Below are 55,581 nucleotides of genomic sequence, written 5' to 3' on the forward strand. Positions count from 1 at the left end.
GGCGGTGGCCGCGCCCCGGCCCGGCACGTCCTACAACTGCGGGTTCTTCGGCGCCGCGGCCGCCGGTGGCCGGGCGCACGCCGTGGGTGCCTGCACCGCGGCCGACGCGGCCACCCAGCCCCTCGCGATCCCGATCGCCGCGACCACACCGGCCGTCACCGGCGGCGGGACGGCCCCGGCGGCGCCGACCGGACTCGCGGCCACGGCGGTGTCGCGCAGCCAGGCCCGGCTGACGTGGCAGGACAACGCCACGGACGAGACCGGCTACCGGATCGAACGCTGCCAGGGCGTGGGCTGCACCGCGTTCGCGCCGGTCGCGAACACCGGGGCCGGGGCGACCACGTTCACCGACACCGGCCTGGCCCGCAACACGAGCTACACCTATCGGGTGCGGGCGTTCAACGCCGGCGGGCCGTCGGCCTACTCGGGCGCCGTGACGGTGCGGACCCCGCGGACCTGAGCCGGCCGGGGCCGGACCAAAACCGGTGAAGCGCGTACGATGGTTGCGTGGATGACGAAGCCCTGCTGATCGCCGTGGCCAACACCGCGCACTTCGGCGAGGACGAGCTCGCCGACGGCCGGGCGGTGCGGCAGTGGTGGCGGGGCCTCGGTGGCGCGGGTGCCTCGCGGCCGGCGAAGGCCGAGGCCGTGGCGGTGCTGCGGGACCTGCGGGGCGTGATCCGGGCCCTGGCGCTGCGCAACAACGGCATCGACGCCACTGTGGACGCCGCCGCCCTGGACCGGTTCGCGGTGCGGCCGGACTTCGGTGGCGGCGTTCCGGGGCTGCGCGCCGAGCACCGGGGCGACCTGGCCCGGGACATCGGGGCCGCGGCCGTCCTGGCGCTGCTGCGGGCCTCGGCCCGGCCGAGCTGGGCGCGGTTGAAGGCGTGCCGGGGCGAGGACTGCCGGTGGGTGTTTCTCGACGGTTCGCGGAACAGTTCCCGGCGCTGGTGCGACATGGCGGCCTGTGGCAACCGGGCCAAATCCATGGCGTTCCGGCGCCGTCAGGGCAGTACCCCCGACGCTTGAAAGGCTGTTGTCATGCCGACACTGTTCTGCGACACCGACCTGGCCCGGCGCATCGAAGGGGCCGAGACCGGGTTCATCGCCGCCGCCAATCAGGCGGCCCAGCGGCGCACCGGCGGCGGCGGATTCCTCCGGCCGGTCGCGGGCGGTGTCGCCAGTTTCGCCGAGCCGGACTCGCCGTGGAACAAGGTCGCGGGGCTCGGCTTCGCGGGCGTGCCGGGCGACGACGAGCTGGCCGCGATCGAGCGGGCGTTCGCCGAGCGCGACGCCCCGGTCTCGGTCGAGCTGAGCAACCTCGCCGACCCGGCCGTCGGGGCCCTGCTCACCGGGCGCGGATACCGGCTCGCGTCCTACGAGAACGTGCTCGGCCTCGCCGTCAGCACCGACGTCGAGCTGGTCGCGCCGCCCGGGGTCCAGGTCCGCCCGAGCGGCGACGACGAGTTCGACGTGTGGCTCGAGGTGATCCTCGACGCCGTCGCCCACCCCGACAGCGAAGGCCTGCCGTGGCTGGACGAGTTCCCGCGCCAGGCCGTCGCCGCCGCCGAACACGACATCGCCGCCACGGGCGCCCGCCGCTACCTCGCCCTCGTCGACGGCGTCCCCGCGGGCGGCGCGAGCATGGGCGTCCGCGACGGCATCGCCAGTTTCAGCGCCGGCACCGCACCCGCCTTCCGCCGCCGCGGCGTGCAGAGCGCCCTGCTCGCCGCCCGCCTCGCCGACGCCGCCGCCGACGGCTGCGAGCTCGCCACCGTCACCACCCAGCCCGGATCGCCGTCGCAGCGCAACGTGCAGCGGCGCGGCTTCGAGCTGCTCTACACCCGGGCCGTGCTCATCCGCTGAGCCCGTCCGCGATGGAGCCCGCGTCGGCCTGCTCGGCGAAGTAGGAGGCGATCTCGTGGTGCTAGGAATGTCGGCCGTCGCCGCGGCACGACGCGCGGACGGGCGTACGCGGGGTTAAGGTCGGGCCATGGCCCGCAGCGGTGATGACGTAAGCCTGAAGGCGGCGCTGGACCCCCTGGTCGTGGCGCTGGACATCGGGTCGACGGCGACCCGGGGCGGGGTGCACGACGCTTCCGGGCGGCGGGTCCGCGGGCTCCAGCACAAAGTGCCGCACGCGTTCACGGTCGCGGCCGACGGTACCTCCGTCATCGATCCTGACCAGGTGACGGCCGAGGTCGAGCAGGTGCTGGACGCGGTCACCGGCGAGCGGCGGCTGAAGGCGCGGATCGCCGGGGTCGCCATGGACACGTTCGCCGCGTCGCTGATCGCGGTCGACGCGGCCGGGCGGGCGCTGACACCGTGCCTGACCTACGCCGACGCCCGCAGCGCCGGCGCTGTCGCGGCCCTGCGGGAGGAGCTCGACGAGCGCGCCGTGCAGCAGCGCACCGGCACCCGCCTGCACACGAGCTACCACGCGCCGCGGCTGCGGTGGCTCGCGCGGGCCCAGCCGGACGTCGTCGCGCGGGCCGCGGGCTGGTGGTCGCTCGGCGAGTACGTGTGGAACCGGCTGGTCGGGCACCCGCTCGCCGGGACCTCGACGGTGGCGTGGACCGGCCTGCTCGACCGCCGCACCGGCGAGTTCGACGCCGAGCTGCTCGCCGCCGCGGGCATCGCGCCCGCGCAGCTGTCCCCGCCCCGCGACATGTCGGAGCCGCTGCCCGCACCGAGCCCGGCCCGCCGTCCGGCCCTCGCCGGGGCCGCCTGGTTCCCGGTCATCACCGACGGCTTCGCCAGCAACATCGGCTCCGGCGCAACCGACGCGACCGTGTTGACCGCGGCAACGGCGACGAGCGGTGCTTTGCGGGTACTGCTCGACAGCGCCGCCGACCCCCTGCCGTCCGGGCTGTGGAACTACCGTGTCGCCGCCGGACGCACCCTGCTGGGCGGGGCGATCAACGACGTCGGCCGGGCCGTCAGCTGGGCCCGGAGCGCCCTGAGCCTGAGCCCGGACCTCGCCGGCGTGCTCACCGCCGCGCCCAGCGATGCCACGCCGCTGGTCCTGCCGTACCTCACCGGCGAGCGCGCTCCGGGCTGGGCCGGCGGCGCCCGGGCCGTCTTCAGCGGGGTCTCGGCGGCCACGGACGCCGACGCGCTGTTCCGCGGGATCGTGGAGGGTGTCGCCATGACCTACGCCCGCGTCGCCGACGAGCTGTACCCGGCGGCCACCCAGGTCGTGCAGGTCGCGGCGGCGGGCCGGGTCAGCAACGACCACCCCGAGTGGCTGCGGATCCTCGCCGACGTCCTCGGCCGCCCCGTCACGCACATCACCCGCCGCCGCGCCACCCAGTGCGGCACGGCCCTGCTCGCCCTCGACGTCCTGGCTCCGGACGTCGAGCGCGCACCGCAGGCCACCGGTGAGACGTACGAGCCGCGGGCCGCCCACGCCGAGTACTACGCCCAGCGCCGCGCCCGCTTCGCCGACGTGTACACCGCGCTCGTGCCGCACTGAACGGGTCGATCGTTTGGCGGCGATGCGGCCGGGCATCAGGTCGGCATGAGCGACGAAGACCCCCGGGCCCACGTGACGCGCCTGATCCGGGACGGGCGCATCTGCATGTTCACCACGATGAACGCCGACGGCCGGCACGTCAGCCGCCCGATGGCGCTGCAGGAGGCCGAGTTCGACGGCGACCTGTGGTTCTTCGTGTTCGACGACAGCCCCAAGACGGCCGAGATCGCCGCCAACCCGCAGGTCAACGTCGCGTTCCAGACCAAGCACGACGCCTGGGTGTCGGTCAGCGGCACGGCGGCCGTCGTGCACGACCGGGCCAAGGCCGAGCAGCTGTGGAGCGCCCCGCTCAAGGCCTGGTTCCCCGACGGCCTGGACACGCCGGGCCTCGCGCTGATCAAGGTGACCGCGGAGTCGGCCGAGTACTGGGACTCCCCGCACGGCCGGGTGGTGACCCTCATCCAGTACGGCGCGGCCGCGCTCCTGCGACGCCAGCCGCCCGAGGGCGACAACGAGGTCGTCGACCTGACCGGCCCCGCGGGCTGACCGCGGGGCCGCCCGGCCCCCAGAGGTTCGATCTCCCGCTCATCCCGCGCCTCACCCCGGGCAGGTCCGGGCCGGGCCTACGGTTGCGGTATGCGTGTTCTGGTCGCGGGGGCCACCGGTGCGGTGGGCCGGCCGCTCGTGCCGATGCTGCGGGCCGCCGGACATGAGGTCGTGGGCCTGTCCCGCACGGAGGCCGGGGTGGACCGAATCCGGGGGCGGGGCGCGGCCGCGGTGCGGGCCGACGTACTCGACCGGCCGGGCCTGCACGGAGCCGTGGTGACGGCCCGCCCGGACGCGGTGATCCACCAGCTGACCGACCTGGCCGGCGCGGACGCCGAGGCGACGACCACGCTGCGCCGCGACGGCACCCGCAACCTGGTCGACGCGGCCGCGGCGGCGGGCGCGGACCGGATCGTGGTGCAGTCGACGGCGTTCCCGTACGAACCCGGAGCCACCCCGGCCGACGAGTCGGTCCCGTTCACGCCGGCCGATCCGGTCGCCGACGGCCTGCGCGACCTGGAGCGGACGGCGGCGGAGCTGGGCATCGCGGTCATGCTGCGCTACGGCATCCTGTACGGCCCCGGCACCTGGTACGAGCCGGGCGGTGCCATCGCCGCCGCCCTGTCCGGCCGGCCCGGCGCGCCGTTCCTGGCCGATCTGGCCGCGGACGACTCGGTGACCTCGTTCGTGCACGTCGACGACGCCGCCGCGGCCGCCCTGGACTGGCCGTCCGGACCGGTCAACATCGTCGACGACGAGCCCGCCCCGGGCCGCGACTGGCTGCCGGTCCTGGCCGCGGCGCTCGGTGTCCCCGCCCCCGCGCCCGCGCCGGCGGCGAATCGTCAGGGCCGGGCGCGCGGCGCGTCCAACGCCCTGGCCCGCTCCCGCGGCTGGCGGCCGCGGTTCCCGACCTGGCGGACCGGGTTCGCGGCCCAGGCGAACCCCTGAGCCGCGCTCAGCCGAAGCTGCCGAGCGCGGTGCATCGGGCCTCCAGGTCGTCGACCCACGCCGCCGGCGTGCGCCCGTCCGGCAGCGCGACCCCAACCTCGGCCCGCCACAGCGCGTCGCCCAGGACCGTGCGCAGGTGCCAGGCCATGATCCGGTCCACGGACAGCGCGACGCCGGACCGCCGCTCGTACTCGGCCACCGTCGCCGTGAACAGCTCGATGCCACCGTCCCCGGGCAGGCACCGCAGGTCGAACTCGGGCTCGCCGGCGCTCGCGGTCTCCCAGTCGACGACCAGCCGCAGCCGCAGCGACTCCCGATCCCACAGGTGGTTGCCGCCGTGGAAGTCGCCGTGCACGAGCACGGTCCGCCCCGGTGCCGCGAGGACCCGATCAACCCAGTCGCACCGGATCCGCACCCACCGAAGCTGATCGGGCCGGATCAGCGCCCCGAACCGGGCCCGCAGCGTGTCCGTGGAGGCGGGCGCCGGCGGCTCGGGCAGCGGACCCGCGGCCGCCAGTACCTTCGGATCGTGCAGCCCGGCCAGGGCCGCCGCGAGATCACCCGCGGCCACCGGCCGGGCCGCCGCGCACCACCGCGGATCGTCCTTCGGCGCCAGCCCGCGCGGCACGATCGTGGCGCCGGCCAGCTCCGGCGCGACCGCGCGCAGGGCGGCTCGCAAGGCGTCCACGGTCGGCTCGGCCAGCCACATCACAACGCCCGAGTACATCACGTGTCCGGCATCACTTCCCAGAACGCTCGGCGGGCGGGGGCCGTGTACCGATGGACGACATCGGTAGCCGACCGTGGAAGGGGCCGTACCGTGGCGAAGGCCGACGACATGCTGCAGACGCTCGACGAGCTGATCACCGATGGGGTGCGGCGGGGGTTGGTGCACAACACCGCCGAGGACGAGCGGCTCGACGGGCGCATGATCACGGTCGGCGGGGTGCCGATGGTGAACTTCGGGTCGTGCTGTTACCTCGGACTGGAGACGCATCCGGCGCTGCGGGCCGGAGTCATCGACGCGGTGGAGCGGTTCGGGACGCAGTTCGCGTCGTCGCGGGCCTACCTGTCCTCGCCGGCCTATCCGGTGGTGGAGGAGGCGCTCACCGGGCTGCTGGGCCGGCCGACGGTCCTCGCGCCGAGCACCAGCATGGGGCACCTGGCCGCGATGCCGGTCGTCATCGGCGGCGACGACCTGCTGCTGCTCGACCACCAGGTCCACCACAGCGTGCAGACCGCGGCGAAGCTCGTCCAGGCGCAGGGCACCCGCGTCGAGGTACTCCCCCACAACGACCTGCGCACCCTGCGCCGCCGCCTCACCGAGAACCGCGACACGCACCGGCGGGTCTGGTACGCCGTCGACGGCCTCTACAGCATGTACGCCGACTTCGCCCCGTTCGCCGAGCTCAACGAGCTCATGGCCGAGCACGACCAGCTGTGGCTGTACGTCGACGACGCCCACTCGTTCTCGTGGACCGGCCACCACGGCCGCGGCCACGCGCTCGAGGAGCTCAGCCCCCTCGCGCTGTCCCGCAGCGTCGTCACCGGCTCGCTGAACAAGTCCTTCGCGGCCGCCGGTGGGGCGCTGAGCTTCCCCGACGCCGAGACCCGCCGCCGGGTGTTCACCGTCGGCGGCCCGCTCATCTTCTCCGGCCCGGTCCAGCCCCCGATGCTCGGCGCGGTCCTCGCCTCCGTCGAACTGCACCGCACCCCGGAGGTGGCCGCGCTCCAGGACCGGCTGCTGCACCTGATCCGCCTGTTCAACGACCTCGCCGCCGAGCGCGGCCTGCCGGTCGTGAGCCGCAGCGAGGCCCCGATCCGCTGCGTGGGCGCCGGCGGCCCGCAGGTCGCGTACAACCTCACGGCCAAGCTGCGCGCCGCCGGCTACTTCACCGACGTCGCCACCGCTCCCGCGGTACCCCCGAAGCGTTCTGGCATTCGCATCACCCTCACCGCACACCACACCGACGCCGATATCGCCGGCATCGTCGACACCCTCGCCGACGCGTTGCCGCGGTCCCTGGCCGAGGAGGGCGAGAACGTCACGACGCTGCGCCGGGCGTTCCACCGCCAGCTCGCCGACGCCCCCGTCCTGCGGGCGGCGTAGCTCAGCGGGCGCGGATCGAGAACGTGACGACCTCGTCCTCCGGGCCGATCATGGCCTGCCCGTAGGCGTCCTCGATCCGGTCGCCGCTGGGCCGGCCGCCGAGTTCGGCGCTGAGCTCCCACTGCCGCAGCGCCCCGCCGACCGGCGGCCGGCCCTCGCCGCGCCGCCGCAGCTCCCACGAGTCCATGTGGACGCCCCGGGCCTGCCCGATCGCGGGCAGCCAGCCGAACACGGTGGCGAAGTGCCGGGCGTTGACCGGCGGGGCGAAGCGCACGACGCAGTCGCCGCGGCCGGCGATCTCGATGCCGGCGCCGGGAGCGGGCCGGGTGCAGTACGCCTCGATCTCGGCGAAGGTCCGCGCGCCGGCGATCCGGTCGCGCAGGCCCTCCAGCCAGCCGGTCCGGGCGGCCGCGGCGGGCACCGGGAGGGCCCAGCGAGGCGGCTCCGCGTGCCACTCAACGACAAAAGTGCCATTTTCCGGGGGTACTGCCCACAAGTAGAACGGCTGATACACAGCATACGGGCGATACTCGTTCGCGACCGCCCGCGCGGCACCGAACCTGGCCTCCAGCACCGCCTCCGCCGCCCGCCCGTCGCCGCGCACGTGCAGCGTGCAGGAGCGCAGCTCGACGTCGCGCGGGCGCTCCGGGTCGTCGTGGTAGACGTCGAAGCGGTAGTCGACGTGCAGCCGCGGGATCAGGGCCGAGAACCCCGGGCGGGACAGGGAGCCCATGTTCTCCCGGTCGGCCGGGTCGAACGACATGGCGACCGGGCCGATCACGGCCTCGAGGTCGCTGAGCCGCACCGGCGGTGCATCGATCAGCCGGGCGACGAGCTGGGCCGCATCCACCCGGAAAGGATACCGTCGGCCGGTGCGGATCTGGGACTTCGGCGCCCTGCGGACGACCACGGTCAACGGCGTGACCGTCGCCGCCGGCATGTTCAGCAGCAACTGGCAGCGGGCCACGGTCGTCGTGTGGGACCTGCTCAGCGGTTCGGCCGCGCCCGCGGTCAGTCTGCCATCGCGCCGCTCGCGGGGCTGATCGCTGCACGGCTACAGTCGGTGTGTCGTGCCGTCGACTGTCGCTGGAGTGCGCCGTGGTCAGCCTGTTCCGGATCGAGGAGATCTTTCCCGAGATCACGGACGGCTCGGCCGATCTGCCCCGCCGGCAGAGTGGCGGCTCACCGCAGAGCCTGGCCGTGACCCTGGTCGCCGACTACACGCTGCGCAACGACGCCTGGCTGCCCGCGGTCGCGCTGGTGCCGCTGCTGGGCGAGTTCGGCGTCAGCACGGCCGCGGCCCGGGTGGCGATCAGCCGGCTGGCCCGGCGCGCGGTCCTGGAGAGCCACCGGCGCGGGCGGTTCACGTCGTATCGGCTGACCCGGCCGGCAGCCCTCGAACTGTCGGTCGGCGGCGTGGGGATCGCGGAGTTCGCGGCCGGGCCGGAGTCCTGGGACGGGTGCTGGACGTTCGTGACGTTCTCGATGCCCAAGGAGGAGTCGACGCGCCGCAACGCTTTGCGGGTGTACCTGCGGTGGCACGGATTCGCGCCACTGTACGACGCGGTCTGGGTGTCGCCGCAGCCCCTGCCGGCGCACGAGCTGGCCGGTCTGGCGGCGGAGGCGGCCGGCGCGATCACGGTGGTCCGCGCCCGGCACATACCGCTCGGCACCGGAGCCGACCGCAGCCCCGTCGAGGCCTACGACGTCGAGGCCATAGCCGAGCGCTACGGCCGCTTCGTCCGCCGCTGGAGCGAGCTGCTGCCCGCCATCGCGGCCGGGAGCGTCACCGGCCCGGCGGCCGTGCGGGCCCGCACCGAGGTCATGGAGACCTACCGCCAGTTCCCCACGATCGACCCCATGCTGCCGACCCGGCTCATGCCGCCCGGCTGGCCCCGCCCCCAGGCCCGCGACGTGTTCGTGGCCGTCTACGACGGTCTGGCCGGACCGGCCCAGGAGCACGTCAGGGCCGTCGCCGCGGACGGACCGCGACCGGACATCGAGGCCCACACCGTCGCCGAGATGCGGGCGGGCGTGGCGGAGCGGGGTTCCAGGCGGGACCCCACTCCGGCGGCTGGGACCGAACGCGCGGCTACCCGGTCCGGACGAGCGTGAAGTCGTCGGCGTAGATCCAGTTGCCGGCGTTCGCGTTGGACGAGACGCCGACCTGGATCGAGCCGTTCGTCACGGTGATGCCGGTGATGCTGACCTGGGTCCAGGTGCCGATGGACTGGTTGATCGCGCGGTCGAGTTCGGCGGCGCCGAAGTTCTTGGCGTAGAGGTTCGCGCTGTTTTGGCCGCCGCTGCTCTTCACCAAGGCCGACAGTGTGTAGGTGCCGTTGGGCAGCGCGATGGTCTGCGCGAAGCTCGCGGTGTAGGCCGAGGACGCGGACTGCGCCATGGACCAGCGGCCGGTGTGGCCGCCCGCGTGGTTGGCGACGTTCGCCGAGCTCGTCCAGCCGGCCATCGTGCTCTGCGCGACGCGGTCGGCCTCCACGCTCGGGTTGAGCACGTAGTTGTTGCCGCCGCCGACGGACCAGGTGCCGGCGGCGGCGTCGACGCTCCACTGGCTGAGCGAGTGGAAGACGGGGGTCGTACCGTTGAAGGTGACCGGCATCCAGTCGTTGTAGCCGATGCCGTTGCCGGCGAAGTCGCTCCAGCGGTCGCCGCCGAAGACGACGAACGATCCGGCCGAGCCGTTGACCGCGAACGCCAGGCCGGTCTGCGTGACGTGCGAGAAGTCGGCGTCCGTGCCCGGCATCACGAACTCCGCCGAGTACCCGCTCGCGACCTTCGACGACGTGATGCAGTACGTGTGCGAGGCGTTCCAGCCGTGCAGGTCGGATGAGCAGAAGTAGTAGGTGCCGGCGTGCTTGAACATGATGTTGCCTTCGCGCCCGCCGGCCGAGCTGTTGGCGATGTTCACGGCCGGCTCCACCTGCAGGAAGTCCGACGGGCGCAGCCGGGCCACATACAGGTGGCTGCGGCCGCTGCGGTTGCTGAACGCCAGGTAGGCCTGTCCGTCGTCGTCGACGAAGACCGACTGGTCGCCGGACATGTCGTTGACGACGTTGGCGATGGTCGACTGGGTGGCGGCCTTGGTGAAGTGGCCGTTGGGGGTGCTGCTGGTGGCGAACACCAGCTCGCTGTCGAGCTGGGAGATCAGCACGTACTTGCCGGTGGCGGGGTTGCGCGCGACGCCGATGCGGCCCACCCAGCCCGCGCCCCCGAGGTCGGCGGCGGTCAGGACGTTACCCTCGAACTTCCAGTGCACCAGGTCGGTGGAGGAGTACGCGGTGATCGCGTTGAACGAGGTGTCGCCGTTCTTGCCGGCGCCGGGGTTGTTGTAATACGTGACGGCGCCGTTGTACTTCGCGCCGTACCAGTAGTAGGTGGTGCCGACCTTCAGCACCCCGCCGCCCTGCGAGTAGATCGGGTTGCCGGCGGTGTCCTTCCAGAAGACGTCGTTCTGCACCGCCGGGCCGGCGGAGCCCGACGAAGGCGTGGGGCTCGGGCTCGCGCTGACGGTCGCGGTGGGGCTCGATGTGCGCGACGGCGTCGGGCTCGCGGGCGCCGTGGGGACAGAACCGGTGCAGGCCGTGCCGTTGAGCGTGAAACCCGTCGGGTCGCCCGGATAGTCCGCGCCGGAGAAGGTGCCGTTGAAGCCGATGCCGGTGCTGGCGTTCGTGGCGAGGGAGCCGTTGTAGGACGCGCTGGCGGCGGTCACGTTCGGACCGGACTGGTCGAAGGTGGCGCTCCAGCCCTGGCCCACCGTCTCGCCGCCCGGCAGCGTGAAGGCGAGGGTCCAGCCGGTGAGCGGCGAGCCGAGGTTCGTGATGGCGATGTTCGCGGTGAAGCCGCCGGACCAGGTGTTCGTGGTGTACGCGACCTGGCAGCCGCTCGCCGCGCTGGCGGCCGTGGCCAGGGTGACCGCGGCGATACCGGCGGTGACGACGACCCCGGTGACGGCGGCCAGGTGGGCGCGTGTGCGGCGCGCCCACCGATCGGATGCTGACATGGCGTTCCTCCTCATGTGTCAGCATCCTTACGACCGTCAATGAAACTGTCAATCGAGGGTCATCGACATTGCGGTACGGCGGTGGAACTTACGGCGGCGGGGTGGTAAACGTATTCCGGCACCGGCTCAGGGTGTGGCGGTGACCGCGATGTCGTCGATGACGACGCTGCCGTAGTTGGTGCTGTTCGCGTAGTAGTCGATCTGGGCGAGGCCAGGCAGCGGATTGCGGACGGCGGCGTTGTCCAGCACCAGCACGCCGTCGAGGAACAGATCGAAGGACGCGGCGGGGGTACTGACGACCACCCGCACGTTGTACCAGCGGCCGGGCGTGTAGGAGCCGACGGTGACCAGGCTGGTCCCGGAGTACGCCACGATGGTGTTCTTCGTCATCGCCACGCTGACCGCGTTGAGACCGCTCGATCCACGGAGGTACGGGATGGCGAAGTAGTCGTTGCCGGAGACGTAGGCCGACTCGCGCATCACGTTCGTCTCGACCGTCACCGTGCCGGTCAGGGCCGGGCTGAAGGTCTGCGACACGCTGGTGCTGCCGCTGTTCGCGGTCCTGGTCAGCCGCACGCTCCGGTCGGTCGCGCCCGGCACGGCGACGACCGCGACGGAGCCGCCCGCGGTGCTGACCGCCAGGCCCTCGGTACCGCCGGCCAGCGGGCCGACCGGCAGGGCGTCGAAGGTGTGCCGCGTCGTGACGGGCGTCGTGGTGCCGCCGGGCTGCTCGAACGCACCGATGTCCGGTGCGCCGTTGTACAGCGGGTTGCCCGCGTAGTCACGGCCGCCGTTGCCGCCGATGGTGACACCGGCGTTCACCGCCGGGGAGTCGGCCGCCACCCGCAGCTCCAGCGCCGCGTCGAGCGCCGGTCCGGTGCCCGCCGTGCCGGACGGTGCGTTGATCGGCGCGGACACGAACCGCGGGTCCGCCACGACGGCCCGGGTGTCGCCCGCGGGCACGGGAAGCGTCGCGCCGCCGTACAGGTTGCTGGTGTACGTGATCGTGCCGCTCGTGGACAGCGCGGCGTTGGCCCTGGTGGAGTACAGGATGTTGGCGGAGATGGCGTAGGTGGCGGTGAGGCCGTCGCCGTAGCCGTAGATCAGACTCGAGCTGGCGTCGTTGTAGATCGTGTTGTTGTAGATCTGCGCGGTCGCGGCCCGGTCGGAGTGCAGGTAGAGCTGGTAGCGCTGGTTGCCGGCGAGCACGTTGTAGCGCACCACCACGTTGCCGAACGCGAACTGGCACAACAGGATGCCGTCGCCGTTGCCGTGGACGTAGTTGTACTGCACGAGCTGCCCGGTCGTGCCCTTGTCGGTGTCGATGCCGTTGCTGTCCGCTCCCCCGGCCTTCTGCGTCGTGCCGAAGACCTCGTTGAACTGGATCGTGACATTGTCGGCGAAGTACGTCTCGATGCCCGACGTGCCGGCCCGGTCGACCACGTTGCGTTCGATCGTGCCGCCGCGCACATCGGTCAGGTAGATGCCGTTGCAGCCGTAGGCCGTGCCGGCCTGGGCGATGTAGTTGTCGCGGATCACGATGTTGGTGTGCGGCCGGAACTTCGTGTCGCCGGCGCTGGTCCGGGTGCCCCAGCCGGTCGCCACCGCACCGGAACTGGAGCCGGTGTACTGCTTGACGACGATGCCGGCGAACGACGTGTTGGTGATCGTGGAGTGCTGCACCACGGCGTCGTTGATGATGGTCGGGGTGCTCGGCGGCGCGCCCACGGTGGGTACCGTCGTGTCGATGACGATGCCGCCGGTCCGCTTCGACGCGTCCCAGCCGGTCTGGAAGGTGACACCGGGGGCGTTGTCGGCGGTGTCGCCACCGATCCAGTTCACCCGGCCGGTGACGTCGTGCACGGCGACGGCGTCGACGAGGAACCCGTCCAGGGTCTGGCTGTTGTCCCCGCTGATGTGGATGCCGCGGAAGTCGCCGAGGTTCGCGCCCGCGGTGCCGGTCGCCGGGGCGGCGTTGGTCACCTCGATGTCGCGGATCGTCCAGTACTCCTGGTTGAACAGCCGCACGGCGTCGGCCACCGTGCCGCCCCCGTTGACGCGCGGCTTGGCCCCGCTGCCGTAGGAGTCGATGACGATCGGCGCGCCGGCCGCGCCTGAGCCTTTCGGCCACAGTTGCCCGGTCCAGGTGCTGCCGGCCTTGAGCAGGATGCGGTCGCCGGCGCCGAACGTCGTGGCGTTGACCTTGCCGAGGCTCTTCCACGGGTGGGACTGGTCGAGGCCGCTGTTGGCGTCGGCGCCGGCCGTGGCGTCGACGTAGTACGTCACGTTGGCCGCGTGGGCGGGTGCGGCGACCCCGGCGAGCAGGCCGCTCGCGATGACGGCCACGGCGGCGACGGCGGCGACCGGCCGGCGCCGGCGGCGGGGTGGCGGCCCGGGCACGCGCAGCGGTTCAGAGGGCAGGGCGGACATGGCGGCTCCTCGCAGACGGGAGGTCCGGTGTGGCACGGCTGGAGCTCGTCGCGGCGCGGTGGCGGATGCGGCGACGAACGGGGCTGAGCGGGGTGTACAGCTCCGAGCCGCGTTGGGGGAAAACGTATTCCACCACAGTGGGCCGGAACTCGCAATGGAGCTCGAACGGCGGACCGGGACATCGAGCGACCGACGAGAGGCGCTCCGCTCAGGCCCACACGCACGGCCACAACACCGCACGGCCACAACACCGCACGGCCACAGCGGCGTACGGCTACAGCGCCGTCTGGCCACAGGACCGCAACGAGCACCGCATAGCTAGAGCACCGCATGGCCACAGCGCCGCAGGGCCACAGCGGCACACGGTTACAGCGGCACACGGTTACAGCGCCGCGAGGAGCACTGGCCATAGCGGCACACGGTTACAGCACTGCGAGGAGCACTGGCCACAGCGCCGCGCTGCCACTGCGACGGCGCGCCCATACCGGCGTGCGCCGCGGCCGCGTCGCCACGGTCTCGCTCGGCGGCGCGGCCGATGGTGACCTTGAAGACCTGGTCGGCGGCGATGTCGGCGGCGACCTGGGCCAGCTCCGCCGGGCCGGCCGCGTGCTCCCCGGCCCGGCCGCTCCAGGATCTTGGGGACACCCCCGGGCGGCACCGTCCGGTGCCCATATCGCGTGCTCCCGTGTTGAATACATGCATGCCGAGCACGAGCGTCATCACCGCCGTCTACGAGATCACCGGCGACGACCCGGCCGCGCGGGCCGGGCTCGTCGCGGTGGAGCAGAGCCACGAGCTGCCGACCGAGCTCGCACCGGCCAACGCCGTGCGCGACTCCCTGGCCCACGTCCGCTCCGTCGAGCCGCGCGCCGGGCGGCCGGCACTGGCCACTGTGGACTATCCGGTGGACCTGGCCGGCGGCGAGCTCGGGCAGCTGCTGGTGCTGCTGCTGGGCAACGTGTCACTGCAGGACGGTGTGCGCCTGATCGACGTCGAGCTGCCGGCGGCGCTGGCGGCCGCGCTGCCCGGGCCGCGGCTCGGCCTGGCCGGCGTGCGGGCCCGGGTCGGCGAGCCGCGGGGCGCGCTGCTGGCGACCGCGCTGAAACCGGTCGGGATGACCGCGGAGCAGCTGGCCGCGCTGGCCTTCGAGCTCGCCGCCGGCGGCCTGCACGTCATCAAGGAGGATCAGGGCCTGGCCGACCAGCCGTGGGCACCGTTCGCCGAACGCGTCCCGCGCATCGCCGAGGCGGTCAGGAAGGGCGGCTCCGGTGTGTACCTCCCGGTCGTCAACGGCAGCGCGGCCCGCTTCGCCGACCAGGTCCGCTTCGCCCGCGACGCCGGTGCCGACGGTGTGCTCGTCATGCCGGGCATCGCCGGGTTCGGAGCGCTGGCCCACGCGGCCGAGGTCTTCCCGGGCGGTATCGTCCTCGCCCACCCGTCGTTCCTGGGCGGCTTCACCGCGGCCGGCTCCCACGGTATCGCCCCCGACGTGCTGTTCGGCACGCTGCTGCGGCTGGCCGGCGCCGACGCCGGCATCTTCCCGAGCTGGGGCGGCCGGTTCAGCTTCACCCGCGACCAGTGCCTGGCGATCGCCGACGCGGCCCGCCGCCCGCTGCACGACGTCCCGGCGATGCTGCCGGCCCCGGGCGGTGGCATGACGATCGAGCGGGCGCCGGAGCTGCTGGCCGACTACGGTCCGGACACCATGTTCCTGATCGGTGGCGACCTGCGCCGCGGCGACGACCCGCGCCGCGCGGCCGAACGGTTGGTGGCCGCGACCCGCTGACGCCCTTCAGACGCGGATGAACGCGGCGATGTGCGGGTCTGCACGCAGTACCCCCAAATCTTGCGCAGTTGGCAGGACCGGCCGGTCGCGCTCCACCGTGACCGCGCACAGGAATCCGAGTGGCTCGTCGTCCGCCGCCCGGAACTGGTGCCAGCCCCAGCTCGGCACGAACACCACGTCGTGCGCGGCGAGGGGCACGATCCGGTCGACGACGAGGGCGGTGCCGCCGCCCCGGATCGGGATGACGACGTGCGTGTGCTCGTGCCGCTCCAGCGTCGTGTGTCCGCCCGGCCCGACCTCGAAGTATCGCAGCGACGTGCCCTGGCCGTGCTCGGCCCCGGTGAGCACCTGCCGCGTCACGGCGCGGTGGGTGCCGTCCTGCTCCTTGTAGGCCAGGACCTCGACGCCGTCCCAGACGAACGGCTGCACCTGCTTGCGATAGGTCGGGATCACGTCACCGATGGTAGGCCGACGGGAGCGGTCGCGCCGACCGGCTTCGGGGCGGCCGGGCGGCGGTGCGGCGTGGGATCATGCCGGGATGAAAGCCAGTCGCGCGCTCGCCGCGCTGCCGAAGGCTCACCTGCACATCCATCTCGACGGGGCGATGCGCCGCTCGACGTTGCTGGAGCTGGCTGCCCGGGCCGGGGTCGTCGCCCGGCTACCCAGCGGATACGGGTCCTTCGCGGCGTTCACCGAGACCATCACCGCCGCGGCCGCGTGCCTGCGGACACCGGCGGACGCGCGACGCCTCGTCGATGAGGTCGTCGAGGACGCCGCCCGGGCCGGGGCGGTCTGGGTGGAGCCGTCGATGTGGCCCGGGCTGTTCGGTGCCCGCCTCGGCGCGGACGCCGACGTGCTCGACGTGGTGCTCGACGCCGGGCGGGCCGCGCAGGATCGCCACGGCGTGGGCTTCGGGCTGATCGTGGCGGCCAACCGCGGCCGGTCGCCGGACGAGGCCGTGGCGCTGGCGCGGCTCGCGGTGCGCCGCCGGGGCGACGGTGTCGTCGGGTTCGGGCTCGACGGCGACGAGGCCGCGGCGCCGGGCCCACTGTTCGCCGAAGCGTTCGCCATCGCCCGTGCGGGTGGCCTCCTCGCCGTCCCCCACGCCGGGGAGCTGACCGGTGCCGCCGCGGTCCGGGACGCGGTCGAGGTCCTCGGCGCCGACCGGATCATGCACGGTGTGGCGGCGATCGCCGACCCGGCGCTGCTCGACCGGCTGGCGGCCGGCGACGTCGCCCTCGACGTGTGCCCGACCAGCAACGTGATGCTGTCCGTGGTCCCCGCACTCGCCGGGCACCCCCTCCCGGCGCTGCTCGCCCGGGGCGTGCCGGCCAGCATCAACGCCGACGACCCGCTGCTGTTCGACACGGACCTGCTCACCGAATACACCCGGGCCCGGGACGGCATCGGCCTCGACGCCACGCGGCTGGCCGAGTGCGCGCGGACCTCACTGCGGCACAGCGGGGCGCCCGGCGACCTCGTCGCGTCGGCGCTGGCCGGCATCGACGCCTGGCTCGGGCATGGCGTCTGCCGGTCCTGACGGTTCCCGGCCGCTGCGTTCGGCGCCCTTCCGGTGGTACTTCGCCGGGCGGTCGATCTCGCTGGCCGGCAGCGCCATGGCGCCGGTCGCGCTGGCGTTCGGGGTCCTCGGACGCACCGGCAGCGCCGGGTGGGTGTCCGCGGTCGTCGGCACCGCGATGGTCGCGACGGTGGCGACCATGCTGTTCGGCGGTGGCATCGCCGACCGCTACCGGCGCTCCACCGTGCTGTCGCTGACGAGCCTCGGCGCCGGTCTGAGCCAGGCCGGGGTCGCGGTCCTGCTGCTCACCGACCAGCACCCGGCGCTGCTGCTGCCGTTCGCGGTCGGCAACGGCGTGTTCCAGGGGCTCACCACGCCCGTGCTGCGCGGCATCGTGTCCAACCTGGCCTCCGGGCGCGGCCTGCAGCGGGCCAGTTCATTGCTCGCCTCGGCCGGCAACCTCGCCCGGATCCTCGGACCGGCCGGCGCCGGGCTGCTCACCGCGTCCGTCGGCGGCGGCTGGGCGATCGCCGCCGACGCCGTCTCGTTCCTGCTCGCCGCCGCCTGCTTCGCCCGGATCGCGATGCCCGAGCCGCCGAAGCGGGCCGGTGACGCCCCGACCATGCTCAGCGACCTGCGGGAAGGCTGGACCTACTTCGCGTCGCAGCCGTGGATCTGGTCGGTGACCCTGGCCTTCGCCGTCTTCAACGCCACCGACCGGGGCGTCTGGCAGGTCCTCGGCCCGGTCATCGCCTTCCACACGATCGGCGCGACCGGCTGGGGCCTGGTGCTCAGCGCGCAGGGAGTCGGGGCGCTGCTCGCCAGCGTCGTGCTGGTCCACGTGCCGCTGATGCGACGGCCGATGCGGCCGGTGCTGGCCGCGATGGCCCTGGCCGCCCTGCCGCTGGTCCTGCTCGGCGCCGGCGCGGGTATCGCCTGGCTGGCCGCCGCGTCGTTGCTGGCCGGGGTGGCCACCGAGCTCTTCACCGTCGCGTGGGAGACCGTCAACTACACCCACATCTCCGAACGGCTGCTGTCCCGGGTCGGCGCCCACGACGAGTTCTGGTCGTTCGTGTCCTTCCCGCTCGGGCAGCTGTCGGCGCCCGTCCTGGCGGCCGCGTTCGGCTCGGCGGCGGTCGCGCTGTCGGGGGGTACCGTCGCCGCGTTGGCCATGCTCGCCGCATCGCTGCTGCCGGTGTTCCGCCACATCGAGCTCCGCCCCGCCGAGCGTTGAAAAGTTGACTGTGCCGTGGGCGGGCGGTGGGGATGATCTCCGGTATGACCTGGAGTCGCGGTGCCGCCGTCACGATGCTCGTGGTCGCCGTCGTGGCGGCGGTGTGCTCGGCCGGGCTGCTGACGGGGGCGATTCCGACCAGCGGGGGCGGGCCGGGCACCACCCGCACCATCGGGCTGGTGGTGGGGGCCCTGGCGGTGCCGTCGGGGCTGCTCGGGTGGTGGGCGATGCGGTCGTACCGGCGGGCCCGGCGGGTCCTGAGCGGCGGCGTCACCGGCTACGCGCGGGTGCTGACGATGCGGGAGACGGGCACCGAATACAGCGGGGTTGCGCAGCTGGAGCTGCGGCTGGCGGTCGTGACGACGGTGCACGGGGCCTACACCACGACCGTGAAGGACCTGGTGCCGCGGCTGCGGTGGGCGCGGCTGTCGGCCGGCGGTCAGGTTCCGGTGCGGGTCGACCCGGAGGATCGGGAGCGGGTGCTGCTGGACCTCGACCGCCCGCCGGGGCCGATGGACGCGCCGATCATGCCGGTGCCGGTGGTGACGATGCACGCGCGGCCGCAGGCGCCACCGGCACGGCCGATGGCGCCGGTCGGGACGGTGGGCCGGGGTGTGGTGCTCGGGGCCACGCCGAGCCTCGAATACGACGCGGCCGGACGTCCGGTGTTCGACGTCCGGCTGCATCTGGAGTTCGACGGCCGGGCGCCGGTGTCGGTGCCGGCGCGGTTCGGGGTGCCGCTAAAGCGGGTGGCGAGCATGGTGGCCGGGGCGGAGCTGCGGATGCGGGTCGGAGCCGACGGGGCGGTCGTCCCGGACTGGAGCTGATCCACCGCGCGGAGCCCGGGTCGTCAGGCGGCGATGGTGTACGGGTCGCCGTAGACCTTCCAGGACAGCGGCAGACGCAGGTCCAGGTTGCCGTTGGTGAGGAAGACCCGCTGGGCGGTGTCGACGCGGCTGGTGTCGCTGTGGGCCTCCTCGGTGCGCATCGCGGCGACCCGGGCGTCGAGGAACGCGGTCAGGTACGCGGCCTCGTCGCCGCCCTGGGCCGGGCTCTTCGCCTTGGCCAGCGCCGCCTTGCGGATGCCGCCGAAGCTCGCGGCGTCGTTGCCGGGACCGTGCATGACGTACGCGTCGAAGTAGGCGAACTGGCCCAGTGCCCGCAGTCCGTCGGCTTTGGCCTGGGCGAGCGCCGGGTTGAAGTACACCCGATCCCGCTCCTCGTTCTGGGCCTCCTGGAACGCGGGATCGGTCGCCGCGGTCCTCCAGGCGGCCTCGAACGCGGTGCCGAGACCCGTGTGCGCGGCGGTGCCGTTGACACTGCGCAGGGCCGGGAGGTACTTCGCCAGAGCGTTGCCGGGGACGGCGGTGGTGTAGGCCTCGACGACCTCGAGCATGTCGCCGGTGCCGGAGCAGAAGCCGATGATGCCGCCGGTGTACCCGCGCCCGTCGCCGATGTCCTCGATGTACTGGTACTGAGAGCGCCAGTCGAGGCTGGAGTTCTCGGCCGAGGAGACGAGCCGCATGGCGACGTCGGCCGTGAGGTCCGCCCCCTTCGGCACCGGCACCGGCAGCGGTGTGGGCGCCGACTCCGGCTTGTGGCCGAAGATCTCCAGCTCGCCGAGCGCGAGGCCCTTGGTGGTGCGCGGGGTGGCCGTCAGGCGCACGAACCGCGCGGTGCCCTGCAGGGCGGTGAGGTCGTCGGTCTTGCCGTTGCCGGTCTTCGTGGCGTACAGCGATGTCCAGGTGCTGCCGTCGGCCGAGGCTTCGAGGCGGTAGGTGCCGGCGTAGGCGGCGGCCCAGGACAGCCGGATGCGGCTGACGGCGGTCGCGGCCCCGAGGTCGACCCGCAGCCACTGCGCCGCGCGGCCGGTGCTCGTCCACGTCGTCGCGGGCTGGCCGTCGACGGCGCGCGCCGCGGTGCCGGCCGACGCGGTCGCCGCGCGGCCCTTGGACACGACGGCGTCCGCCGCGTAGGCGCTCGGTGCGGCGACCGCCACCCCCGCCACGCCGGCGACCATCGCCGCGATCCCTGCCACGCTCCGCCGTGCCGCCATGCTGTGCCCACCCGTCCGTCGGAAACCGGTCGGGATGAGCATCGGCACACCTGGGCGTGCTCCTGATGCCGGCAACCGGCCCGCTCCCACCCCGCGCCCGGGTGCTCCCGCTCCGCGCCGCGGGTCAGCCGACGCGGGCCAGGCCGGCGCCGGTGAGGCGGGGCCGCGCGGCCGCGCGCCCGGTCATGAACAGCAGCAGCGCGTCGATGGGGCCGGTCACCTCCGGGCCGTCGCCGGCCGCCCAGTCCGCATCCGTGGCGACGAGCCGCACCCCGCGCAGGCGCCGCCGGGCCCAGAACGGCCAGCCCATGCTCCACACCCGCGACGCGGCCGCGGACGCCGCGCCGGCCGGCATCGGCAGCGGCCGGCCCAGCGGCACGGCGATGTCCTGCGCGTGGACGAGGACGTCGAAGAGGATGTTGCGGTAGTTCGTGACGATCGGCAGCCGCCGGCTGTCGGCGTGCCGGCGCAGCTCGTCGACGAGGTCCGCGACCGGGCGCCGCGCGTGCCGGACGGACACGTCGTGGTTGAGCTTGTGGAACCGGCCCCCGGCCCGGGCCGCGTCGACGGCCATCGCCCACGCGCCCGGCGGCTGCGGCGCCAGGGCGACGTGCGCCGCGACGTCCCGCACCCGCCAGCCCGCGCACAGGGACGGCCGCTCCCATTCGGTGGCGGACAGCCCGTCCAGCAGGTCGGCGAGGTCTCGCCGCTGCCGGGCGATCGCCTGCCAGCTCGCCTCCCGGTCCATCCCCGCCCCCTCCCGGTTGGTACGATCCTCTGACCAATTTAGTCAGAGGATCTGACCGAATGTCAAGGAGGACGGCGATGGCCGAACCGGTGAACGTCGGGGTGCTGCTCTTCGTGGCCTACCGGGCGATGGAGCAGCGGGTCCTCGACGCGCTCGGCACCGCCGGCTTCGACATCACGCCGGCGCAGGCGCGGATCTTCCAGCGGATCGGGCCGCACGGCACCCGCCTGAGCGAGCTGGCCGAGCAGGCGCAGGTGACCAAGCAGACCGCGGGGTTCCTGGTCGACCAGCTGGAGCGGGCCGGGTATGCGCGCCGGGGGCCGGACCCGGCCGACGCCCGGGCCCGCCTGGTCCACATCGCCGAACGCGGCCACCGGGCCGGGGAGATCGCGGCGGCGGTCGTGGCCGAGGTCGAGGCCGAGTGGGCCGGGCACATCGGCGCCCGGCGCCTGACCCAGCTCCGCGACACATTGGCCCGGCTCCGCGAGATCACCGACCCTTACATTTAGGCGCCGGGGGTACCGCTGCCGCCGTGGGGCATGTTCGCGCCGCGCTCGCAATCGGCCGTCCCGGCCGCCTGGCGTTATCGCGACCCGGACGCGACCACGCCGCCGCCGCCCGCCGGGCGGACCGGGCCGAGGCCGCTCGCGCTCGTCGTCGGCACCTCCTTCGGGCCGCGGACCGCAGCGGCTCGCCCGGCGGCACAGGTCGCCACGTCCGTGCGGGTCCGGACGATGCCCGCTCGCGGCGGAGCCACCGGGCTCAGCGGGACTCCGGCCCGAGGAGGGCCGCGATGTTGTGGTACTCGCGCCAGCGCGCGATCTGTCCATCATGGACGTCGAGGACCGCGATGACCGGCGCGACGACCGACCCACCGGTGGTCGCCAACGCGCCGACCAGGTGTTCAGCGAACTCGGCACCGCGGCCTCGACGGAGGAGGTCGCGCGCCGCGCCGGACTCGCCGTCGGCACCGTCTTCCGGCACTTCCCGACGAAGCAGGATCTGGTCGCGGCCATCACCGAGGATCGGCTGGCCCGGCTGCTCGCGCAGCTCGACGCGCTCGACCGGACGCCCGGGCGCGGGACCGCCCTGTTCACCTTCTTCGAGCGCATGGTGGAGCAGGCCGCCATGAAGCGGCGGGTGGCCGACCTGCTCGACCGGGAAGGTGTCGAGGTCGGTCTCGCCGACGCGGTGCAGCGACTCGACCACGCGGTCGAGCGGCTGCTCGGCCACGCTCATCGCGCGGGCACCGTCGCCCGCCAGGTGGAACTGCCGCAGGTCATGGCCTTGCTGACCAGCCTGTGCCAGGGCGCCCTGGCCGGCGGCTGGGATGCCGAGCAGCAGGCGCGGGTGCTCGCGATCGTCTTCGCCGGCCTACGGACGCCTGACGACCGCCGCTCCTGAAGCCCGGTCCGCGCACGCCCGACGACCGCCAACTCCTGAAGCCCGGTCCGCGCACGCCCGACGACCGCCGCTCCTGGAGCCCGGTCCGCGGACACCCGACGACCGCCAACTCCTGAAGCCCGGTCCGCGGACACCCGACGGCCGCCGCTCGTGCGGGATGAGGAGCCTCAGGGGCGCAGCAGGAGCCGGTCGAGGGCGTCGTAGAGCCAGTCCTCGGCGGCCTCGGCGGTCCAGCCGCGGCGGTCGATGAGGGACTGCTGCACGATGCCGCCGGCCAGCATCCACAGGATGTCGGCGGCGGGTGGGACGTCCAGGCCGGGGCGCAGTGCGCCGCGGTCGGCGAGGTTCTGGGCGAGGCGGGTGGTGCCGGCGAGCAGGCCGGCCCGGGTCCGCTCGGCCAGGGTCGCGATCTGCGGGCTGCTCAGGGCGGCCTCGTCGATGACGGCCAGGATGGGGGCGACGCGCGTGCCGGCCGTGATGACCTGGTGCGTGAACGTGCGCAGCAGGACGCGCGGGTCGGGGTCGGCCTCGGCCGCGCGGACGAACTCGCGGTCGGCGAGCGCCACGGGTTCGTCGTCGCCGGCGACGGCGATGTCGAAGACGGCGGCCAGGAGCGCGACCTTGTTGCCGACGGCCGCGTAGACCGTGGGGAAGGCGACGCCCGCGTCCTCGGCGATGTCCCGGACGGCGGTCGCGGCGTAGCCGTGGGCGATGAAGCGGTCGCGGGCGGCGCGCAGGATCGCCGCCCGGGTTTCCTGGGCGCGTTCGGTCCGGCGTGCGCTGCTGTACCCGCGGGGTTGCTTGACGGCCATCGCCGGCGATACTACCTTCATATTCAATATAAGCTGCGTAGTGTCAATTCGGAGGACGCCATGGGCGAACACATCCTCGTTGTCGGCGCCACCGGGCGGCAGGGCGGCGCGGTCGCGAGCCGGCTGCTGGCCTCCGGAACGGCCGTCCGGGCGCTGACCCGCGATCGGGGGTCGGCCGCGGCCCGGCGGCTCGCGGCGGCCGGGGCGCAGGTCGTGGCCGGAGATCTGCACGACGGCGCGTCCCTCGCCCGGGCGGTCGCCGGCACGGCCGCGGTGTTCGCCGTGACCACCGCGACCGACGACCCGGCCGACGAGATCGCCGCCGGGCTCGCGATCACCCGGGCCGCGACCGACGCCGGCGTGCGGGTGGTGTTCTCCTCGGGCGCGCTCGCGGATCGCGGTACCGGCGTGGCGCACTTCGACACCAAAGCGCGCATCGAGCAGGTGGTGCTGGCCGCCGGCCCGGCCAACACGGTGCTGGGGCCGGCCGGGTTCTTCGAGATGGTGCTGCTCCCGGAGTCGCTCGCCGCGCTCGCCGGCGGTGTGCTGGTCGACGGCGTCCCGGCCGACCTGCCGGTGCCGAGCATCGCGCTCGAGGACTACGCCGCAATCGCCGAGACGGCGCTGACGACGCCGGACGCGCTGCCGGCCCGCCGCGTCGACCTGGCCACCGAGATGCTCACCCGCACCGCGATGGCCGAGTCCCTCGCCGCCGCGATCGGCCGGCCCGTCACCTACCGGCAGCTGCCGGGGCCCGCGGTCCGGGCCGCCGGTGAACACTGGTTCCAGCTCGTCGAGTGGCTGTCCCGGACGCGGCCGGCGGTCGACCCCGCGACCGCGATAGCGCTGCGGGCCGGCCGCGCGTTGACGTTCGCCGACTGGGCCGCGCGACAGCCGTGGGGCGACCAGCGATAGCCCTGGGCCCACCCGCAACAGCCCTGCGGCAACCTGTCGGGCAACCCGCGGCAGCCGTCGGGCAACCCGCGGCAGCCGTCGGGCGACCCGCGGCAGCCGTCGGGCGACCCGCGGCCGCGGTGAGGGGCGTCAGGGGGTGCGGGCCAGGCGCTTGGCGATGATCTGCTCGACGAGTTCGACGAGGACCTGCTTGACCGAGCCGCGGGCGCGGGCGTCGCACTCCAGGATCGGGATGTGGTCGGCGGCGCCGAGGGCCTCCCGGACCTCGTCGAGGTCGAAGCGGCGGGCGCGGTCGAAGTTGTTCACGGCGATCAGCAGCGGGATGTCGCGCTCCTCGAAGTAGTCGAGCGCGGCGAAGCAGTCCTCGATGCGGCGGGTGTCGAGCAGCACGACCGCTCCGAGCGCGCCGTCGACCAGGTCGTCCCAGAGGAACGAGAACCGGTCCTGGCCGGGCGTGCCGAACAGGTACAACAGCAGGCTCTTGTCCAAAGTGATGCGGCCGAAGTCCAGGGCGACCGTCGTGGTCGTCTTGCCGGACACGCCGCTCAGGTCGTCGACGCCGATCGAAGCCTCAGTCATCGAGGCCTCGGTGACCAGCGGCTCGATCTCGGAGATGGCACCGACGAACGTGGTCTTGCCGACCCCGAAGCCGCCACTGATGACGATCTTCACGGAGATCGGCGGCTCGGTGCGGTCAGAGCGCGCGGACACGGTCCCTCAATTTCTCGAGCACATCCATGGGCAGTTCTTCGACCTTGGCGAACGACACGTACCCGTCGGCGACCAGGTCGGCGACGAGCACCCGGGCCACGCCGAGGGGCACGCCGAGCCGGACCGCGATCTCGGCCACGGACAGCGGCGTCTGGCACAGCTCCACGATCCGGCGCAGCTCGAAGCGCAGCGGCGCGGACAGGGCGGCCGGCGGCGCGGACACCATCGTCTCGATGCGCAGGCCGTCCTGCAGCGGCCGGGTCCGGCCGCCGGTGAGCATGAACGGCCGGAGGAACACGTCGTCGGGCTCGGCCGTGGCGTCGACCGGTCCGGGGGCCGGAGCCGGCGGCCGCGGGGCCGAGGTGGGTGGCTCCCAGACCGGGATCATCCGCGGGTCGGGCAGCCGGGGGCCGTAATCAGCCATGGCGGCGGCTCACTGGGGTAGGGACCGGCGGGACTCGGAGATCAGGGCGGGCGTCAGCAGGTCGCCGAACCGGTCCGCCAGCACCGCGATCTCGTAGCCGATCAGGCCCAGGTCGCAGCCGCTCTCGGCGAGCGCGCCGAGACACGAGCCACCGTTGATGGCCGACACGAGCAGGAAGCCCCGCCGCATCTCGATCATGATGAGTTTCAAGCCGTCGAAGTCGTACTTCTTCGACGCGCTCCGGCCGAGACTGGACATGCTCGACACGATGGCCGCCAACTGGTCGGCACCGACCCGGTCCAGACCCTCCGACGTCGCGATCAGCAGGCCGTCCGAGGACACGGCGACCGCGTCGCGGACACCGTCGGTGTCGCGGACGAAGTTGGCCAGCATCCAGTTGAACTGGTTGGCCTCGGTCTGCGCGTCAACGCTCATCATCGGTCTCCTCCGTTGCCCGCTCGGCCCGGCCGCGGGCCACACCCGCCTGCAGTGACGTCAGGCGGCTGCGCACCTGATCCGGTGACTCGTCCATGGCCTCGGGCCGCTCGACCGGGGCCGGCTCCTTGACCGCGACCGGCGCCGCGTTCGCGGCCTTCTTCCGGGCCGGGCGCTTGACCAGCCCGTTGCGGGTGCGCTCCAGCAGGTCGAGCGCGCTCACCGGGGCCTCGTCGGTGTGCTCGTCGGCCTCGGGTACCGCGACGTACTCCACCACCACCGGCGCCCGCGACGAACCGCTCGGCGACAAGCCGGTCGGCGACGGGCCGGTCGGCCCGGCGGCGACCTGCGCGGCGGCCCGCTCGATGGCCAGGGGCGCGATCGGCACGAACCGCGGGGCGCCGGCGGCCGGCTGCGGGGCCCGGGCCACCGTGACCCCTTCGATCGCGCTCGGCGCGACAAGCATCGACGGCGGCAGGATGACGCGGGCCGTGGTGCCGACGACCGGCGACTGGGTCAGCTGCACGTCGACCGACATCTGCTGGGCCAGCTTGCCGACCACCCAGTGCCCGAGGTAGCGGGTCGGGGCGAGGACGAAGCTCTCCTCGCCCCGCAGCCGGCCGTTGGCGCGGGCCAGGTCGTCGGGTTTCATGCCGACGCCCTGGTCGCTGATCGCGATCAGGTACCGGTCGCCGAGGTAGCGGCCCTGGATCTCCACGTCGACGTCGGGCGAGGAGAACGCGAGCGCGTTCTCGACCAGCTCCGCGATCATGTGCGCGAGGCCGCTGACGTGGGCCCCGGCGACGTGCGCGTCGTCGATGCGGCGCAGCGACACCCGCCGGTAGTCCTCCACTTCGGACACCGCCGCGCGGATGACGTCGGCGGTGGTCAGCGGCTCCGACCAGGGTCGCGGGCTCTCCTCGCCGGCGAGGACCAGGAGGCTTTCGGCGTTGCGGCGCATGCGGGTGGCGAGATGGTCCAGTTCGAACAGGTTGGCCAGGTCCGACGGGTCGCTCTCCTCGCGCTCCAGCTTGGTGATGAACCCGATCTGGCGGCGCAGCAGGTTCTGGTTGCGCCGGCCCAGGTTGGCCAGGGACTCCGTGGTGGTGCGGCGCATGATGGCCTGCTCAGTGGCGAGAGCATAAGCCGTCGCTTGTACTCGATCGAGCGCCTCGGCCACGAGCTGGATTTCGGGGCCGGCGCGGCGTGGCACCCGTACCGGCGGCGGAGGTTCGAGCTTTTCGTCTTCGGCCGCGGCCTGGACACGCGCGACGGCGTCGGGCAGGCGCCGGGTGGCGAGCGCGTCGGCCTCGTCGACCAGCAGGCCCAGCGGCCGGGTGATCGACCGGGCGGCGACGATCATCAGCAGGATCGCGCCGACGATGGCGGCACCGACGATGCCCAGCAGGATGCCGAGGCGGCGGAACGCGGCGTCCTCCAGCTCCTGCGCCCGGTTCTGGATGTCACGGCCGATGAGCCGCTCCAGCTCCAGGATGCCGGCGGTCAGCCCGGAGGCCGCCGCCCACCACCGCTGCGGGTCGAGGTTCAGCTGGCGGCCGTCGGCGCCCTGGGCGGCGGCCGCGTCCATCTGCGCCATCTGCTTGGACGCGTCGGTGGCCAGCACCTTGTCGGACTGCGCCTTCTGCTCGGCGTTCATGAACACGGCCGTGGTCACGCCCGCCCTCAGGGTGGCCCGCTGGACGGCGTACTGCTCGTACTCCCCGGGCTTGAAGGATCCGTTGGTGATGATGCCGAGGAGATAGGCCTTCTCCAGGGACAGCGCCTCGGTGGTCTGACTGGTGTGGCTCCACGCCGAGTAGCCGCGGCGCAGCACGCTGTCCGCCGACCGGTCCAGCCCGAAGTCCACCGTCAGCAGCCCGGTGATGCGAGCGGTGTAGAACTCGACGGCGGCCGCCCGGGTGATCGTGGCCGCGTCGACCTGGGCGCGGATGCCGTCCAGACCGGACAGTGCGGCCAGCGCCGTGCGCAGCGGCCCGGCCCCGGTGACGTCCCGGTCCGCCAGGCGCGCGACGTCGGCGCGCTGCGTGTCCACCTGTTTGCGGGCGGGCGGCAGCTCGGTCTTGAAGGAGGGGTTGCCGACGAGCACCGCGCTGCTCAGTCCGCGCTCGTCCTGCAGGCTCTGGACGAGGGCCCGGGTCGGCACGGCAACGGCGACCGCCTCGCGGGTGTCCCGGGCGGTGCGAAACTCGCCGATGTCGTCGAACACGACGACGCCCAGCAGCACCAGCACCGCGAGCAGCGGCAACGCGAGGATGCGGGTCAGCCGGCCGTTGATCGTGCCGCCGCCGCCCGGGCGCGCGGAAATAGCGTGTCTGTGTCTGGCCATGGACCGCCCCGTACCTCCACGCCGATGCCGGCCTCGATGCCGGCAACCTCAAGACAATGCGATGCTTCCCGGGGTCGGAGATGCCATTGCGGTCAGCCGACATTGCATTGTTATCCGCGGCGGGAAACCGATCATCAAGCTAGACCGCACCTGGCCATCCGTCAATGCCGTGATCAAACTGTGGCTGGCCGGGCCCATTGGTGCGAGACACCGGGCGGCCGTTCGGCCAATCCCGGATTGCCGAATGGCCACGCCCGGCCGCCGTCCGGGCGCGCTCAGAAAACGTTTTCCAACGGCCCATGGAAAGCGACGCGGATTTGTTTGATGCTCCTGCAAAATGCGTCGGCATTATTGAATTGTCACCGTGCGTATCCTGCACGGGGGCGGCCGAAATTCGTCTAGCTGCGCATTCGTCGAATCGCCCGGAGCTGCTTGATCACTGCGGGTGGCAGGCGCCGGCCGCCCGGCCATGGTGCGCGGGTGGGTGGCAGGCGCCGGCCGCCCGGCCATGGTGCGCGGGTGGGTGGCAGCCGCCGGCCGCCCGGCCATCGCGGGCGGCCGGCGGTCCCGGTCAGGGCAGGAAGTAGTTGGGGTTGGGCAGCTTGAACGTGCGGTCGGCGTGGCCGCCCTGCAGGTCGCTGTACTGGTCGCCGAAGTTGCCGACGATGTCGTAGCCGAGCGACTCGATGTGCGCGCGCGTGGCCGACTTGTAATGCACGGTGGTGCAGGACCCGTTCGGGTCGGCGGCGCAGGCGGCCTTCAGGTAGTCCGGGTAGTCGGCGACGGCGGGCTTGGTGAACAGCCCGTCCTCGCCGTCACTGAGCGTGGCCGGCTTGGGGAACCCGGCGTCGACACCGATCCCGTCGGCGGTCAGGTTGCCGAGCGTCGCCGCCTCCTGCGCGGCTCCCCGTCCGGTCAGGAAGATGATGGTGTACCCCTCCCGCTCGGCCGTCCGCGCCAGCTCCACCATCCCGGGCACGGCCGGGAACCGCTGCTCGGTCACGAACTGCGCGTTGGTGGCCGGGTTGAACGCCCAGTTGCTGAACACCTCGTAGTTCCACGTCAGCAGCGCGGTGTCATCGACGTCGAACACGACGGCCTTGGTCCCGCGGACATGGTGCCGCGCCTCGAGCCACCGCCGCCCGTCGCCCGCCACACCCCGGGCCTCCTTGGCGTAGTTGCTGTCCGCCGCCGACACCCCGGTGCCGAGCGGATCACCGTAGTAGTTGCGAATCTGCTGCCGCAGCACGTCGATGTTGGTGATGTCCCGCTCGGACCGCGGCGTGAACGTCTTGATCGCCGGCTCCGCGGTGACGGCGGCATACGTGATCCCACCGCCCGCTAACGCGGCCACCAGCGCGGCCGCGACCGTGGTGAGCACCCATCGCCGCGACCGCGGCCTGCTCTCGTCGGACATGACACGGCTCCTTCTCTCGCCGGCCGATACATACAGACCGCAACGTAGCCCCGCCGCAGGGTGTCCGCACGGTGAACCGTCGATGAACACGACACGGCGGCGGCCGGGACTGACCCGGGCGATATACATGTGGCATGAAACTGCTGCTGCCGGACAGTGTCGACCTGGACCTCGAGGTGCCGCCGGGGGTCGAGGCGATTCGGTACTCCATCACCGCGCCCATCCCCGAGGAGCACACCGACGCCGAAGTGCTCGTCGTCTGGGGCAACCCCGGGGATCAGCTGCGCGACGCCGCGCGGCGGCTGCACCGGCTGCGGTGGATTCAGACCCTCGCGGCCGGGCCGGACGCCGTCGTCGCGGCCGGGTTCGCGGTCGACGTCGTCATCACCTCCGGCCGCAGCCTGCACGACCTGACGGTGAGCGAGCACGCCCTGGGCCTGATCCTCGCCGCCGCCCGGCGGCTGAACCTGCTGGTGAGGGCCCAGGTCGGGCACCGCTGGGCCGGTGAGCTCGGCGGACTGCAGCCCGTCGCGCCCACCGGGACGTTCCGGACGCTGCGCGGGGCCAAGGTCACGATCTGGGGCTTCGGGGGTATCGCCACGACCCTGGCCCCACACCTGGCCGCGCTCGGCGCGCAGGTCACGGGTATCGCCCGCCACGCCGGCGAGCGCGCCGGGTTCACGGTGCTGAGCACGGCCGAGCTGCCCAAGGTGCTGCCCGAGACCGACGTCCTGGTCATGATCCTGCCGGCCACGGACGAGACCAAACACGCTCTCGGCGCCGAGCAGCTCGCCCTCCTGCCCGCCCACGCGTGGGTCATCAACGTGGGCCGGGGCGCCACCGTCGACGAACCGGCCCTCCTCGACGCCGTGCGGGCGGGGCGGGTGGCGGGGGCGGCGCTCGACGTGTTCGAGACCGAGCCGCTGCCGGCCGGCTCCGGGCTGTGGGACGAGCCGAATGTCATCATCACACCGCACGCGGCGGGCGGGCGGCCCATCGGTGCGGCCGCCCTCATCGTCGAGAATCTCGCCGCCCTGCTGGACGGGGCGGAGCTGCGCAACGTGGTCGAGCGCTGATCACGTGCCGCAGGCGGCATCGCCGGTTTTGGCCCCGGTCCGCGGTGGTCCGGACCGTTCCTCCCGGGAGACTCGGGCCGGGGCCCAGCTTCGCCGGCCCTGGCCCTGCGACTCCGCGTCTGGTAACGGCGGCGCTCGCGCGCCGATAGGGTCGACCGATGCCGTACGACCCTTTCCGCGCCGCCGTAGCCGTCCACGGCATCCTGCACGACAACAATGCCGTCCTACTCCTGCGCCGCGCCGGCACCAGCCACCGCAACGGCCGGCTCGCCCTGCCCGCCGGTCACCTCGACGGCGGCGAGGACGCCATCACCGGCCTGTGCCGCGAACTGCGCGAAGAGCTCGGCATCGAAGTCGTCCCGGACGCCTGCCGCCTCGCCCTCGTCCTGCATGCCGCCCCGGAGCACGCCGCCGACTTCGAGTACCTGCACCTGTTCTTCCACGTGTCCCACTGGATCGGCGAGCCGAGCATCGCCGAACCCGACAAGTGCACCGAACTGCGCTGGGCCGACGCCGGCGCCCTGCCCCCGGACGTCGTCGACTACGTGACCCAGGCCCTGAGCGCCATCAGCCGCGGCGACACCCTGGCACTGCACGGCTGGTAGCCACGAACGGCCCGGACGGCCGTCAGTCCTCAGGGCCGGTCCGCGGCTGGAGCTCCGCCGTGGCTCTCGGCTTCGTTGTTGTCGCCGGGAGTGGGGTGTCCAGGGCGGCGCGGGTGTCGGCGAGGCGGGTGGCCAGCGCGGGGTGGGACCGGTGGAGGTCGTCCAGGTCGGTCCGGGTTTCCAGCAGGCGCGACCACAGGACGCTTCTTCCCTGCTCCGACAGTTCGACCGCGCGGTCGCGACGATCGGTGGCCAGGGCGCTGGCGGTGGCGTCGGCGGCCAGGCCGCTCCACTCCCCGAGCAGCCGTTCGTGGCTGGGGCGGCTCACACCCCGCCACACCAGCAGCGGCAGCAGGCCGACCGCGGCGGCGTAGCCGTTGGTCGCGTCCGGCCATTGCCGTTGGCCGGCGGACAGCGTGCCCCAGGCCTGGGCCGCGGCGACCCGGATCGTCGTGGGTGCGCTCGCCACGGTTGTCGCCTCGTGCCAGGCGGCCCTGGCCGATGCGGCGGCGGCCGGGTCGCCGGTAAACGCGAACCGGCGTCGGTGGGCGACGGCGAGGTTGTTCAGGCGCTTCGCCCGGGCCGGGTGGTCGGCGGGGGTGGCGTCCACGGCGGCCGCTCCGGCCGCGACGGCGTCCTCGAGGGCCTCCGGCGCGTGGGTCCGCTCGAACCGGGTCAGCAGCGTGTTGCCCAGGTTGGACAGGTAGATCGGGCGGTCGGGGTCGTCGGCGGGGGCGGCCGCGACGGTGGCGTGGCGCAGGTCCAGCGCGTCGTCGAGGTCGGCCGGGTCGCCCGTCTGCTCGTATCGGGCCATGAGCGCGTTCGCGAGGCTGGTGAGCGGGGCGGTGCGGTCCGCTCGACCGTCGGCGGTGGCGTCCAGCGCGGCCCGGCCGAGTCGGACCGCCTCGTCGATGTCGGGCCGGTCGCCGGTCAGCTCGAACCGGTGGTGCAGCATGATGGCCAGCTCCACCAGCCGGTCCGGGCGGTCGGTGCGGCGCACGGCGACGGCGTCGAGCACGGACCGGCCGATCTCGATGGCCTCGTCCAGGTCGGCGCGTTCGCCGAGCCGGCTGAAGCGGATCTCCAGCGCGGCGCCGAGGCTGGAGAGGTACACCGCCCGGTCAGTGTCGTTGACCGCGGTGGCCGCGGCCGCCGTCCGGGCCGCCGCGACCGCCGCCTCGAGGTCGGTGAGGTCGCCGGTCCGCTCGAACCGGGTCCGCAGGGCCGCGCTGAAACTGGACTGGTAGCTCGCGGTGGCGGGGTGCTCGGCCGGGGTCGCCTCGATCGCCGCGCGGAGCGCCTCGGCCGCCTCGTCCAGGTCGGTCGCGTCACCGGTGCGGCCAAAGCGGCGTACCAGCGCGAACCCCAGATTCGACGCGACGTCGGCGCGGCCGGGGTGGCCCGGCGGCGCCGCCGTCAGCGCGGCTCCGGCCACCGCGACGGCGTGGTCCAGGTCGGCCGGGTCGGCGGTCCGGTCGAACCGGGCCCGCAGCGCCATGGCCAGGTTGGACAGGCGGCCGGCGACCTGTGCGGGGCGGCTGCCGGGCACGGCCGCGGCGCTCAGGTCGATGGCCCGGTCCAGGTCGGCGGCGTTGCCCGCGTGTGCGAACCGGACCCGGAGCGCGACGCTGAGGTTGGTCAGGTACTTGGGCCGGTCACGGTCCATGGGCGAGGCGGCGGCCAGGGCCTCCTCGCCCGCCGCCACGGCCGCGTCCAGGTCGGCCGGTTCGCCGCGCTCGCTGAACCGGGCCCGCAGGGCGAGGGCCAGGTTCGTCAGGCACAGCGGCCGGCCGAAGTGCCCGGGCGGGGTGCCGTCCACCGCGGCGCGGCCGGCGGCGATCGCGCGCTCGAGGTCGGCCGGGTCGCCGTGCCGGTCGTACCGCAGGCGCAGCACGGCACACAGGTGCATCTGGTAGACGGCCCGGTCGTGCCCGGCCGCCGCCCGCTCGAGCAGTGCGACGGCCCGGTCGAGCGCCGCGGGGTCGCCGGTGCGGGTGGCGCGCATCAGGCTGGGTGTCGCTCGCACACCGTCGACGAACGAGCGGAGCCGGTTCAGCACGGCAACCATTGTCGCCCGCCGAACCCTTCTGGGACCAACGAGACACGGCTACCCGGCCCGGATGACGATCGATCACCGGGACGGCCACTACCGGCATGACGTCGAGCCGTGGACGGCGGGCCGGCTACGGACTCCGCGCCGTTCGGCGGTGCTCCGTATCGGCCCGGCGGTTCGCGGGGACCGGCCGGTCAGCTCGGCAGGAGGGGGCGCATGAAGGTGCGGTCGTAGCGCAGGACGCAGCCGGACTCGTCGCGGATCCGGTCGGCGGCGAGGAACTCGGGGTCCGTGGCGAAGCGGGCGCGGTACCGCTCGTAGGCGGCCAGGCTCTCGAAGCTGAACAGCGCCTCGGCCCGGTCGCTGGCGCCCTCGGCGGGCAGGAAGTAGCCGTGGTGGACGCCGCCGTGCTTGACCACGAGCCGCATCCACTCGCGGGCGAACCGCTCGAACGCGTCGATCTGGGCCGGGTCGATGGTGTAGTGCACGACGCAGGTGATCACGGTGCCAGCATACGGACCCGACGGTCCGGGGCCGGTCTCAGCAGAAGCGGGGCAGGTGCTTGGCGATCTGTGCCTGCCACGATTGCCAGTCGTGCGGCCACTGTGGACCCCACACGTCGAGCTCGCAGGGGATCGTCTTGTCGTGCAGCAGCCCCGCCATCCGCCGGGTCTGCACGAGCGCGCCGGTCGTGTCCTCCCACTGGCCCTGCCCGCACACCAGTACCAGCGACAGCCGCGAGCGCAGCCAGTCGAGGTGCGCGCCGTGCAGCCCGGGAACGTAGTCGGCGGGGTTGTTGAAGTATGTGGCGTCGCCGCGCTCGCCCCACGCCGACCAGGTGCCGACGTCGTAGTTGCCGGACAGGCAGATCGCCTGCGGGAACAGGTGGGCGTGGCGCAGGGCCAGGTTCAGGGCGTGGTAGGCCCCGAGCGAGGACCCGGTCACGATGATCTCGGGCCCGGTGTCGTCGTGCACGAACGGTACGACCTCGCCGACGACCCACGCCTCGAACTCCGCATGCCGCCGCGCCCGCTCCTCGACGGGCCGATGCAGCGCCGACCACGACTCGGCATCGCGGGCGTCGAGGCAGTACACCTTGATCCGTCCGCCCTCGATGAGCGGCGACAACGCCTGCACCATGCCCCGCTCGGCATACTCGTGGGCGCTCCCGCCTTCGGACGGGAAGACGAGCACCGGCCGCCCCCAGTGCCCGTACTGCACGACCCGTCCCGCCGACAGCTGCACCTCACGCATCCGCCGACCGTATCCGGCGGAGACCGGCGCGGGGTCGTGGCCCACCGGCGATGGGGCGGGACAGTGCGGTGGTGCGGATTCCCAGGGCGGTCGCGGTCGTGGTCGAAGCCGGCCGGGTGTTGGTGATCAAGCGTTTTCTGCGGCGGTCGTCGGCCGTCGGGTGTGTCATGTGCGAGGAGCGGGGCTGGGACGGTCCTGACTGCCAAGGGCATCATTATGCGGTACTGCCTGGAGGGCACGTCGAAGCCGGCGAGAGTGCGGAGGCGGCGGCGGTGCGGGAGCTCGCCGAGGAGACGGGTCTTCGGGGCCGCGTCGGCCGGCGGGTGTGGACCGGCGAGGAGCGCGGCCGCACCGGCCATTATTTCCTGATGGCCGACGTCACCGGCGTGCCGGTCCTGTCCGGCCCCGAGGCCGTGGCGAACGGCCCGGACAACAGCTTCGCGCTGCTGTGGGCCGCACCCGACTCGTTCGAAGCGCTGAACCTGCGCCCGGCGGCCGTTCACCCGGTGCTGGTAACCCTGCTCGAGTAGTCCACTGCACCTAATTCCGCTGCTCCTAAATCCGCTTCGCCGAATCCCGACGCGCCAGCGGCGGGGACGACAACGTCCGACGCGCCAGCGGGGACGTTCGGCGCGATAGCGCCGGCGTTACCAAACGCGAAGTCGCAGGGCCAGGGCCGGTGAAGCTGGGCCCCGGCCCGAGTCTCCCGGGAGGAACGGTCCGGACCACCGCGGACCGAGGCCAAGGAATTGCCCTCTCGCAGTTCGCGCGGTCGGTCAATGGCCGATCGTGATGGTGAAACGGCCGCCGCTGTGGCGGCCCAGGGCGGTCCGGACCGCCTTGGGCGGCAGGCCGACCGCGGCGAGGTCGGCGAACACGAATGCGGTGCCGTTGAGCACGGTCCGGCGGTGCGCGGCCGCCGGGCCGGTCAGGGTGGTGCGGTCGGTGGGCACGGCGATGAGCGATTGGTGGCGGCCGATGCTGACCCGCTGGACGGCGACGGTCTGGATCTCCGGCCAGCGTAGGGCGTCGATCTCGACGGCGGCCGACGGGTCGGTGGCGTTCGCTTCGCGCCAGCGGTCCAGCCAGTGCCGGCGCCGGCCGCGGAGGCGCAGCTGCCTGACCACGCCGAGCAAGGCGCCGAGCAGGCCGGCCGCGCACGGCAGCAGCAGGTACGGGCCGTCGCCGTCGCCGTTCATCCAGTACTTGACGTACGACGCCGACACCACGACGAGGATCAGTCCGCTCACCCACCAGGCGGCGGCCCGCCAGCGCAGCTCGACGATCGGGTCCTGGCTCAGCAGCCGCAGGCCCGTCTCGTCGATGAGCAGGCGGCCCCGCCGCAGCAGCGGCGCGACGGTGCGGATCGCCCAGCTCACCAGCAGGGCGCCCGGCAGCGAGATCAGCATGAGCGCGACCGTGGCTTCATCCGCCTCGTGCGTCTTCTTGGAGTAGTCGTAGTGGTCGAAGTGCACGATGTCGAACGCCACGGCCATGCCGAGGATGATCGCGGCCAGTCCGAGCAGCGCGAGCACGATCGCGCGGGCCACGGGCTTCGCCGGTCGGGTGCCGAACTCGTCCGGGCGGCCGGCGGGCGGCGGGGGCGGCGCGGGCGGTGACACCTCGGCCGGCACGCCCGGGTAGGTGCCGAACGGGCCCGTCGTCTGTGGCGGGAACGGGCCGGGCGGGAACGGGCCGGGCGGGGACATGACCGTCACGGGGGCCGACATCGGAGCGGCGGACACCGGGCCGGCCGGCGGTGAGCTGAGGCCGACCACCGGTGAGACCGGCGAGATCGGCGCGGCCGGCAGGGGGGCGGAGACCGGTGGGAGGAGCGCGACCGAGCGCAGTGCACCCTCGGCCACCACCAGCTCCGGCTGGTCGAGGACCGTCGGGGCGATGCCCGTCGCGGTGTGCAGCATCGTGGCGACCAGCGGCATCCGGCTGGCGCCACCGACCAGGAACACGGCCGCGAGGTGCTCCGGGGCGACCCTGGACTCGCGCATGCACTGCGTCGTGATCCGGATCGTGTCGGCCAGTCGTGGCCGGGCCCGCTCCTCGAACTGTTCGCGGGTGACGATGACGTCCTGGTCGGCCAGCGGCACGAGGAGGGCGGCCGAGGCCTGGGCGGACAGGGCCTCCTTGACCTCCGTCGCGTCCTGCCACAGGGTGCGGAAGCCGCGGGTCTCGGCGACGGTGCCCGGGTTGCGCAGCCGCTGCCAGTCGTCGGGAGCGGAGCGCCGCATGACGTCGCCGACGATCGACAGGACGATCTCGTCCAGGTCCAGGCCGCCGAAGTCGTCCAGACCGCGGTAGGCGAGCGGTTCGAAGGCGTGTTCGCCGCGGCGGACCACGGACACGTCGAACGTGCCCGCGCCCAGGTCGTAGACGACGACGCAGCCGCCCGGCGCGAGCTCGCGGCCCAGGACGGTGGCGAAGTAGGTGGCGGCCGCCGTCGGCTCCGGCAGCAGGGTGATCGCGGGCAGGCCGGCCTCGCGGGCGGCGTCGACGAGGACCGACTGCCGGGCCGGGCCCCACTCCACCGGGCAGGTGATGACGACACCGGTCGGCGGCGTCGACAAGGTCCGGGTCGCCTCCTGCCAGACCCGGCCCAGGGTGGCCCCGATCAGCCGGACGACCGGCAGGGACCGCTCGCCCAGCAGCAGCTCCACATCGTCGACGCGGCGCTTCGGGTTGGGCTCGAACGACTGCGGGGCCACGCGGGCCTTGCGCAGCGCGGCGCGGCCGGTCAGCAGGCGGCCGTCGTCGTCGAGACACACGGCCGACGGCAGCAGCGGTGAGCTGTCGAAGAGCAGTGGCCGCACCCGGCCGTCGGGCCAGGCGAGCATCGCGACGGTGTTGGACGTGCCGTAGTCGATGGCCAGCCAGGGCTGAGCGGGGAGCGGGTACGCCACGAGCCAGAGCGTAGGTGAGCACGAACCCGGAATCCTCGCGGCGATCGGGCGGAAGATCACGACGTCCGGCCGGTGCCGCCCCGCCTGAACGGATCAGTGGATCAGGGGCGGCGCCGGGGTGCGGGCCCGGCCGGTACGGATGTGGGCGACATGGCCGCAGTAGCACTCGAGGTCCAGCAGGATCCCGGCGTCGGTGTTGTGCAGGCCCCGAATCCGCTCCACGGGAAGGATCATGCGGGCGCGGTGGGCCGGGCAGTCGATGACGAACATGCCTTCAGCGTGCGCCGCGGCCGCCGAAGTCAACAGTGGCAGACCTGCATAGGATCGCAGGTTTTCTGCCATCATGGTGGCGTGGGTACCCCGTTCAGCAGCGTCGCCGCCTATGTCGCCGACGGCACCGGCGCGCTCGGCATCGGCATCGTCAGCGAGGTCTTCGGCTACGACCGGCGCCACCGTGGCAGCCCCGGCTTCGACTTCGCCGTCTGCGCCGACCGTCCCGGTCAGCTGCGCACGGACAGCGGCCTCAAGGTGGTGATCGAGCACGGCCTCGACCACCTCGCCCGGGCCGACCTGGTGCTGGTGACGTCCTGGGACGCGTTCGACCGGGAGCCGGCCCCGGAGGCCCTGGCGGCGATCCGGGCCGCATACGAGCGGGGCGCGACCGTCGCCGGCTACTGCACCGGCACCTACGTCCTGGCCGCCGCCGGGCTCCTCGACGGGCGCCGGGCCACCACCCACTGGCGCTGGGCCGAGGCGATGGCGGCCCGGTTCCCGGCCGTCACCGTCCTGCCCGAGGTCCTCTACGTCGACGAGGGCCGGGTCGTCACCGGCGCCGGCGGCGCGGCCGGCGTCGACATGTGTCTCTACCTGCTGCGCCGCGAGTTCGGCGCGGCCGTCGCCAACGAGATCGCCCGGGACATGGTCGTCCCGCCGCACCGCGACGGCGGCCAGGCCCAGTACGTCGCCGCCCCGGTCCCCGTCGACTGCGACGACGAGCGGCTCGCCGGCGTCCTGGCCTGGGCCCGCGACAACCTCGACCGCCCGCTCACCGTGGAGACCCTCGCGTCCCGGGCCCTGATGAGCCAGCGCTCCTTCGCCCGCCGCTTCACCGCCGCCACCGGCTCGACCCCGCACGCCTGGGTCCTCAGCCAGCGCCTGCACCGGGCCGAGGAGCTCCTGGAGACCGCCGGCCTGTCGATCGAGGAGGTGGCCCGGCGCGTCGGCTTCGGCACCGCCGCCACCCTGCGCGAGCAGTTCGTCCGCCGCCGCGGCGTCCCGCCCCGCGACTACCGCAAGGCCTTCGCGGCGCACTGATCGCCGGTGTCGCGGGCCCGCCGTGCGCGCACGACGGGCCCGGTCCCGCACTCAGCGCAGGATGCCGGTGTGGCCCAGGGAGTAGCGGCCCGGCTGCGGCCAGATGCACAGGCCGTGCGGCTGGGTGCCGACCTTGATCCGGGCCAGGAGGTGGCCGTCCGCGGTCGACAGCGCGTAGACCTCGCCGTCGTAGCGGCCCGACAGCCACAGCACCGTGCCGTCGGCCGAGACGCCGCCCATGTCGGGGCTGGCCCGGCCCGGGATCTTCCACTTGGCGCTCAGCGCGCCCGTGGCGAAGTCCAGCAGCGAGACGGACCCCTCGCCGCGGTTGGCGATGTACAGGTACTTCGAGTCGCGGCTGACGTAGAGCCCGTGCGCGCCGGCGCCGGTGGCGAGGAACGAGCGGACCTTGAACTGGTCGCCGTCGAGGATCCAGACGCCGGAGGTCTGCATGTCGGCGACGTACCAGGTGCCGCCGTCCGGTGAGATCTTGATGTCCTGCGGCATCGCGTGGTCCTTGGGCAGGTGCAGCTGGCCGATGACCTCTTGCCGTACCACGTCGACCTTGATCAGGTCTCCCGAGAACTCGCAGGTCGCGATGAAGTAGCGGCCGTCCGGGGAGAAGTCGGCGTGGTTGACCCCGGAGCAGTTGACGGTCAGCTCCTTCACGATCGCCATCGTGTGCGGATCCCGGAACACGATCTTGTGCCGGGCCTCGGACATGACCATCGCATACTTGCCGTCGGGCGTGAAGTACAGGTTGTACGGGTCGTCGACCGGAATCGCCTTGCCGAACGTGCCGGTCGCCGGGTCGATCGGGACGAGCTTGTTGCCGGTGTTGTCGTTCACCCACAGCGTGCGCAGGTCCCACGCGGGCACCACGTGCTGCGGGCCGCCGCCGACCGGCACCGTCTTGATGACCTTGAACGTGGCCGGGTCGATGACCGACACGCTGTCGCTGCCGAGGTTCGGCACGTAGACCCGCACCTGATCGTTGCGGACCTGCTCGGCCAGCGCGCCCGGCCGGTCCGCGGCGTAGACGTCGTGCGCGTCGAGCAGCGGCGGCATGCCGGGCAGCCCCGCGCCGGGATTGGTCGCGGCGCTCCCGCTCGGCGCCGGGCCGCCGCTCATGCCGGGCATGCCGGTCATGTTGGCCGGGGCGTTGTCGTCGCCCGGCCCGGCCGGGTGCTCGGGCTCCGGCTTGGCCGCGGAGCAGGCCGCGACGAAGGCCCCGATCAGCACGAGGACCGCGACGATGCGCCCGGTCACCAGCCGGGCGGTCACGACTGCACCCCCGCAGCCTTCGGCGCCGAAAAACCGGACGAGACAACGCGTGAACAGCCACTCCGCTTCGCCCTATGGCCGCTCACGCGAACAACTCCGAGGCCGTGACCGGCCGCAGGCCGCGCTCACGCAGGCCGGCGAGCAGCTTCGGTATCGCGGTGACGGTGCCGGCGTGGCCGAAGTGCAGGCTCACGATGGAGCCGTTGCGCACCCCCTGCAGCGTCGTGCGCACGACCGCGTCCGCGCCCGGGTCGGTGTAGTCCAGCGAGTCGACGTCGTACGACAGGCAGGTCGCGTAGCCGGCCCGGGCCGCCTGCGCCTGGATGCGCGCCGTGCTGTGCTGGGTCTGCGAGGGTCGGAACCAGGGCCCGATCCCGCCGGCCACCTCCTGCAGGGCGGTCGCACAACCAACGATTTCGGTGTACGTCTTGTCGTCGCTCATCGCCTTGATGTCGGCGTGGTTGAGGGTGTGGTTGCCCAGCTCGTGGCCGTCGGCGACGACCCGCTGGGCCAGCTTCGGCTGCTGGCGCACCCACACGCCGACGGCGAGGACGGTCACCTTGACCCGCTCGGCGGCGAGGGCGTCGAGCAGGCCGCCGACGACACCCGGCTCACCCTGCCCGTGGAACGTCAGCGCGACCGCCGGCCGGTCCCGCGGCCCGCTGGCGACCTCGGGCGGCAGTGTCTTCGTCGGCACCGACGGACTCGCCGCGGCGCTCGGGCCGGCCGGAGCACTCGAGCCGGCGGCCGGTGTCGTCGCCGGTGCGGCGGCCGGTCCCGGGGCCGGGCCGCCACAGCCGCCGAGGGTGGCGGCGCCGGCCGCCAGGAGCAGTGTCCGTCGGTCCATGCGCCAATCGTGCCCGGCCGATCCTGAGAATCAGCCGAACCACAATGTCCGTGTCCTTACAGTGTCCGGCCGCGCCAGCGCGCTAGTGCGGCCTGGGCGGCGCGGCGGCCGACCGCGGCCCCCACCTCGTCGGTGTGGCGGAAGTGGACGCCTTCCCAGACCCTGGCGTCGATGTTGTCCTGGGTCAGGTCGGACCAGCGGCGGTACGTCAGCGTCACGTCGGCCGCGGCCGGGCTGGTCAGGGTGAACGGGGCCCGCGGCGGCCCGGCGAGGGTGTCGAGCACGGCCTGGGCCGCGCCCGCGTAGGTGGTGTGGCCGGACGGGTACTCCGGGTGCGCGGGCGTGTTGATCAGCGTCGTCCAGGCCGGGTCCGGATACACGGCGCCGGTGCGGATCGCGGTGATCGGCCGCCAGGCCAGGTACCGGTACTTCGCCTTGTACGTGGTGATCTGCGCGTCGATCGTCGCCGCGTGGAACACCGCGATCAGCGCGATCCGCTGGGCCGGCGGCCGCCGGTCCGCGGCGTGCGAGCCCTGCGGGGCAACGGTTGTGCGCAGGGCACCGGTGAAGCCGTTGAGGGACGTCTGCGACCAGAACCGGGCCACCGCCGTCTGCTGCGCCGTTCGGACGGCGCTGTCGAGCGACCCGATCGCCCGCGACTCGGCCAGGTCGCGCAGGTAGATCGGGCTGGTGAGGCCCGGCTGCGGGCCCGGCTGCAGCGGGTCCACGCTGCGGACCAGGAACGGGCGGCCGTCGCCCTGCCCGGCCTGCACGGCCGCGGCGAACGCGGGCGGCGTCGGCTGCCACACCCCGGGCGCGGCCGGCGGCGGCGTGAACGGCCGGTTCACCGAGGCCGGGTCGAGGCCGTCCCCGGCCCGCTCCCCCAGCACCGCCCGGGCCGCGTCGACGCCGGCGGCGACCGCGCGCTCCGGGCGGCGGACGCTGAGCCGGGCCACAGTGGACGCCAGCGCGGCGTCGAGGGTCGCCACCGCCGCCGGGTTGGTGGTGATCAGGGTCTCGTGGACCGCGGCGGCCAGGGCGAGCTCGGCCTCGGCGCCCGGACGGACAGCGGCGACCGCGCGCCCGGCCGCGATCCAGGCGACGGCCCAGGTTCGGCTGTTGGTCACCTGCTGCGGCCCGGTGATGACGCCGATGGTGGCCGCGGTGACGTCGTACCACTCGAGCAGCGTGTCGGCCTTGGGCACGGACGCACCGGCCGGCGCCGGAATCAGGACGGCGGCCGCACCGGCACCGGCGGCGGTCGTGAGCACCGCACGGCGAGAAACGGGCATCGATGAGAGCACGCCGTGACCATAGTCGCCATTCCCGATCGTTTCAATAGGAAACACACGCGCGGAGGAAGGCGCGGACGGCCTGCTGGACGAGCTGCACATCGACCGCGTCGGCGCGTTCGCGGCCCCGGCGAGCGCCTCCGTCGCGTATACCTTGGCGGCCCGGCACCTGTGCTGCCGGACGAAACCGTCTCGGGTCCCGGCTGAGCCCGCACGCCGCCGCGGCCGCCGGAACACCGACAACTTGTCGGTGTTCTTTCCGGCGTTGGAACCGGACCGGCGGTGGTAGCGTCCAAGTGTCATGCCCCGACAACTTGTCGTTGTGCTGGTCGCGGCCTTTGCGGTGGTCGCGGCGGGCGGATGCGCGTCACCGAGCGTGACTCCGGCTCAGGGCGCCGGTGCGGCCCGGAGCGCGAGCCCGGCTCCGAGTCTCAGCCCGGCTCCGAGCGGCCGTCCGACTCCGGGCGGGAGTCCCGGCCCGGGCGTTGGCTCGCCCAAGCAGTCAAGTGGGATCGATGGGCAGACCGTCCTGGTCGCGTGTCCGGTCGATCGGGGGGATCCGCCCTGCCCGGCCGCGGCGGTGGCGGCTCGGTTCGAGGTGCTCGACGCGGGCACCCAGGACGTCGTGGCCACCGTCGACACGGACGCGCACGGGGAGTTCACCGTGGCGGTGCCGGCTGGGGAGTACATGCTGCGGGCGGTGCTCGTGGGCGGGGCGGCGGCGCGGCGGCCGGTCGGGCTGGCGGTTTCGGTGACTTCAGGGCAGTACACCCGAATCGTCTGGCGCTTGGACAGCGGGCTGCGTTGACCGGTGGCGCCGGGCCGCCCGAACGACGACCCGGCGCGCACACTCACGGTTTGATCAGGCTGATCCGCGTGCCCCAGTTCGCCAGGGCCGTGCGGGTGCCGCCGCAACTGCCGAACGGGGTGGCCTCGTACTGGGCCAGGGTGCAGGTCTGGCCGATGTACTCGCTGGCGATCCAGATATTGTTGCCGTCGACAGCGGTGGCGCCGTAGTCGCCCCACCGCGGCCGCGGCGGGTTGCCGGACAGGGCCTTGTAGCCGGTGAAGCCGTCCTGCGGACCCAGGCCGGCCCGGGCCAGGTAAATTGCGCCGGCGCCGGTGCGGCCGTCGAAGGCGGAGTAGGCCGCGGACGGGAAGTAGCCGTCGCCGACCAGCGTGAACGCCATGACGCCCTGGCCCCTGGCATTGACGCCGATCGCCGGGTAGGTGAGATTGTTGCCGGCCAGGCCGAGCTGGCCCTGTGCGGTCAGGTCGGCCCGCACATTGTTGCCGCGCAGGGCCGGGCGCACGATGTACCAGCCGACGCCGGCCTTCGTGGCGCCGCCGACGCTCACCGCCGTGTCCAGCGCGCCGTACAGCCGGCCGCCCGTATAGGTGACCTGCTGCATGCGGGTGTCGTTGCTGTCCAGGGCGGCCAGGGTCTCCGGCTTGAACGGGTCGGGCGCGCCGAGCAGGAACGTGGCGCACGGGTCGTCGTTGAGACACTCCAACAGCGGTGCCGGGCCCGGCTTCTGGTTCGCCGCGGGTGGCAGCGAGTATCGCTGGACGCCGACCCTGGTGTTGCTCAGGCTCAGGTTCGGCCGCGGGCTGTCCAGGGACCTGGTGCCGGTCAAGGCCCAGGTCACAATGCTGTCCGAGGTGTACTCGTCCGTGCCCGTCGCCTCCTCGGCGGCATTGGAGGACAGGAAGTACTCCGTGCCGCCGGCCGACCGCTCGTAGTCCGACGCGACCGGCGACTGTGCGGGCCAGACGGTGAAGCCGTTGCGGCCCCGGTCGGCGGCGGTGGTGTCGAGCTGGGTGACGAGCACGTCGGCGTCGCCGCGGGCCAGGGCGCGCTTCGAGAACGCGTAGACCTGGGCGCTGTTGTACTCGGTGCCGAAGAACGCGTACTCGTTCGTGGTGATGTAGAAGCCGTTGGCGTCGACGCCGATGTGCGGGTAGTCGCCGATGCACGGGCAGTTAGGGTGCACCGGGGTACCGCTGGTGCCGTCGTCGGTGACGTCGAGCCGGTAGATGTTCCAGGTCCCCGTCGGGTCGGCGGCCACCGCGATGTCGAGGTGGTTGGCCCCGGTCAGTTCGCCGTCCTCAGTGGACTCGAGGGTGAGCACGACCAGGAAGAACTGCCGAGTTGTCGGGTCGAACAAACACGTGGGGTCGGTCAGCTCGGGGCCGTAGACGCCGGTCGTGCGGTCGAGCACCGGCGGGTACCCGTAGAAGGTGTTGAGGTCGACGACCCCGGTCTGGCCGGTACCGTCGGCGTTGAACACCCGGAACGCGTCGTTGACGGCCTCCACGATGTGCCCGTTGCCGACACACAGCGCCTGGTCCGGCGGTTCGATCGTGAACTGGTTGCCGTTGTTGGCGGTGCGCTGGTCGCGCTGGTTGAGCCCGTCGAAACCGCGCAGCAGCTGCGGGCCGTTGCGGATCACCCCGCCGGAGGTGGCGGGCCCGGCCGGCCCGGCGGCGTGGCCGCCGGCCAGGCTGCGGTGCGCGCCGGGCGATCGCCGGTTCGCCGCGCGGGCCAGTTCGTTGGCCTCCGGGCCGGCGTCGCGGGGAAGCTCGGTGCTGATCGCGGCGGGCTCGCCGGAGCCGGTGCCGGTCACCTTGTAGGAGCCGGTCCCGACCTTCTGCACGTGCCTGGTGCTGGTGGCCGGGGCGGCCGATGCGCTGCCCGGCAGGGTGAGCGAGCCGAGGACGGTGGCTAACGCCGCCGCCGCGACCACGCCGCGTCGTCTGGACATGGGTCTCCGTTCGTCAGCGGAATGGCGGAATATCGTCGCCAGTCTCGACCCGGAAAACCCAGTTGCAAAGTTGAATCTAGAAATCGGTCCCTTTCATGGCAATAAATGCGCGATGCCCAGGCAGTGGCACGTGATGGTGTCCACAATACGATTTATCTGATCGCCGATGTCAATGCCGGAGAACGTGGAGCTCGGTGCGGTGCGTCCCCGTCCCGTTGCGCTTGATCGCGAAGACGTCCCGGTCGCGGCCGAGCGCAAACTGGAACTGGGCCCCAGGCGTGCGATGCAGCGCGGTCCTCGTCTGCCGGTCGAAGCACCCATAACCGCCGGCCGCCGACAGGATGTGCAGCTCGGTCGTCATCGAGCCGGTGTTCGACTTCTTGACGGCGAACACGTCGCGGTCGGCCGCCACCTCGAACTCGAACGTGTCGTCCGTCTCGTGCAGCGCGGTCCCGGTCTGCCAGCGGAAGCTTTGATACGGAGTCGCTTCCTGCCACGCCCAGTACAGCTCGTCCACGAACGCGTGCCAGCACCAGAAGTTCGCCGCGGCCGGGGAGACCTCGACCTTGGCCATCGCGCCGCCGACCGCGTAATGCACCTGTCCGTGCCAGGGGCTGACCGCGATTGCGTACTCGCTGGCCGTGCCGAAGTTGCGCGGGTTGAGCAGGTAGCCCGGTGCGGGCCGGTCCGGGTGCGATGCTGCCGGCGCGTGACTACGAGCGGATGCTCGACCTTGTCGTCGGCGCGATCACCGACGTCGACGAGGGCCGGTCGGCGTGGCCGCGGGTGGCCGCCGAGCTGACCGGCTCCGTCGACGCCACGCTGGCCGGTGTGTTCGACATCGGCCGGCCCGGCGCCGCCGCCCGCCGCCTGTCGGTGTGGCCCGCCTGGGTGGAAGGCGTCGCCATGAGCGAGCGCGAGTCGGCCGCGCACCCCCTGGTCCGCCACTATGGCCGGCTCGGGGAGCGGCGGACCCGGACCCTTCAGGACGTGCCGGACGACTGCGGCTGGCGCACGTCGCCCCGGTATGCGGCGGCCCGCGCGCAGCTCCGCGACGTCACCGAGTGCGTGGGTGTGCCGCTGTCCGTCGCGCGCGGCGGCTTCCGGTTCCTGATCCTCGGCCGCCCCGAGGCCCGCTTCACCGGCCGGCAGCAGGCGTACCTCACGCGGCTCCAGCCGGTGCTCACCCGGCTCGACGGGCACCTGGAGACGCTCCGGCGCTGGCGCGGCGAGCTACCCACGCAAGCGGCCGCCGACCTGGCCACCGCGCACCGGATCACACCGCGGGACAGGAGAACCTGCAGCGCAAACTGCACACCCACCGACCGGCTGAGCACCGTCCTGCGCGCCCAGCGGCTCGGCATCATCTGACCGGATCGCGGGGATCGTGTGTGGATGGCCGCGGCGCGCCGGCGGCCGCGAACCGGAGCTCAGGCGGCCGGAGCGTGGTGTCTTCATGGGCGTCGTCCCGGGTAGATCCGGGAGGCACCCTAGTGTGAGTAGTCGAGTTCGTATTCGCGAATGGTTTCGACGACCTCGTCGGCGGCGGCGGTGAGGGCGGCGATGTCGGCGTCGGTGAACGTGCGCGGCTCGTCGCTCATCACGCAGTGCGCGCCCAGGACGTGGCCGGACGGCAGGCGCAGCGGGATGCCCGCGTAGGCGCGGACCAGGCCCGCCTGCACGACCGGGTTGTCGGCGTGCCGCGGGTCGCGCTGCAGGTCCCCGGCGATGTACGGGGCGTCGTCGAGCACCACCTGCGGGCAGAACGCGAATTCGTTCGGGCCGCCGCCGGAGGTCATCAGGTCGTGCTCGCGGTCGGAGGCGGCGAGGGTGGCCGTGGCCGTGTTGAGGACCGCCTGCACGGCCGCGATCGGCACGCCCACCCGCTCGGCGCTGCGGCGGCAGATGGCCTGCAGCCGGTCGTGCAGGCGCGGATCGAACAGGTCGTAGGCGGCCAGGCCGCGCATCCGGTCCAGGTTGGCGATCTTCTCGCGGTGCCCGTTCATGAACGTGGGTTACCCCTGCTCAGCGCCGGGAACCGGGCCCGGCTGGTCGAGTTCGCGCTCGCGGGCCCGGATCAGGTCGTGGACCGCGGTCAGCCGGACGAACGTGGCCGCGCGGATCGCGAGGCTGCGGCCGCACAGGGCGGTCACCGGGTCGGCCGCCAGCATCGCGGCGACGAGGCGGTCCAGCGACTCGGGGTCGGTCTCGCGGCCGGAGAGCTGGGCCGTGCGCAGCAGGTCGGCCCACAGCGGCTCGGTGCCGGCGCCGTAGAGCCGGTGCAGGGAGTCGCGGGCCTCGGCCAGGTCGGGGCGGGACATCTCATAGGGCCCGGTGTGCACAACGGTCACTGCTGCCTCGCGGATTCGTGCGGGCCCTGAGGCCGGTGATCAGTAGGTGAACTTGGCGACCATGCCGTTGAGCCGGTCCGCCAGTCCGGACAGGTCATCGGCGGCGCCCTGGCTGGAGCGAGCCGAAGTCGACGTGGCCGAGGTCACCTGGGCCACGGCCGAGAAGTTCGCCTGCACCTCCCCGGCGCCGCGGGCGGCGTCGTTGATCGAGCGCGTCATCTCGTTCGTCGTCGCGGACTGCTCCTCGACGGCGGCGGCGATCGTGTGGCTGAACTCGGTCAGCTGCCCGATCACCTCCTCGATGCGCTGCATCGCCGCACTGGCGCCGTCGCTGCCGGCCTGGATCGCACCGATCCGCTTCGTGATGTCCTCGGTGGCCCGGGCCGTCTCCTGGGCCAGGTCCTTGACCTCGCTCGCCACGACCGCGAACCCCTTGCCGGCGTCACCGGCGCGGGCCGCCTCGATGGTGGCGTTGAGCGCGAGCAGGTTGGTCTGCTCCGCGATCGAGGTGATCAGCCGGACGACCTCGCCGATCTCGGCGCTGGACTGGCCGAGCGTGGTCAGCTGCCCGGTGGCGGTGCGGGCGATGTCCAGCGACTGGTTGGCGACGTCCGCGGCCCGGGACGAGGTGGTGGCGATCTCCTGGATCGACGCGGTCATCTCCTCGGCGCCGGCCGCGACCGACTGGATGTTCACGTGGACCTCGTCGGCGGCGTGCGCGGCCGACGTCGCCTTGCCCGAGGCCTCGTCCGCGCCCAGGTTCAGGTCGCCGCTGACCTTCGACAGGTGTTCCGCGGCACCGGAGAGCGTGCCGGCGGTACCCGCCAAGTCTCGAATGGTGGCCCGGACCGACTCCATCGCCGTGTCGAGGTCGCGGCCCATCTGGCCGAACTCGTCATTGCTGGTCAGGTGGGTCGACGCGGTCAGGTTCCCGCCGGCCAGCGCCGTGATCGTGGCGCGCACCCGGTTGACCCGGCGGCTCGTCTGCCGCGTGATCATCGTTCCGGCCGCCGTCATCCCCACGAGCAGGACGACCACACCGATGATGATCGACGTCTTCGTGCGCGTCTCGGCGCTGCTGGCGGCGGCCGCGCGCACGGACAGCAGGCCGGCCTCCTCGTCGTACATCGCCGTGGTCAGCGTGCGGATCTGGTCCATCACGGCCTTGCCGGCGTTGGTCAGCACGACCTTCTGCGCGGCCTCGAAGCCCTGGGCCCGGCGCAGGTCGATAGTCTGTTTCAGTTCGTCCAGCTTCGATGTGACGAGCGGGGCGAGCTGGTCGAGGCGCTGCTGCTGCTTGGCGTTGTCGGCGGTGAGCGAGCGCAGCTTGGCCTGCTCCGCCCGCAAATCCGTCAATGCCTGCGTGTATGGCGCCAGGTAGGCGTCCTCGCCGGTGATGAGGTAGCCGCGCTGCCCCGTCTCGGCGTCCTTGAGGCTGGAGTTGAGCGCGTCCAGGCGCCCGAGCACCTCGTATGTGTGCTGCACCTTGCCGGTGTTCGACACGAGCGAGTCGACCGACAGGTAGGCGACGGTGCACACGGCCCCGAAGACCAGGGCGATGCCGACAAAGATCAGCATCAGCTTGCGGCCGATGGTCATGCTCGTCATGTACGGCTTTTCGGACTGTCGGGCATTTGGCTGAGACAAACTCCCGAACCGCTCTCAACCAAAACACACCCGACAACAACGGGGTGCCGCTGCTACGCTGCCCCCGCCACTTCGTCCTGGAGGATGCCATGGCTGCCCCGGGCCCAGTCCCGGGTCACCCCTGACCGCCCGCGCGCAGACCTGCGCACCGGCGCGGCCCTCCGGTGTGCCCGGGAAACGATGCGTTCGCAATCGCTTCCTTCGAAAGGGCAACAAGCAGATGTCTTGGTACTCCCAGTTCTTCACCGAGCTCCCCAACGAGTTCTGGCGCCGGGCCGCCACACCCGAGATGACCGCGGCCGACGTCGACTTCGTCGAGGGCCAGCTGCGACTCACCCCCGGCGCCCGGGTGCTCGACGTCCCGTGCGGCAGCGGCCGGCACAGCATCGCGCTGGCCGGGCGCGGCTACCGGGTCACCGGCGTCGACATCTCCGCGGAGGCGATCGGGCACGCCCGCACGCTCACCACGGACGTCGAGTGGCACCTCGGCGACATGCGGCAGCTGCCCGGCGACGGCGGGTACGACGCCGCCGTCTGCCTCGGCAACAGCTTCGGCTACCTCGGCCCGGCCGGCACCCGCGAGTTCGTGGCCGCGCTGCACCGGGCGGTCCGTCCGGGCGGCGGTCTCGTCGTGGACTTCAGCGCGACCGCGGAGTCGGTCCTGCCCGGCTGGACCGGCGCCGACCGGGTCATGCACACCGGCGACATCACGGTCGAGGCGAGCACCGAATACGACCCGGTGGCCAGCCGCATGCTCAGCCACTACCGCTTCATCCGCGGCGCCGAGGTCCACGCGGCCACGGCGGTGCACCATGTGTATACGAGCGCGCAGGTCGGCGAGTTCCTGACGGACGGCGGCTTCGCCGAGGTCCGCCACTTCGCCGGCCCCGACGGTGCCCCGTTCACCCTGGGCACGCCCCGGCTGATGGTGACCGCCCGCCGCGCGGCGTAGCGAAACGGCGTGGCTCCCGGTGCACAACGCCGGGGGCCACGCCGCCCGGCCGCCAAAGATTAGGATGCGCCGATGCGAATCTCCGTGTGGGTGCCGTACGACGAGCGACGGCTGCGGCGCACACTGCAGTTCATCCTGCGGCCGCAGCTGCGACGCATCCGCGTCATGGGCGGGGTGCTGATCGTGCTCGGCCTCGCCGGGCTGGCCCTGGGCCCGTCGCCGGCCGTGCCCTCCGGGGTCGTGGTGCTCGGGCTGCTGTTCGTCTTCGCGGTCGGCCCCCTCACGGTGGCCCGTTCGGTGCGGCTGCAGTCCAACGTGATCCGGGACGGGTTCCACATGATGCTGGACGACGAGTGGGCGACCGTGAGCTACCCGCTCGCCGAATCCCGGTTCCGGTGGGCCGGCCTCGAACGCGTCATCGAGACGCCCGAGGTGTGGTACGCCATGTTCGGCAAGATGCAGGCGTTCACGATCCCGAAGGGTCCTATGACCGCCGAGCAGCGGGCCGAGTTCACCGCGTTCGTCGGCGGGCTGCGACCGGCCTGAACACCAACCCGTAAGGTTCGCGTTCGAGTTCGGGCAAGGTGAACCGCACGCCCGTACGCTCCTCCGACACCGCCCACAGCCGCCGCGCCGTATCCAGGTCCCGGGCGTTCGCGGCCGGCGGCACGCCGGCACTGCGACACAGGTAGTTGCCGATAATTGGGTGGACCTTGGGGCGGCCGCCGGGGTACTCTGCCCGTCGACCGTGGCAATGCCTGAGGGGGTGAGCACCGTGAACGTTGCGATGAAGTGGGTGCTCCCCATGTCCGTCACGGTCGGGCGACTGCGTTAGGTGCCGCCCGGGAGCGTCAGTCCGACCCTCCCGAAAGGTGACACCGATGAACTCACCAGTTATCAACCGCGTCGCCGAGTGGCAGTGGCATGCCCTCGACGACGATCTCGTGATCGGGCGTGGTGACGCCTCGCCCCGCCCCGACGGGCGGCTCTTCCTCAGCATCGACACCTGGCACGACGAGGTCTTCGACCAGCTCGCCGCGGCGATGCTGGCCGTCCTCCCGCGGCCCCTCTACACCGTCGTCGACGAGGCCGACCTGCAACTGCGCACGCGTTGGACGCAGGCGGGCCTGACCGCGCGCCGCCGCGAATGGGAGTACGTCCTGGCCGTGGGCGACGATCGGGCGGTACCGACGCCGGGTCTGTCGCTGTTGGCTCCCGGCTCGGCCGAGCTGGACCCGTTGCGTGATCTGGACCGTGCGATCCGGGCCGAGATCGAGGACACGATCGGCTGGGATCACATGCCCGCGGCGGTACTGTCCCGGCCGCTCGACCCGGCCAACTACTTCGTTGCCGCCGAGTCGGGCGAGTACGTCGGACTGGCGCGCCTGGCCCTGCTGCCGCGGCTCACCCGGGTCGGGCTGCTCGCCGTCCGGCGGGACCATCGCCGGCGCGGCATCGGCCGGGCCCTGCTGGCGGGGATTGTCGCCGCGACCCACGAGCGGGGCGTGGGGATGGTTACCGCCGAAGTACACGAGGCCAACACGGCCGCGATCGCGCTGTTCGAAGCGGCCGGCGCGGCCCGGCCGAGCAGCAACCTCGAGCTGGTGATCCGCTGATGCCCAAACCCACCGGCGGCATCCAGCTCGAGGGCACCGTGCTGGAGTGCCTGCGCGACGCCAAGTTCCGCGTCGAGCTCCCCAACGGCCACGTCGTCCTGGCCCACATCAGCGGTAAGATCCGCAAGAACTACATCAAGATCCTGCCGTTCGACCGGGTGCTGGTGGAGCTCAGCCAGTACGACCTGACCCGCGGCCGAATTCTGTTCCGGTACCGCAACTGAGTCCTGAGGACGGGGCCGGCACGCTGATGCCGGCCCCTAGTTGTCGGCGTTGAGCGCCTGGTACATCTCGTCCGGCATCGGCTTGGTCGCGTCGGCGGTCGGGGCGGTGACGTCGAGGGCCTGGCCGAACTGCTCGAACTCCAGGGACAGGCTGCCGCCGTCCGGGGAGTCGAGGGTCAGCTTGGTGAGGTGGCCCTCGGTGTCGAGGGTGACGGTTACCGGTACCGCCGCCGCCTGGTCCTGCTCTTCGATCAACGGACCTTTGAGCTTCTTCGGGTCCAGGGTCCCGGCCAGCTGCCCCGGCCCCGCCTCGTGCACCGCATTCGTGGCGGCGACAATGTCCCTGAGCTGCATGGGATTCTGCGGATCGACGACACTGATGAAGTCGTCGCCGGTGAGCTTAGCCGGGTCCGCCTTGAACCAGGACGCCGAGTCGGGGTTGATGTCCTCGAAGCCGCTCATCTTCACGTACAGCCCGCTGCCGTCGCGAAAGTAGTCGACCGCCAGCTCCGTCGAGAACGTGGCCTTCAGGTCGAGCACCCCGCCGGGCGGGTCGGCCACCCCGCTCAGCGCGCCGGCGGGCATGCCGGGCCCGCTGAGCTTGAACTGGAACGGCACCCGCAGGTTCGCCGCCACCGCCGCGTCCAACCGCCCGGCCGGGTCAAGCGAAGGACTGGGACTGGACCGCGGCACCGCACCGGTGTCCACCGTATCCTTGGCGTCCTCGGCCGCACACCCGCCGACCACCAGGCACACGGCCGCGAGCAGCCCGACGATCCTCATGCCCCCAACGTAACCGCGACCCCGCGGCGGCGGACGAAAACACCCGAACCGCGCCGACCGTTGCGGGAGAAGCCGTCCTCGTCGATGGCGAGATCACCCCCGTCGCGCGGGCCCTCCGACGGACGCGCAACACCGCGAACGAACGTTGATGCGCCACCGCGATCGGAAGTGGGTGCGGCACGGCGAACGGCAGTGTGAAAACACGAAAGGCAAGGAGAGAACATCTCCCTGCCACTTCTAACATATAGCAGGTCAGGGGGCTTGCCGCAAGGCCCGGGTGGCGTTGCAGAATCGGCGGCCGGACCGAAAAACGGACGAAGACACGGGAGTCACGTGAGCGAGCTATACGTGCTGGGTCTGGACGCGGTTGGTGCGGCTGACGTCGCGGCGGTCGGTGGCAAAGGAGCGAATCTCGGGGCGTTGCGGCACGTCGACGGGGTGCGGGTGCCCGACGGGTTCTGTGTCACCACGGACGCGTTTCGGCTGGCGGTGCGGGGTGTGCCGGCGATCGGGGAGCTGCTCGATCGGCTGGTGCGGGTGGAGCCCGATGATCGCGACGGCATTCGTGAGGTCAGTGCCGCGATCCGGCTGGCGATCGAAGGTGTCGCGCTGCCGGATGAGCTGGTGGCGGCGATCAGCGGCTCGGTCCGCGACGGCACGGCCTACGCGGTGCGCTCCAGTGCCACCGCCGAGGATCTGCCGACGGCGTCGTTCGCGGGGCAGCAGGATTCGTTCCTGCATGTCGTCGGGGCGGCGGGGGTACTGCAGCACGTCCGGCGATGCTGGGCCTCCCTGTTCACCGAGCGGGCGGTCGTCTACCGGCAGCGGCAGGGGATCGACCATCGGGCCGTGCGCATGGGCGTCGTCGTGCAGGAGATGGTCGCGGCCGAGGCGGCCGGCGTGCTGTTCACCGCCGATCCCGTCTCCGGCGACCGGACCGTGGCCGTGGTCGAGGCGGTCGCGGGGCTCGGGGAGGATCTGGTCGCGGGGCTGGTGACGCCGGACATCTTCAAGGTGCGCGACGGCGTCGTCATCGAGGGCGAAACCGATTCGCGAATAGTCGAGCTGGTGCGGATCGGGCGGCTCATCGAGGGGCACTTCGGCCGGCCGCAGGACATCGAGTGGTGCCGCGACCAGGACGGGCTGCAGATCGTGCAGAGCCGCGCCATCACCACGCTGTTCCCGATCCCGCAGACCGGGGACGGGGAGAACCACGTGTACCTCTCCGTCGGGCATCAGCAGATGATGACCGACGCGATGCGGCCGCTCGGGCTGTCGTTCTGGCAGATGACCACGCCGGCGCCGATGGCCGAGGCCGGTGGGCGGCTGTTCGTCGACGTCACCCAGCGGGTGGCCGACCCGGCGACCCGGGCCGCGCTCGTCGAGCTCATCGGCAAAGGCGACCCGCTGACCGGCGACGCGCTGCGGACCGTCCTCGACCGTGACGGTTTCATCAAGCCACTGCCCGCCGAGGGTACTCCCCCGCCGCTGCTCGGCGGCCCGACCGAACCGATCGCCACCGACCCGGCCATCGTCGCCGAGCTGATCGCAGCCACCGAGGCGTCCGTCGCCGCCGCCGCGAACGACATTCGCGAAAAGTCGGGGGTGGCGCTGCTCGACTTCATCCAGGCCGACCTGCAGGAGCTGCGGCGGATCCTGTTCGACCGGCGCGGCCACCGGGTGTTCATGTCGGCGATGGAGTCCACGTGGTGGCTCAACGAGCACATCGAGGCGCGGCTGGGCGAGAAGAACGCCGCCGACACCCTCACGCTGTCGGTGGACAACAACGTCACGTCGGAGATGGGCCTGGCGCTGCTCGACGTCGCCGACGTGGTCCGGGCCCACCCGGATGCGGTGCCGCTGCTGGAGAGCGCCGGGGACTCCTTGGCCGGGCTCCCCGAACCGGTGCGGGCGGCGATCGAGGCCTGGCTCGACCGATACGGCATGCGGTGCGCCGGCGAGATCGACATCACCCGGACCCGGTGGAGCGAGCGGCCGTCGCTGCTGATGCCGCTGCTGCTGAGCAACGTCCGCAACTTCGCGCCGGGTGAGCGCCACCGCCGCTTCGAGCAGGGCCGGCAGGCGGCCGCGGCGAAGGAGCGGGAGGTCCTCGATCGGCTGCGGGCGTTGCCGGACGGTGAGGCCGACGCCGCCGAGACGAAGGAGCACATCGACCGGGTCCGCACGTTCATCGGCTACCGCGAGTACCCGAAGTACGGCATGGTCAGCCGGTACTGGATCTACAAGCGGGCCCTGCTGGCGGAGGCCGGGCGGCTCACCACCGGCGGCGTCATCGGCGATCCGGAGGACATCTTCTTCCTGACCTTCGCCGAGCTCCGGGACGTCGTGCGCACCGGCCGCGCGGACGCGGACCTCGTCGCCGAGCGCAAAGCGGCGTTCCGGACCTACCAGGCGCTCACCCCGTCGCGGGTGCTCACGTCCGACGGGGAGGGCATCAACGGGGCGTACCGCCGCGCCGACCTGCCCGCCGGCGCCCTCGTCGGGCTGCCCGTGTCGGCCGGGACGGTCGAGGGCCGGGCCCGGGTCGTCCTGGACATGGCGGACGCGGTCATGGAGCCGGGCGACATCCTCGTCACCGCCTACACCGACCCGAGCTGGACGCCGCTGTTCGTCGCCATCGCCGGCCTGGTGACCGAGGTCGGCGGGGTGATGACGCACGGCGCGGTGGTCGCCCGCGAATACGGGCTGCCGGCCGTCGTCGGCGTGGTCGACGCCACCCGTCTCATCCCCGACGGCCGGCGCATCCGCGTCCACGGCACCGACGGCTACATCGAGCTGCTCTGACCCTCACGCCTGGGCGGTCAGGATCTCGGTGACGGCCGTCAGCAACGGCTCCTCCAGGTCGAGGGTCGGCAGGGTGGCCAGCCGCACCGCCAAGGGGGCGTCGGCCGTGGCCGCCTCGAGGACCCGGGTCTTCGTGCGGTACTCGATCTGAGCCCGGTTCAGCAGTGCGAACACCCGGCCCGCGACGTCGTTGCGGCGCAGTCGCGGGCCGGGCCCGAGCTCGATGCGCAGGGTCGCCGCGGCCGGGACGGCCTCGATAGTGATCGAGGTCCGGGTGTCGCCCTGACGAATATTCGCGAACACCACGCCTCCGTCCACGTTCGCCACCACCTCGGCGGCCGGAGCGTGGGCCAGGAGCGTGACGGTCCAGGTGCGCACCCAGTCGGACGGCCCGACCGTGAGGGTCCCGGAATCCTGCGCGAACGCTATTCGCACCGAACTTTCGTCCTCGACCAGCTCGAAC

General features: G+C 72.9%; 57 protein-coding genes (2 of these 57 cut by a window edge). 27 read left to right on the forward strand and 30 right to left on the reverse strand.

The annotated features are described in order from the left end of the window. From ACIA8L_RS13370 to ACIA8L_RS13395, 6 genes are all read left to right on the forward strand, one after another. Positions 1-460 carry the final stretch of a fibronectin type III domain-containing protein gene (locus ACIA8L_RS13370; RefSeq protein WP_395903864.1) on the forward strand. Its footprint begins 1,112 nt before the window's first position, so only the last 460 of its 1,572 coding nucleotides appear in the window; its start codon lies beyond the left edge, outside the window; its stop codon occupies positions 458-460. Between the two features lie 47 nt (positions 461-507). Continuing rightward, on the forward strand, positions 508-1,029 hold the full coding sequence (locus tag ACIA8L_RS13375) for a CGNR zinc finger domain-containing protein (RefSeq protein ID WP_395903866.1): 522 nt from the start codon (positions 508-510) through the stop codon (positions 1,027-1,029). Positions 1,030-1,041: 12 nt separating this feature from the next. Then, positions 1,042-1,866, forward strand: a complete 825-nt coding sequence (locus ACIA8L_RS13380; protein WP_395903868.1) for a GNAT family N-acetyltransferase — start codon at positions 1,042-1,044, stop codon at positions 1,864-1,866. 127 nt (positions 1,867-1,993) lie between these two features. Beyond that, positions 1,994-3,475 carry a gluconokinase gene (locus tag ACIA8L_RS13385; RefSeq protein ID WP_395903869.1) on the forward strand — a complete coding sequence of 494 codons (1,482 nt, stop codon included), beginning with the start codon at positions 1,994-1,996 and terminating at the stop codon, positions 3,473-3,475. 45 nt (positions 3,476-3,520) lie between these two features. After that, on the forward strand, positions 3,521-4,021 hold the full coding sequence (locus ACIA8L_RS13390; protein ID WP_395903871.1) for a pyridoxamine 5'-phosphate oxidase family protein: 501 nt from the start codon (positions 3,521-3,523) through the stop codon (positions 4,019-4,021). Positions 4,022-4,111: 90 nt separating this feature from the next. Then, complete coding sequence (locus tag ACIA8L_RS13395) at positions 4,112-4,969, forward strand: NAD-dependent epimerase/dehydratase family protein (RefSeq protein WP_395903873.1); 858 nt, start codon at positions 4,112-4,114, stop codon at positions 4,967-4,969. A gap of 7 nt (positions 4,970-4,976) precedes the next feature. On the opposite strand, the gene ACIA8L_RS13400 is transcribed toward ACIA8L_RS13395, so the two are convergent. After that, on the reverse strand, positions 4,977-5,696 hold the full coding sequence (locus ACIA8L_RS13400) for a phosphotransferase family protein (protein ID WP_395903875.1): 720 nt from the start codon (positions 5,694-5,696) through the stop codon (positions 4,977-4,979). Positions 5,697-5,789: 93 nt separating this feature from the next. Between ACIA8L_RS13400 and ACIA8L_RS13405 the strand changes: the two genes are divergently transcribed. Next, positions 5,790-7,079, forward strand: coding sequence for an aminotransferase class I/II-fold pyridoxal phosphate-dependent enzyme (locus ACIA8L_RS13405; protein ID WP_395903877.1), 1,290 nt, complete (start codon positions 5,790-5,792; stop codon positions 7,077-7,079). 1 nt (position 7,080) lies between these two features. Here the strand turns inward: ACIA8L_RS13405 and ACIA8L_RS13410 are convergent, their stop codons facing one another. Further along, entirely contained in the window at positions 7,081-7,929 is an 849-nt protein-coding gene (locus ACIA8L_RS13410) for a hypothetical protein (RefSeq protein ID WP_395903878.1), read from the reverse strand. A gap of 22 nt (positions 7,930-7,951) precedes the next feature. Here ACIA8L_RS13410 and ACIA8L_RS13415 point away from each other — a divergent pair, with 22 nt between their 5' ends. Further along, a complete protein-coding gene (locus ACIA8L_RS13415; RefSeq protein ID WP_395903879.1) occupies positions 7,952-8,122 on the forward strand; it encodes a hypothetical protein in 171 nt (56 codons plus the stop codon). Between the two features lie 55 nt (positions 8,123-8,177). Further along, entirely contained in the window at positions 8,178-9,194 is a 1,017-nt protein-coding gene (locus ACIA8L_RS13420) for a PaaX family transcriptional regulator C-terminal domain-containing protein (RefSeq protein ID WP_395903880.1), read from the forward strand. Here the strand turns inward: ACIA8L_RS13420 and ACIA8L_RS13425 are convergent. From ACIA8L_RS13425 to ACIA8L_RS13435, 3 genes are all read right to left on the reverse strand, one after another. Further along, complete coding sequence (locus ACIA8L_RS13425; RefSeq protein ID WP_395903882.1) at positions 9,172-11,097, reverse strand: cellulose binding domain-containing protein; 1,926 nt, start codon at positions 11,095-11,097, stop codon at positions 9,172-9,174. The two genes, ACIA8L_RS13420 and ACIA8L_RS13425, sit on opposite strands and share 23 nt — an antisense overlap. 126 nt (positions 11,098-11,223) lie before the next feature. Next, entirely contained in the window at positions 11,224-13,527 is a 2,304-nt protein-coding gene (locus ACIA8L_RS13430; protein WP_395903884.1) for a right-handed parallel beta-helix repeat-containing protein, read from the reverse strand. Between the two features lie 366 nt (positions 13,528-13,893). Continuing rightward, on the reverse strand, positions 13,894-14,172 hold the full coding sequence (locus tag ACIA8L_RS13435; protein WP_395903886.1) for a hypothetical protein: 279 nt from the start codon (positions 14,170-14,172) through the stop codon (positions 13,894-13,896). Positions 14,173-14,227: 55 nt separating this feature from the next. Between ACIA8L_RS13435 and ACIA8L_RS13440 the strand changes: the two genes are divergently transcribed. After that, positions 14,228-15,313 carry a RuBisCO large subunit C-terminal-like domain-containing protein gene (locus tag ACIA8L_RS13440; protein WP_395903888.1) on the forward strand — a complete coding sequence of 362 codons (1,086 nt, stop codon included), beginning with the start codon at positions 14,228-14,230 and terminating at the stop codon, positions 15,311-15,313. Positions 15,314-15,319: 6 nt separating this feature from the next. On the opposite strand, the gene ACIA8L_RS13445 is transcribed toward ACIA8L_RS13440, so the two are convergent. After that, positions 15,320-15,766 (reverse strand): cupin domain-containing protein, encoded by a 447-nt coding sequence (locus tag ACIA8L_RS13445; RefSeq protein ID WP_395903890.1) that lies wholly within the window; start codon positions 15,764-15,766, stop codon positions 15,320-15,322. 85 nt (positions 15,767-15,851) lie between these two features. Between ACIA8L_RS13445 and add the strand changes: the two genes are divergently transcribed. The 3 genes from add to ACIA8L_RS13460 are packed head-to-tail and all read left to right on the forward strand — an operon-like array spanning position 15,852 to position 18,893. Further along, a complete protein-coding gene (gene add, locus ACIA8L_RS13450; protein ID WP_395903892.1) occupies positions 15,852-16,853 on the forward strand; it encodes an adenosine deaminase in 1,002 nt (333 codons plus the stop codon). After that, a complete protein-coding gene (locus ACIA8L_RS13455; RefSeq protein WP_395903894.1) occupies positions 16,834-18,066 on the forward strand; it encodes an MFS transporter in 1,233 nt (410 codons plus the stop codon). The genes add and ACIA8L_RS13455 overlap by 20 nt, the downstream gene beginning before the upstream one ends. A gap of 44 nt (positions 18,067-18,110) precedes the next feature. Then, on the forward strand, positions 18,111-18,893 hold the full coding sequence (locus ACIA8L_RS13460) for a hypothetical protein (RefSeq protein WP_395903896.1): 783 nt from the start codon (positions 18,111-18,113) through the stop codon (positions 18,891-18,893). A 23-nt stretch (positions 18,894-18,916) separates the two neighbouring features. On the opposite strand, the gene ACIA8L_RS13465 is transcribed toward ACIA8L_RS13460, so the two are convergent. Then, positions 18,917-20,122 carry a chitosanase gene (locus ACIA8L_RS13465; RefSeq protein WP_395903898.1) on the reverse strand — a complete coding sequence of 402 codons (1,206 nt, stop codon included), beginning with the start codon at positions 20,120-20,122 and terminating at the stop codon, positions 18,917-18,919. 124 nt (positions 20,123-20,246) lie between these two features. Further along, a complete protein-coding gene (locus tag ACIA8L_RS13470; protein WP_395903900.1) occupies positions 20,247-20,870 on the reverse strand; it encodes a maleylpyruvate isomerase family mycothiol-dependent enzyme in 624 nt (207 codons plus the stop codon). 77 nt (positions 20,871-20,947) lie between these two features. Between ACIA8L_RS13470 and ACIA8L_RS13475 the strand changes: the two genes are divergently transcribed. Next, positions 20,948-21,379, forward strand: a complete 432-nt coding sequence (locus tag ACIA8L_RS13475; RefSeq protein ID WP_395903902.1) for a MarR family winged helix-turn-helix transcriptional regulator — start codon at positions 20,948-20,950, stop codon at positions 21,377-21,379. A 253-nt stretch (positions 21,380-21,632) separates the two neighbouring features. Here ACIA8L_RS13475 and ACIA8L_RS13480 read toward each other — a convergent pair whose 3' ends face one another. Next, positions 21,633-21,758, reverse strand: coding sequence for a hypothetical protein (locus ACIA8L_RS13480; protein ID WP_395903904.1), 126 nt, complete (start codon positions 21,756-21,758; stop codon positions 21,633-21,635). A gap of 12 nt (positions 21,759-21,770) precedes the next feature. On the opposite strand from ACIA8L_RS13480, the gene ACIA8L_RS13485 reads away from it, so the two are divergent. Then, positions 21,771-22,274, forward strand: coding sequence for a TetR/AcrR family transcriptional regulator (locus tag ACIA8L_RS13485; RefSeq protein ID WP_395903906.1), 504 nt, complete (start codon positions 21,771-21,773; stop codon positions 22,272-22,274). A 167-nt stretch (positions 22,275-22,441) separates the two neighbouring features. On the opposite strand, the gene ACIA8L_RS13490 is transcribed toward ACIA8L_RS13485, so the two are convergent. After that, positions 22,442-23,086: a TetR/AcrR family transcriptional regulator gene (locus ACIA8L_RS13490; RefSeq protein WP_395903908.1), complete on the reverse strand. Its 645-nt coding sequence runs from the start codon at positions 23,084-23,086 to the stop codon at positions 22,442-22,444. 60 nt (positions 23,087-23,146) lie between these two features. Here ACIA8L_RS13490 and ACIA8L_RS13495 point away from each other — a divergent pair, with 60 nt between their 5' ends. Further along, positions 23,147-24,001 (forward strand): NmrA family NAD(P)-binding protein, encoded by an 855-nt coding sequence (locus ACIA8L_RS13495; protein ID WP_395903910.1) that lies wholly within the window; start codon positions 23,147-23,149, stop codon positions 23,999-24,001. A gap of 129 nt (positions 24,002-24,130) precedes the next feature. Here the strand turns inward: ACIA8L_RS13495 and ACIA8L_RS13500 are convergent, their stop codons facing one another. From ACIA8L_RS13500 to ACIA8L_RS13520, 5 genes are all read right to left on the reverse strand, one after another. Continuing rightward, complete coding sequence (locus tag ACIA8L_RS13500; RefSeq protein ID WP_395903912.1) at positions 24,131-24,712, reverse strand: GTP-binding protein; 582 nt, start codon at positions 24,710-24,712, stop codon at positions 24,131-24,133. Further along, entirely contained in the window at positions 24,696-25,136 is a 441-nt protein-coding gene (locus ACIA8L_RS13505) for a DUF742 domain-containing protein (RefSeq protein ID WP_395903914.1), read from the reverse strand. Before ACIA8L_RS13505 ends, ACIA8L_RS13500 begins: the two co-directional genes overlap by 17 nt. Positions 25,137-25,145: 9 nt before the next feature. Next, entirely contained in the window at positions 25,146-25,571 is a 426-nt protein-coding gene (locus tag ACIA8L_RS13510) for a roadblock/LC7 domain-containing protein (RefSeq protein WP_395903916.1), read from the reverse strand. Further along, on the reverse strand, positions 25,561-27,918 hold the full coding sequence (locus ACIA8L_RS13515) for a nitrate- and nitrite sensing domain-containing protein (protein ID WP_395903918.1): 2,358 nt from the start codon (positions 27,916-27,918) through the stop codon (positions 25,561-25,563). The genes ACIA8L_RS13510 and ACIA8L_RS13515 overlap by 11 nt, the downstream gene beginning before the upstream one ends. A 571-nt stretch (positions 27,919-28,489) precedes the next feature. Then, positions 28,490-29,335, reverse strand: a complete 846-nt coding sequence (locus ACIA8L_RS13520) for an HAD family acid phosphatase (RefSeq protein WP_395903920.1) — start codon at positions 29,333-29,335, stop codon at positions 28,490-28,492. A 134-nt stretch (positions 29,336-29,469) separates the two neighbouring features. Here ACIA8L_RS13520 and ACIA8L_RS13525 point away from each other — a divergent pair, with 134 nt between their 5' ends. Together ACIA8L_RS13525 and ACIA8L_RS13530 are read left to right on the forward strand one after the other, a co-directional pair. After that, positions 29,470-30,411, forward strand: a complete 942-nt coding sequence (locus tag ACIA8L_RS13525; RefSeq protein WP_395903922.1) for a phosphoglycerate dehydrogenase — start codon at positions 29,470-29,472, stop codon at positions 30,409-30,411. A 158-nt stretch (positions 30,412-30,569) separates the two neighbouring features. Beyond that, a complete protein-coding gene (locus ACIA8L_RS13530; RefSeq protein WP_395903924.1) occupies positions 30,570-31,016 on the forward strand; it encodes an NUDIX domain-containing protein in 447 nt (148 codons plus the stop codon). A 22-nt stretch (positions 31,017-31,038) separates the two neighbouring features. Here the strand turns inward: ACIA8L_RS13530 and ACIA8L_RS13535 are convergent, their stop codons facing one another. The 3 genes from ACIA8L_RS13535 to ACIA8L_RS13545 all read right to left on the reverse strand — a co-directional run bounded on the left by ACIA8L_RS13535 (position 31,039) and on the right by ACIA8L_RS13545 (position 34,323). Further along, positions 31,039-33,075, reverse strand: a complete 2,037-nt coding sequence (locus ACIA8L_RS13535; protein WP_395903926.1) for a hypothetical protein — start codon at positions 33,073-33,075, stop codon at positions 31,039-31,041. 188 nt (positions 33,076-33,263) lie between these two features. Continuing rightward, complete coding sequence (locus ACIA8L_RS13540; protein ID WP_395903928.1) at positions 33,264-33,572, reverse strand: NIPSNAP family protein; 309 nt, start codon at positions 33,570-33,572, stop codon at positions 33,264-33,266. A gap of 37 nt (positions 33,573-33,609) precedes the next feature. Further along, positions 33,610-34,323, reverse strand: a complete 714-nt coding sequence (locus ACIA8L_RS13545) for an esterase family protein (RefSeq protein WP_395903930.1) — start codon at positions 34,321-34,323, stop codon at positions 33,610-33,612. Positions 34,324-34,394: 71 nt separating this feature from the next. Between ACIA8L_RS13545 and ACIA8L_RS13550 the strand changes: the two genes are divergently transcribed. Continuing rightward, on the forward strand, positions 34,395-34,853 hold the full coding sequence (locus ACIA8L_RS13550) for an NUDIX domain-containing protein (RefSeq protein ID WP_395903932.1): 459 nt from the start codon (positions 34,395-34,397) through the stop codon (positions 34,851-34,853). A 246-nt stretch (positions 34,854-35,099) separates the two neighbouring features. Here ACIA8L_RS13550 and ACIA8L_RS13555 read toward each other — a convergent pair whose 3' ends face one another. Both ACIA8L_RS13555 and ACIA8L_RS13560 read right to left on the reverse strand, forming a co-directional pair. Continuing rightward, positions 35,100-37,238 (reverse strand): Hsp70 family protein, encoded by a 2,139-nt coding sequence (locus ACIA8L_RS13555; RefSeq protein WP_395903934.1) that lies wholly within the window; start codon positions 37,236-37,238, stop codon positions 35,100-35,102. A gap of 93 nt (positions 37,239-37,331) precedes the next feature. Continuing rightward, on the reverse strand, positions 37,332-37,508 hold the full coding sequence (locus ACIA8L_RS13560) for a hypothetical protein (RefSeq protein ID WP_395903936.1): 177 nt from the start codon (positions 37,506-37,508) through the stop codon (positions 37,332-37,334). Between the two features lie 81 nt (positions 37,509-37,589). Between ACIA8L_RS13560 and ACIA8L_RS13565 the strand changes: the two genes are divergently transcribed. Continuing rightward, positions 37,590-38,552 carry a GlxA family transcriptional regulator gene (locus tag ACIA8L_RS13565; protein WP_395903938.1) on the forward strand — a complete coding sequence of 321 codons (963 nt, stop codon included), beginning with the start codon at positions 37,590-37,592 and terminating at the stop codon, positions 38,550-38,552. Positions 38,553-38,603: 51 nt separating this feature from the next. Here the strand turns inward: ACIA8L_RS13565 and ACIA8L_RS13570 are convergent, their stop codons facing one another. The 3 genes from ACIA8L_RS13570 to ACIA8L_RS13580 form a co-directional block, all read right to left on the reverse strand. Next, the gene (locus ACIA8L_RS13570; RefSeq protein WP_395903939.1) at positions 38,604-39,836 is read right to left on the reverse strand and encodes a YncE family protein; all 1,233 of its coding nucleotides are present in this window, start codon (positions 39,834-39,836) and stop codon (positions 38,604-38,606) included. Between the two features lie 82 nt (positions 39,837-39,918). Then, entirely contained in the window at positions 39,919-40,683 is a 765-nt protein-coding gene (locus ACIA8L_RS13575; protein ID WP_395903941.1) for a polysaccharide deacetylase family protein, read from the reverse strand. 56 nt (positions 40,684-40,739) lie between these two features. Next, positions 40,740-41,987 (reverse strand): vanadium-dependent haloperoxidase, encoded by a 1,248-nt coding sequence (locus ACIA8L_RS13580; RefSeq protein WP_395903943.1) that lies wholly within the window; start codon positions 41,985-41,987, stop codon positions 40,740-40,742. Positions 41,988-42,555: 568 nt separating this feature from the next. On the opposite strand from ACIA8L_RS13580, the gene ACIA8L_RS13585 reads away from it, so the two are divergent. After that, entirely contained in the window at positions 42,556-42,783 is a 228-nt protein-coding gene (locus ACIA8L_RS13585; protein WP_395903944.1) for a hypothetical protein, read from the forward strand. Between the two features lie 43 nt (positions 42,784-42,826). Here ACIA8L_RS13585 and ACIA8L_RS13590 read toward each other — a convergent pair whose 3' ends face one another. Both ACIA8L_RS13590 and ACIA8L_RS13595 read right to left on the reverse strand, forming a co-directional pair. After that, complete coding sequence (locus ACIA8L_RS13590) at positions 42,827-44,740, reverse strand: hypothetical protein (protein WP_395903946.1); 1,914 nt, start codon at positions 44,738-44,740, stop codon at positions 42,827-42,829. 169 nt (positions 44,741-44,909) lie between these two features. Continuing rightward, positions 44,910-45,407: a tyrosinase family protein gene (locus ACIA8L_RS13595; RefSeq protein ID WP_395904219.1), complete on the reverse strand. Its 498-nt coding sequence runs from the start codon at positions 45,405-45,407 to the stop codon at positions 44,910-44,912. An 8-nt stretch (positions 45,408-45,415) separates the two neighbouring features. Between ACIA8L_RS13595 and ACIA8L_RS13600 the strand changes: the two genes are divergently transcribed. Next, a complete protein-coding gene (locus tag ACIA8L_RS13600) occupies positions 45,416-46,111 on the forward strand; it encodes a hypothetical protein (protein ID WP_395903948.1) in 696 nt (231 codons plus the stop codon). Between the two features lie 119 nt (positions 46,112-46,230). Here ACIA8L_RS13600 and ACIA8L_RS13605 read toward each other — a convergent pair whose 3' ends face one another. Genes ACIA8L_RS13605 through ACIA8L_RS13615 form a run of 3 tightly spaced genes read right to left on the reverse strand, consistent with a single transcriptional unit; the run spans position 46,231 to position 48,699 of the window. After that, positions 46,231-46,746 carry a GAF domain-containing protein gene (locus ACIA8L_RS13605; RefSeq protein WP_395903950.1) on the reverse strand — a complete coding sequence of 172 codons (516 nt, stop codon included), beginning with the start codon at positions 46,744-46,746 and terminating at the stop codon, positions 46,231-46,233. A gap of 9 nt (positions 46,747-46,755) precedes the next feature. Continuing rightward, positions 46,756-47,091, reverse strand: coding sequence for a hypothetical protein (locus ACIA8L_RS13610; RefSeq protein ID WP_395903952.1), 336 nt, complete (start codon positions 47,089-47,091; stop codon positions 46,756-46,758). A 39-nt stretch (positions 47,092-47,130) separates the two neighbouring features. Beyond that, positions 47,131-48,699: a methyl-accepting chemotaxis protein gene (locus tag ACIA8L_RS13615; RefSeq protein ID WP_395903954.1), complete on the reverse strand. Its 1,569-nt coding sequence runs from the start codon at positions 48,697-48,699 to the stop codon at positions 47,131-47,133. A gap of 259 nt (positions 48,700-48,958) precedes the next feature. Here ACIA8L_RS13615 and ACIA8L_RS13620 point away from each other — a divergent pair, with 259 nt between their 5' ends. From ACIA8L_RS13620 to infA, 4 genes are all read left to right on the forward strand, one after another. Beyond that, the gene (locus ACIA8L_RS13620; protein ID WP_395903956.1) at positions 48,959-49,690 is read left to right on the forward strand and encodes a class I SAM-dependent methyltransferase; all 732 of its coding nucleotides are present in this window, start codon (positions 48,959-48,961) and stop codon (positions 49,688-49,690) included. Positions 49,691-49,762: 72 nt separating this feature from the next. Further along, a complete protein-coding gene (locus ACIA8L_RS13625) occupies positions 49,763-50,236 on the forward strand; it encodes a YcxB family protein (RefSeq protein ID WP_395903958.1) in 474 nt (157 codons plus the stop codon). A 335-nt stretch (positions 50,237-50,571) separates the two neighbouring features. Further along, positions 50,572-51,306 (forward strand): GNAT family N-acetyltransferase, encoded by a 735-nt coding sequence (locus tag ACIA8L_RS13630; RefSeq protein WP_395903959.1) that lies wholly within the window; start codon positions 50,572-50,574, stop codon positions 51,304-51,306. Then, positions 51,306-51,530: a translation initiation factor IF-1 gene (gene infA / locus ACIA8L_RS13635; RefSeq protein WP_395903961.1), complete on the forward strand. Its 225-nt coding sequence runs from the start codon at positions 51,306-51,308 to the stop codon at positions 51,528-51,530. Before ACIA8L_RS13630 ends, infA begins: the two co-directional genes overlap by 1 nt. A 36-nt stretch (positions 51,531-51,566) precedes the next feature. Here infA and ACIA8L_RS13640 read toward each other — a convergent pair whose 3' ends face one another. Continuing rightward, the gene (locus ACIA8L_RS13640; RefSeq protein WP_395903963.1) at positions 51,567-52,313 is read right to left on the reverse strand and encodes a hypothetical protein; all 747 of its coding nucleotides are present in this window, start codon (positions 52,311-52,313) and stop codon (positions 51,567-51,569) included. A gap of 333 nt (positions 52,314-52,646) precedes the next feature. On the opposite strand from ACIA8L_RS13640, the gene ACIA8L_RS13645 reads away from it, so the two are divergent. Continuing rightward, complete coding sequence (locus ACIA8L_RS13645; RefSeq protein ID WP_395903965.1) at positions 52,647-55,118, forward strand: phosphoenolpyruvate synthase; 2,472 nt, start codon at positions 52,647-52,649, stop codon at positions 55,116-55,118. Positions 55,119-55,121: 3 nt separating this feature from the next. On the opposite strand, the gene ACIA8L_RS13650 is transcribed toward ACIA8L_RS13645, so the two are convergent. Next, positions 55,122-55,581, reverse strand: partial view of a TIM-barrel domain-containing protein gene (locus tag ACIA8L_RS13650; protein ID WP_395903967.1) — the 3' end only. Its footprint extends 1,829 nt past the window's final position; the window shows 460 of its 2,289 coding nt (coding positions 1,830-2,289); its start codon lies off the right edge, out of view — the gene reads right to left on this strand; the stop codon is at positions 55,122-55,124.

The organism is Dactylosporangium sp. NPDC051541 (assembly GCF_044454505.1).
Lineage (GTDB): Bacteria > Actinomycetota > Actinomycetes > Mycobacteriales > Micromonosporaceae > Dactylosporangium.

Bases quoted from the DNA above. Each gene is read 5' to 3' on its own strand.
- ACIA8L_RS13380 (WP_395903868.1), top strand. From the start codon at position 1,042: ATGCCGACACTGTTCTGCGACACCGACCTGGCCCGGCGCATCGAAGGG.
- ACIA8L_RS13385 (WP_395903869.1), top strand. From the start codon at position 1,994: ATGGCCCGCAGCGGTGATGACGTAAGCCTGAAGGCGGCGCTGGACCCC.
- ACIA8L_RS13390 (WP_395903871.1), top strand. From the start codon at position 3,521: ATGAGCGACGAAGACCCCCGGGCCCACGTGACGCGCCTGATCCGGGAC.
- ACIA8L_RS13395 (WP_395903873.1), top strand. From the start codon at position 4,112: ATGCGTGTTCTGGTCGCGGGGGCCACCGGTGCGGTGGGCCGGCCGCTC.
- ACIA8L_RS13400 (WP_395903875.1), bottom strand. From the start codon at position 5,696: ATGTACTCGGGCGTTGTGATGTGGCTGGCCGAGCCGACCGTGGACGCC.
- ACIA8L_RS13425 (WP_395903882.1), bottom strand. From the start codon at position 11,097: ATGTCAGCATCCGATCGGTGGGCGCGCCGCACACGCGCCCACCTGGCC.
- ACIA8L_RS13430 (WP_395903884.1), bottom strand. From the start codon at position 13,527: ATGTCCGCCCTGCCCTCTGAACCGCTGCGCGTGCCCGGGCCGCCACCC.
- ACIA8L_RS13440 (WP_395903888.1), top strand. From the start codon at position 14,228: ATGCCGAGCACGAGCGTCATCACCGCCGTCTACGAGATCACCGGCGAC.
- add (WP_395903892.1), top strand. From the start codon at position 15,852: ATGAAAGCCAGTCGCGCGCTCGCCGCGCTGCCGAAGGCTCACCTGCAC.
- ACIA8L_RS13455 (WP_395903894.1), top strand. From the start codon at position 16,834: ATGGCGTCTGCCGGTCCTGACGGTTCCCGGCCGCTGCGTTCGGCGCCC.
- ACIA8L_RS13460 (WP_395903896.1), top strand. From the start codon at position 18,111: ATGACCTGGAGTCGCGGTGCCGCCGTCACGATGCTCGTGGTCGCCGTC.
- ACIA8L_RS13465 (WP_395903898.1), bottom strand. From the start codon at position 20,122: ATGGCGGCACGGCGGAGCGTGGCAGGGATCGCGGCGATGGTCGCCGGC.
- ACIA8L_RS13470 (WP_395903900.1), bottom strand. From the start codon at position 20,870: ATGGACCGGGAGGCGAGCTGGCAGGCGATCGCCCGGCAGCGGCGAGAC.
- ACIA8L_RS13475 (WP_395903902.1), top strand. From the start codon at position 20,948: ATGGCCGAACCGGTGAACGTCGGGGTGCTGCTCTTCGTGGCCTACCGG.
- ACIA8L_RS13490 (WP_395903908.1), bottom strand. From the start codon at position 23,086: ATGGCCGTCAAGCAACCCCGCGGGTACAGCAGCGCACGCCGGACCGAA.
- ACIA8L_RS13495 (WP_395903910.1), top strand. From the start codon at position 23,147: ATGGGCGAACACATCCTCGTTGTCGGCGCCACCGGGCGGCAGGGCGGC.
- ACIA8L_RS13505 (WP_395903914.1), bottom strand. From the start codon at position 25,136: ATGGCTGATTACGGCCCCCGGCTGCCCGACCCGCGGATGATCCCGGTC.
- ACIA8L_RS13510 (WP_395903916.1), bottom strand. From the start codon at position 25,571: ATGAGCGTTGACGCGCAGACCGAGGCCAACCAGTTCAACTGGATGCTG.
- ACIA8L_RS13515 (WP_395903918.1), bottom strand. From the start codon at position 27,918: ATGGCCAGACACAGACACGCTATTTCCGCGCGCCCGGGCGGCGGCGGC.
- ACIA8L_RS13520 (WP_395903920.1), bottom strand. From the start codon at position 29,335: ATGTCCGACGAGAGCAGGCCGCGGTCGCGGCGATGGGTGCTCACCACG.
- ACIA8L_RS13525 (WP_395903922.1), top strand. From the start codon at position 29,470: ATGAAACTGCTGCTGCCGGACAGTGTCGACCTGGACCTCGAGGTGCCG.
- ACIA8L_RS13530 (WP_395903924.1), top strand. From the start codon at position 30,570: ATGCCGTACGACCCTTTCCGCGCCGCCGTAGCCGTCCACGGCATCCTG.
- ACIA8L_RS13545 (WP_395903930.1), bottom strand. From the start codon at position 34,323: ATGCGTGAGGTGCAGCTGTCGGCGGGACGGGTCGTGCAGTACGGGCAC.
- ACIA8L_RS13560 (WP_395903936.1), bottom strand. From the start codon at position 37,508: ATGTTCGTCATCGACTGCCCGGCCCACCGCGCCCGCATGATCCTTCCC.
- ACIA8L_RS13575 (WP_395903941.1), bottom strand. From the start codon at position 40,683: ATGGACCGACGGACACTGCTCCTGGCGGCCGGCGCCGCCACCCTCGGC.
- ACIA8L_RS13590 (WP_395903946.1), bottom strand. From the start codon at position 44,740: ATGTCCAGACGACGCGGCGTGGTCGCGGCGGCGGCGTTAGCCACCGTC.
- ACIA8L_RS13605 (WP_395903950.1), bottom strand. From the start codon at position 46,746: ATGAACGGGCACCGCGAGAAGATCGCCAACCTGGACCGGATGCGCGGC.
- ACIA8L_RS13615 (WP_395903954.1), bottom strand. From the start codon at position 48,699: ATGACGAGCATGACCATCGGCCGCAAGCTGATGCTGATCTTTGTCGGC.
- ACIA8L_RS13620 (WP_395903956.1), top strand. From the start codon at position 48,959: ATGTCTTGGTACTCCCAGTTCTTCACCGAGCTCCCCAACGAGTTCTGG.
- ACIA8L_RS13625 (WP_395903958.1), top strand. From the start codon at position 49,763: ATGCGAATCTCCGTGTGGGTGCCGTACGACGAGCGACGGCTGCGGCGC.
- ACIA8L_RS13630 (WP_395903959.1), top strand. From the start codon at position 50,572: ATGAACTCACCAGTTATCAACCGCGTCGCCGAGTGGCAGTGGCATGCC.
- infA (WP_395903961.1), top strand. From the start codon at position 51,306: ATGCCCAAACCCACCGGCGGCATCCAGCTCGAGGGCACCGTGCTGGAG.
- ACIA8L_RS13640 (WP_395903963.1), bottom strand. From the start codon at position 52,313: ATGAGGATCGTCGGGCTGCTCGCGGCCGTGTGCCTGGTGGTCGGCGGG.